Source organism: Burkholderia sp. YIM B11467, from assembly GCF_052952715.1.
In genome coordinates this window covers 1,526,133-1,580,319 of the sequence record NZ_JBQVSQ010000001.1, presented here as the reverse complement: position 1 = coordinate 1,580,319, position 54,187 = coordinate 1,526,133, and the positions used below count along the sequence as shown (strand labels likewise).

General features: G+C 67.2%; 53 protein-coding genes. 20 read left to right on the top strand and 33 right to left on the bottom strand.

All coding sequences use genetic code 11. From position 1 onward, the window contains the following. On the top strand, positions 1-301 hold a 301-nt coding region (locus ACTRWB_RS07220; RefSeq protein WP_446901387.1), incomplete at its 5' end, for a hypothetical protein. 50 nt (positions 302-351) lie between these two features. On the opposite strand, the gene ACTRWB_RS07215 is transcribed toward ACTRWB_RS07220, so the two are convergent. The 7 genes from ACTRWB_RS07215 to phnS are packed head-to-tail and all read right to left on the bottom strand — an operon-like array spanning position 352 to position 7,643. Then, positions 352-903 carry a phosphonate degradation HD-domain oxygenase gene (locus tag ACTRWB_RS07215; RefSeq protein WP_446901386.1) on the bottom strand — a complete coding sequence of 184 codons (552 nt, stop codon included), beginning with the start codon at positions 901-903 and terminating at the stop codon, positions 352-354. Between the two features lie 4 nt (positions 904-907). After that, positions 908-2,362, bottom strand: a complete 1,455-nt coding sequence (gene phnY, locus ACTRWB_RS07210; protein WP_193099749.1) for a phosphonoacetaldehyde dehydrogenase — start codon at positions 2,360-2,362, stop codon at positions 908-910. Continuing rightward, positions 2,359-3,669 (bottom strand): phosphonoacetate hydrolase, encoded by a 1,311-nt coding sequence (gene phnA, locus ACTRWB_RS07205; RefSeq protein ID WP_446901385.1) that lies wholly within the window; start codon positions 3,667-3,669, stop codon positions 2,359-2,361. Before phnA ends, phnY begins: the two co-directional genes overlap by 4 nt. Beyond that, on the bottom strand, positions 3,666-4,526 hold the full coding sequence (gene phnV, locus ACTRWB_RS07200) for a 2-aminoethylphosphonate ABC transport system, membrane component PhnV (RefSeq protein WP_419688498.1): 861 nt from the start codon (positions 4,524-4,526) through the stop codon (positions 3,666-3,668). Before phnV ends, phnA begins: the two co-directional genes overlap by 4 nt. Next, on the bottom strand, positions 4,516-5,436 hold the full coding sequence (gene phnU / locus ACTRWB_RS07195) for a 2-aminoethylphosphonate ABC transporter permease subunit (protein ID WP_129515816.1): 921 nt from the start codon (positions 5,434-5,436) through the stop codon (positions 4,516-4,518). Before phnU ends, phnV begins: the two co-directional genes overlap by 11 nt. Beyond that, the gene (gene phnT, locus ACTRWB_RS07190; protein ID WP_129515817.1) at positions 5,414-6,517 is read right to left on the bottom strand and encodes a 2-aminoethylphosphonate ABC transport system ATP-binding subunit PhnT; all 1,104 of its coding nucleotides are present in this window, start codon (positions 6,515-6,517) and stop codon (positions 5,414-5,416) included. Before phnT ends, phnU begins: the two co-directional genes overlap by 23 nt. Positions 6,518-6,551: 34 nt before the next feature. After that, on the bottom strand, positions 6,552-7,643 hold the full coding sequence (gene phnS / locus ACTRWB_RS07185) for a 2-aminoethylphosphonate ABC transporter substrate-binding protein (protein ID WP_446901384.1): 1,092 nt from the start codon (positions 7,641-7,643) through the stop codon (positions 6,552-6,554). 257 nt (positions 7,644-7,900) lie between these two features. Here phnS and ACTRWB_RS07180 point away from each other — a divergent pair, with 257 nt between their 5' ends. Then, positions 7,901-9,010: a 2-aminoethylphosphonate--pyruvate transaminase gene (locus ACTRWB_RS07180; protein ID WP_446901383.1), complete on the top strand. Its 1,110-nt coding sequence runs from the start codon at positions 7,901-7,903 to the stop codon at positions 9,008-9,010. A 99-nt stretch (positions 9,011-9,109) separates the two neighbouring features. On the opposite strand, the gene ACTRWB_RS07175 is transcribed toward ACTRWB_RS07180, so the two are convergent. Genes ACTRWB_RS07175 through aroQ form a run of 3 tightly spaced genes read right to left on the bottom strand, consistent with a single transcriptional unit; the run spans position 9,110 to position 11,793 of the window. Further along, positions 9,110-10,453, bottom strand: a complete 1,344-nt coding sequence (locus ACTRWB_RS07175; RefSeq protein ID WP_412023722.1) for an MFS transporter — start codon at positions 10,451-10,453, stop codon at positions 9,110-9,112. Between the two features lie 33 nt (positions 10,454-10,486). Then, positions 10,487-11,341, bottom strand: coding sequence for a shikimate dehydrogenase (locus ACTRWB_RS07170; protein ID WP_446901382.1), 855 nt, complete (start codon positions 11,339-11,341; stop codon positions 10,487-10,489). Then, positions 11,338-11,793, bottom strand: coding sequence for a type II 3-dehydroquinate dehydratase (aroQ, locus tag ACTRWB_RS07165; RefSeq protein ID WP_446901381.1), 456 nt, complete (start codon positions 11,791-11,793; stop codon positions 11,338-11,340). Before aroQ ends, ACTRWB_RS07170 begins: the two co-directional genes overlap by 4 nt. Before the next feature lie 258 nt (positions 11,794-12,051). Between aroQ and ACTRWB_RS07160 the strand changes: the two genes are divergently transcribed. Together ACTRWB_RS07160 and ACTRWB_RS07155 are read left to right on the top strand one after the other, a co-directional pair. Next, on the top strand, positions 12,052-13,944 hold the full coding sequence (locus ACTRWB_RS07160) for a bifunctional sugar phosphate isomerase/epimerase/4-hydroxyphenylpyruvate dioxygenase family protein (protein ID WP_446901380.1): 1,893 nt from the start codon (positions 12,052-12,054) through the stop codon (positions 13,942-13,944). Positions 13,945-14,246: 302 nt separating this feature from the next. After that, complete coding sequence (locus tag ACTRWB_RS07155; RefSeq protein ID WP_193099741.1) at positions 14,247-14,510, top strand: hypothetical protein; 264 nt, start codon at positions 14,247-14,249, stop codon at positions 14,508-14,510. 90 nt (positions 14,511-14,600) lie between these two features. On the opposite strand, the gene ACTRWB_RS07150 is transcribed toward ACTRWB_RS07155, so the two are convergent. Then, entirely contained in the window at positions 14,601-15,395 is a 795-nt protein-coding gene (locus ACTRWB_RS07150) for an AraC family transcriptional regulator (RefSeq protein WP_129515824.1), read from the bottom strand. 624 nt (positions 15,396-16,019) lie between these two features. Here ACTRWB_RS07150 and ACTRWB_RS07145 point away from each other — a divergent pair. Both ACTRWB_RS07145 and ACTRWB_RS07140 read left to right on the top strand, forming a co-directional pair. Further along, positions 16,020-17,156 (top strand): branched-chain amino acid ABC transporter substrate-binding protein, encoded by a 1,137-nt coding sequence (locus ACTRWB_RS07145; RefSeq protein ID WP_129515826.1) that lies wholly within the window; start codon positions 16,020-16,022, stop codon positions 17,154-17,156. A 325-nt stretch (positions 17,157-17,481) separates the two neighbouring features. Then, positions 17,482-18,792, top strand: coding sequence for an MFS transporter (locus tag ACTRWB_RS07140; RefSeq protein ID WP_129515827.1), 1,311 nt, complete (start codon positions 17,482-17,484; stop codon positions 18,790-18,792). Positions 18,793-18,888: 96 nt separating this feature from the next. On the opposite strand, the gene ACTRWB_RS07135 is transcribed toward ACTRWB_RS07140, so the two are convergent. The 3 genes from ACTRWB_RS07135 to ACTRWB_RS07125 form a co-directional block, all read right to left on the bottom strand. Beyond that, on the bottom strand, positions 18,889-19,326 hold the full coding sequence (locus ACTRWB_RS07135) for a DoxX family protein (protein WP_048245828.1): 438 nt from the start codon (positions 19,324-19,326) through the stop codon (positions 18,889-18,891). Between the two features lie 194 nt (positions 19,327-19,520). Then, positions 19,521-19,976, bottom strand: coding sequence for an RbsD/FucU family protein (locus ACTRWB_RS07130; RefSeq protein WP_193099739.1), 456 nt, complete (start codon positions 19,974-19,976; stop codon positions 19,521-19,523). A gap of 172 nt (positions 19,977-20,148) precedes the next feature. Next, positions 20,149-20,400 (bottom strand): hypothetical protein, encoded by a 252-nt coding sequence (locus ACTRWB_RS07125; protein WP_446901379.1) that lies wholly within the window; start codon positions 20,398-20,400, stop codon positions 20,149-20,151. Between the two features lie 34 nt (positions 20,401-20,434). On the opposite strand from ACTRWB_RS07125, the gene ACTRWB_RS07120 reads away from it, so the two are divergent. Further along, on the top strand, positions 20,435-21,583 hold the full coding sequence (locus tag ACTRWB_RS07120) for a hypothetical protein (protein WP_446901378.1): 1,149 nt from the start codon (positions 20,435-20,437) through the stop codon (positions 21,581-21,583). Between the two features lie 207 nt (positions 21,584-21,790). On the opposite strand, the gene ACTRWB_RS07115 is transcribed toward ACTRWB_RS07120, so the two are convergent. Continuing rightward, a complete protein-coding gene (locus ACTRWB_RS07115) occupies positions 21,791-22,183 on the bottom strand; it encodes a nuclear transport factor 2 family protein (protein WP_446901377.1) in 393 nt (130 codons plus the stop codon). Positions 22,184-22,434: 251 nt separating this feature from the next. After that, a complete protein-coding gene (gene garD, locus ACTRWB_RS07110) occupies positions 22,435-23,988 on the bottom strand; it encodes a galactarate dehydratase (protein ID WP_446901376.1) in 1,554 nt (517 codons plus the stop codon). A gap of 230 nt (positions 23,989-24,218) precedes the next feature. Here garD and kdgD point away from each other — a divergent pair, with 230 nt between their 5' ends. Next, on the top strand, positions 24,219-25,133 hold the full coding sequence (gene kdgD, locus ACTRWB_RS07105) for a 5-dehydro-4-deoxyglucarate dehydratase (RefSeq protein WP_048245832.1): 915 nt from the start codon (positions 24,219-24,221) through the stop codon (positions 25,131-25,133). Positions 25,134-25,274: 141 nt separating this feature from the next. Here the strand turns inward: kdgD and ACTRWB_RS07100 are convergent, their stop codons facing one another. Then, positions 25,275-25,826 carry a hypothetical protein gene (locus tag ACTRWB_RS07100; protein ID WP_048245834.1) on the bottom strand — a complete coding sequence of 184 codons (552 nt, stop codon included), beginning with the start codon at positions 25,824-25,826 and terminating at the stop codon, positions 25,275-25,277. A gap of 268 nt (positions 25,827-26,094) precedes the next feature. On the opposite strand from ACTRWB_RS07100, the gene ACTRWB_RS07095 reads away from it, so the two are divergent. Both ACTRWB_RS07095 and ACTRWB_RS07090 read left to right on the top strand, forming a co-directional pair. Next, positions 26,095-26,292, top strand: a complete 198-nt coding sequence (locus ACTRWB_RS07095; RefSeq protein WP_419688480.1) for a type II toxin-antitoxin system VapB family antitoxin — start codon at positions 26,095-26,097, stop codon at positions 26,290-26,292. After that, positions 26,289-26,660, top strand: coding sequence for a type II toxin-antitoxin system VapC family toxin (locus tag ACTRWB_RS07090; RefSeq protein WP_446901375.1), 372 nt, complete (start codon positions 26,289-26,291; stop codon positions 26,658-26,660). The genes ACTRWB_RS07095 and ACTRWB_RS07090 overlap by 4 nt, the downstream gene beginning before the upstream one ends. A 147-nt stretch (positions 26,661-26,807) precedes the next feature. Here ACTRWB_RS07090 and ACTRWB_RS07085 read toward each other — a convergent pair whose 3' ends face one another. Continuing rightward, complete coding sequence (locus tag ACTRWB_RS07085; protein WP_446901374.1) at positions 26,808-28,385, bottom strand: aldehyde dehydrogenase (NADP(+)); 1,578 nt, start codon at positions 28,383-28,385, stop codon at positions 26,808-26,810. A 248-nt stretch (positions 28,386-28,633) separates the two neighbouring features. Here ACTRWB_RS07085 and ACTRWB_RS07080 point away from each other — a divergent pair, with 248 nt between their 5' ends. Beyond that, entirely contained in the window at positions 28,634-30,025 is a 1,392-nt protein-coding gene (locus tag ACTRWB_RS07080) for an MFS transporter (protein WP_419688476.1), read from the top strand. 61 nt (positions 30,026-30,086) lie between these two features. Here ACTRWB_RS07080 and ACTRWB_RS07075 read toward each other — a convergent pair whose 3' ends face one another. After that, positions 30,087-30,812, bottom strand: a complete 726-nt coding sequence (locus ACTRWB_RS07075) for a site-2 protease family protein (RefSeq protein ID WP_446901373.1) — start codon at positions 30,810-30,812, stop codon at positions 30,087-30,089. Next, a complete protein-coding gene (locus tag ACTRWB_RS07070) occupies positions 30,809-31,762 on the bottom strand; it encodes a DUF2167 domain-containing protein (protein WP_446901372.1) in 954 nt (317 codons plus the stop codon). The genes ACTRWB_RS07075 and ACTRWB_RS07070 overlap by 4 nt, the downstream gene beginning before the upstream one ends. Positions 31,763-31,958: 196 nt before the next feature. On the opposite strand from ACTRWB_RS07070, the gene ACTRWB_RS07065 reads away from it, so the two are divergent. Continuing rightward, a complete protein-coding gene (locus tag ACTRWB_RS07065) occupies positions 31,959-32,804 on the top strand; it encodes a helix-turn-helix domain-containing protein (protein ID WP_412023710.1) in 846 nt (281 codons plus the stop codon). Positions 32,805-32,813: 9 nt separating this feature from the next. On the opposite strand, the gene ACTRWB_RS07060 is transcribed toward ACTRWB_RS07065, so the two are convergent. Continuing rightward, a complete protein-coding gene (locus ACTRWB_RS07060; protein WP_048245840.1) occupies positions 32,814-33,440 on the bottom strand; it encodes a LysE family translocator in 627 nt (208 codons plus the stop codon). Positions 33,441-33,607: 167 nt separating this feature from the next. On the opposite strand from ACTRWB_RS07060, the gene ACTRWB_RS07055 reads away from it, so the two are divergent. Next, positions 33,608-34,072: an Lrp/AsnC family transcriptional regulator gene (locus ACTRWB_RS07055; RefSeq protein WP_129515837.1), complete on the top strand. Its 465-nt coding sequence runs from the start codon at positions 33,608-33,610 to the stop codon at positions 34,070-34,072. Here ACTRWB_RS07055 and ACTRWB_RS07050 read toward each other — a convergent pair. From ACTRWB_RS07050 to zigA, 5 genes are read right to left on the bottom strand one after another with little or no spacing between them, the layout of a single operon-like run. Next, positions 34,069-35,439, bottom strand: coding sequence for a dihydroorotase (locus tag ACTRWB_RS07050; RefSeq protein ID WP_446901371.1), 1,371 nt, complete (start codon positions 35,437-35,439; stop codon positions 34,069-34,071). The two genes, ACTRWB_RS07055 and ACTRWB_RS07050, sit on opposite strands and share 4 nt — an antisense overlap. A gap of 3 nt (positions 35,440-35,442) precedes the next feature. Beyond that, entirely contained in the window at positions 35,443-36,003 is a 561-nt protein-coding gene (locus tag ACTRWB_RS07045) for a gamma carbonic anhydrase family protein (protein ID WP_129515839.1), read from the bottom strand. Then, entirely contained in the window at positions 36,000-36,581 is a 582-nt protein-coding gene (locus ACTRWB_RS07040) for a 6-pyruvoyl trahydropterin synthase family protein (protein ID WP_446901370.1), read from the bottom strand. Before ACTRWB_RS07040 ends, ACTRWB_RS07045 begins: the two co-directional genes overlap by 4 nt. Then, complete coding sequence (folE2, locus tag ACTRWB_RS07035) at positions 36,575-37,495, bottom strand: GTP cyclohydrolase FolE2 (protein WP_419688461.1); 921 nt, start codon at positions 37,493-37,495, stop codon at positions 36,575-36,577. Before folE2 ends, ACTRWB_RS07040 begins: the two co-directional genes overlap by 7 nt. A gap of 58 nt (positions 37,496-37,553) precedes the next feature. Beyond that, the gene (gene zigA, locus ACTRWB_RS07030) at positions 37,554-38,762 is read right to left on the bottom strand and encodes a zinc metallochaperone GTPase ZigA (protein WP_193099728.1); all 1,209 of its coding nucleotides are present in this window, start codon (positions 38,760-38,762) and stop codon (positions 37,554-37,556) included. Between the two features lie 180 nt (positions 38,763-38,942). On the opposite strand from zigA, the gene ACTRWB_RS07025 reads away from it, so the two are divergent. Beyond that, on the top strand, positions 38,943-39,752 hold the full coding sequence (locus tag ACTRWB_RS07025) for a hypothetical protein (protein ID WP_446901369.1): 810 nt from the start codon (positions 38,943-38,945) through the stop codon (positions 39,750-39,752). A gap of 16 nt (positions 39,753-39,768) precedes the next feature. Here the strand turns inward: ACTRWB_RS07025 and ACTRWB_RS07020 are convergent, their stop codons facing one another. The 6 genes from ACTRWB_RS07020 to ACTRWB_RS06995 are packed head-to-tail and all read right to left on the bottom strand — an operon-like array spanning position 39,769 to position 46,019. Continuing rightward, the gene (locus ACTRWB_RS07020; RefSeq protein WP_446901368.1) at positions 39,769-40,980 is read right to left on the bottom strand and encodes an acyl-CoA dehydrogenase family protein; all 1,212 of its coding nucleotides are present in this window, start codon (positions 40,978-40,980) and stop codon (positions 39,769-39,771) included. Then, positions 40,977-41,834: a hypothetical protein gene (locus ACTRWB_RS07015; protein ID WP_446901367.1), complete on the bottom strand. Its 858-nt coding sequence runs from the start codon at positions 41,832-41,834 to the stop codon at positions 40,977-40,979. Before ACTRWB_RS07015 ends, ACTRWB_RS07020 begins: the two co-directional genes overlap by 4 nt. Positions 41,835-41,888: 54 nt before the next feature. Further along, positions 41,889-42,545 (bottom strand): methionine ABC transporter permease, encoded by a 657-nt coding sequence (locus ACTRWB_RS07010; RefSeq protein ID WP_048023409.1) that lies wholly within the window; start codon positions 42,543-42,545, stop codon positions 41,889-41,891. Further along, entirely contained in the window at positions 42,538-43,719 is a 1,182-nt protein-coding gene (locus ACTRWB_RS07005) for a methionine ABC transporter ATP-binding protein (RefSeq protein WP_446901366.1), read from the bottom strand. The genes ACTRWB_RS07010 and ACTRWB_RS07005 overlap by 8 nt, the downstream gene beginning before the upstream one ends. 18 nt (positions 43,720-43,737) lie before the next feature. Continuing rightward, on the bottom strand, positions 43,738-45,147 hold the full coding sequence (locus tag ACTRWB_RS07000; RefSeq protein WP_446901365.1) for an LLM class flavin-dependent oxidoreductase: 1,410 nt from the start codon (positions 45,145-45,147) through the stop codon (positions 43,738-43,740). Between the two features lie 11 nt (positions 45,148-45,158). After that, positions 45,159-46,019 (bottom strand): MetQ/NlpA family ABC transporter substrate-binding protein, encoded by an 861-nt coding sequence (locus ACTRWB_RS06995; RefSeq protein WP_412023701.1) that lies wholly within the window; start codon positions 46,017-46,019, stop codon positions 45,159-45,161. Between the two features lie 421 nt (positions 46,020-46,440). Between ACTRWB_RS06995 and ACTRWB_RS06990 the strand changes: the two genes are divergently transcribed. From ACTRWB_RS06990 to ACTRWB_RS06970, 5 genes are all read left to right on the top strand, one after another. Continuing rightward, a complete protein-coding gene (locus ACTRWB_RS06990) occupies positions 46,441-47,805 on the top strand; it encodes a 2-hydroxycarboxylate transporter family protein (protein WP_446901364.1) in 1,365 nt (454 codons plus the stop codon). A 145-nt stretch (positions 47,806-47,950) separates the two neighbouring features. Further along, complete coding sequence (locus tag ACTRWB_RS06985) at positions 47,951-49,834, top strand: sensor histidine kinase (RefSeq protein ID WP_446901363.1); 1,884 nt, start codon at positions 47,951-47,953, stop codon at positions 49,832-49,834. Then, the gene (locus ACTRWB_RS06980) at positions 49,824-51,185 is read left to right on the top strand and encodes a sigma-54-dependent transcriptional regulator (RefSeq protein WP_446901362.1); all 1,362 of its coding nucleotides are present in this window, start codon (positions 49,824-49,826) and stop codon (positions 51,183-51,185) included. Before ACTRWB_RS06985 ends, ACTRWB_RS06980 begins: the two co-directional genes overlap by 11 nt. 25 nt (positions 51,186-51,210) lie before the next feature. Further along, on the top strand, positions 51,211-51,540 hold the full coding sequence (locus tag ACTRWB_RS06975; protein WP_446901361.1) for a DUF3579 domain-containing protein: 330 nt from the start codon (positions 51,211-51,213) through the stop codon (positions 51,538-51,540). 262 nt (positions 51,541-51,802) lie between these two features. Then, positions 51,803-52,654, top strand: coding sequence for an alpha/beta fold hydrolase (locus ACTRWB_RS06970; RefSeq protein WP_129515851.1), 852 nt, complete (start codon positions 51,803-51,805; stop codon positions 52,652-52,654). A gap of 86 nt (positions 52,655-52,740) precedes the next feature. Here ACTRWB_RS06970 and ACTRWB_RS06965 read toward each other — a convergent pair whose 3' ends face one another. After that, a complete protein-coding gene (locus ACTRWB_RS06965) occupies positions 52,741-53,181 on the bottom strand; it encodes a PACE efflux transporter (RefSeq protein ID WP_343494739.1) in 441 nt (146 codons plus the stop codon). Between the two features lie 101 nt (positions 53,182-53,282). Here ACTRWB_RS06965 and ACTRWB_RS06960 point away from each other — a divergent pair, with 101 nt between their 5' ends. Then, complete coding sequence (locus tag ACTRWB_RS06960) at positions 53,283-54,173, top strand: LysR family transcriptional regulator (protein WP_446901360.1); 891 nt, start codon at positions 53,283-53,285, stop codon at positions 54,171-54,173. Positions 54,174-54,187: the final 14 nt, after the last annotated feature.

Sequence of the window (54,187 nt, the reverse complement as noted above, 5' to 3'; positions counted from 1 at the left end):
CCACACTTATCGGCTGTTAATTTTTAAAGAGCAATCTGCGAGGAACTTGGTGTTTCTCAGCAGCGCTGCGTTTTCAGCAGCAGAGAAGCGAGATTATGAACCGTGTTTCGCAGCTCGTCAACAACTTTTTAACTGCTTCGTTGCGACTGCGGGGTTCATCTTCGAGTGCTGCCAGGGTTCGTTACCACCACACCCCAACCGCACCGCTTCCCTCGTCCGCGCTGCGTTTCCGTTAGCGCGAAAGAGGCGTGATTCTATGCACCCCACGCCGTTCGCGCAAGGGGTTTCGCAAAAAATATAAGGCCCCGCACGCTGCCGCGTGCGGGGCCTTGTATAGAAGCGGCCGAACCGTCAGGCCGCGCGCACCTGGCGCGCGACGATCTCCATATAGTGATCGAGATCCGGCGTCGCCTTGCCTTCTTCCTTCGCCGTATCGTCCCAGCGGCGCAGACGCAGCGCGTCCTCCGCAAACGGGCGCTGCAGGAACGCCACCGTTTCCTCTTCACTGAAGATGCCGCCCTGCAGCGCGAGGCTGCGCACCGAGTCCGGCGACAGGCTCTCGAAGTAGCCGGCGTCGGTGCGGCACAGGCAGCGCTTCGCGTCGACGTGCAGCCGGATCGGTTCCAGCACCGCGTCGGAAAACAGCGGCCGCAGGAACGGCAGCACGTAATACTGATGCAGGTCGTCGATCCCGCGCGCGCTCGGCGTCTCGCCCTGGCGATTCAGCAGATGCCCGAGGTCGTGCAGGAACGCCGCCGCGACCAGCGCTTCGCCGGCTCCCGCCTCTTCCGCCAGCAACCCGCTCTGCAGCGCATGCTCGAGCTGGGTCACCGGCTCCCCGCTGTAGGCCACATGACCATGCTCGCGATACAGCCCGTGGATCTCTTCCACCGTCAATGCCATCCGTTTACTCCCAAGGCAGCGAAAACGTCTTCAGGTTCGTGAAGCTCTTCATCGCCTCCTGAACGCCTTCCTTGTAACCGAGGCCCGAATCCTTGATCCCGCCGAACGGCGACAGTTCGATCCGGTATCCGGGCACCTCCCACACATTCACGGTGCCGACGTTCAGCTCGTTCACGAACCGCACGACCGCGGCCGTGCTATCGGTACAGACACCCGACGACAGCCCGAACGCCGTCCCGTTGCTGATCCGGATCGCGTCGTCGATCGTATCGAACGTCATCACAGGTGACACGGGGCCGAAGGTCTCCTCGCGCACGATCGTCATCGACGGATCGACGTTGTCGAGCACGGTCGGCGCATACAGCGCACCGCGCCGCACATTGCCGGTCAGCAGGCGCGCGCCCTGCGCGACCGCTTCTCCGACCCGCGCCTCGAACAGCCGCGCCGCCGCCTCGTCGATCACGGTGCCCATTTCGTTCGCGGGATCGAACGGATCGCCGTACTTCCACGCGCGGGTCTTCTCGACGAGCAACTCGGTGAATGCGGGCGCGATCGAGCGCTGCACCAGCATCCGCTTGACGGCCGTGCAGCGCTGGCCCGAATTCCGGTACGAGCCCAGCACCGCCAGTGACGTCGCGCGGTCGAGATCGGCGTCTTCGAGGACGATCAGCGGATCGTTGCCGCCCAGCTCCAGCACGATGCGCCGGTAGCCGGCCCGCGCGGCAATCGCCTTGCCGATCGCCACGCCACCGGTAAATGTAATCAGCGACGCATGCGGATGCGTGACGAGTTCGTCCGCGATCTCGCCCGGATCGCCGGTCAGCACCTGCAGCATCGGCTCCGGCAGCCCGGCCTCGTAAAGCAGGTCGGCCAGATAGAACGCCGACAGCGGCACCTTCTCCGACGGCTTCACGATCACGCGGTTGTTGGTCGCGATCGCCGGCGCGATCTTGTGCGCCACCTGGTTCATCGGATGATTGAACGGCGTGATCGCAACGATCACGCCGTCGAGCGGCTGCCGCTGCGAAAACACGCGCCGCGCCTTGCCGTGGGGCGTCAGGTCGCACGAGAAACTCTGCGCATCGTCGCGCAACGCCTCGATCGCCGCGAACTTCAGCACGTCGGCGACCCGGCCGATCTCGTAGCGGGAATCCTGCTTCGACAGCCCCGATTCGAGCGTGATCAGGTCGGACGCTTCCTCGGTGCGCTCGCGCAGCAGCGCGGCCGCGCGCTCGAGGATCTGCGAACGCTCGTAGCGCGTGAGCGTCGGCCGGTAGGCCATCGCGTAATCGAACGCGGCGCGCACGTCGTCGACGCTGGCGAGCGGCGCGGTGCCGACCCGCGTGCCCGTATAAGGATCGTCGATGTCGAAGGTGCGCTCGCGCGTCGCGCGCGTGCCGCACCAGCGCAACGCCTCGGCGCGAAACTCGGGGTGGTCTTGCCGGGGATGAGCCATCATGTCGCGATCCGGTTCAGCACGAAATCGAACACGTCGAAGTTGCGCGGGCGACGCGCAGGATCGTCCCGCTCGATACGGCGATTGAACAGCAGCGGTACTTCCTGCTCCGACACGCCGCCGTGCGAACGCAGCGGCACCGTGAGGCCCGACAGATCGTGTTCCCGCTCGCGCGTGCCGAGCGTCATGTCGCGACGGCCGATCACGACGAGATCGCCGATCCGGTCGGCCGGCAATTCGAAGCGGGCAGCGGCTTCCGCGTTGTCGAGCACGAGCTCGACGCCGTCGAGGCCGTCGACGCGCCACATCGCTTCGGCCCGGTCGACACCCGGCGCCAGGTAGAGGGTCGCAAACGAGCCGAGCGCGCCGTGGTGCACGACGTACGGATCGGTGATCGGCAGGATCACGCGCGCAGACTGTGCGCCGTACCACCCGTCGAACGCATCCTGCAGATAGATCACGTTCGGCCGGCCCGTCGCGGGGTCGTGCTTCGCGTTCATCCCGTGATCGGCCGTGAGCCCGATCGCCCAGCCGAGCGCGTCGAGCTGCGCGAGGTAACCGTCCATCATCGCGTAGAACGCGTTCGCGCCGGCACTGCCGGGCTCGCACTTGTGCTGCACGTAGTCGGTGGTCGACAGGTACATCAGGTCGACCTGACGTGTCTGCGCGAGCCGCACGCCGGCCGCGAACACGAATTCGGACAACGCCGCGCTATAGACGTCCGGCGACGGCAGGCCGACCCAGTCGAGCACGTCGACGATGCCGTTTTCCGCGAGATTCGCCTGCGCAGCCTTCTCGGCGGAAAAGCAGACGCCGTTCAGTTGCCAGCCGAGCAGCCGGCGCAGCTTGTCCTTCGCCGTCACGACGGCCACCTTCGCGCCGGCATCGGACGCCGCCGCGAGCAGCGTGCCGGCCCGCAGATAGGCCGGGTCGTTCATCATGACTTCGGCGCCGCGCCCGCCGTCAGCGGCCGCGTCCCAGAAGTAGTTGCCGCAGATCCCGTGGACCGACGGCGGCACGCCGCAGACGATCGACAGGTTGTTCGGGTTGGTGAAGGTCGGCACGACGCAATCGGCGCGCCACGCCGTGCCTTCCGCGATCATCCGGCCGATGAACGGCGCGACGCCCGCTTCCACCGCACGTTCGAGATACGCGTACTCGCAGCCGTCGACGCAGACGACGACCGTCGGCTCGACCGGCAGCCGGTAGCGCCGGCCGTTGACGTCGACCGACCGCCCCGCGAAATCCGTCGAGACCTTGCCCGGTGCGGGTTGCTCGCCGGGCAGCCGCATGGCGAACGCGGCGTTCATGATGCCACCCGCTTGCCGCGCGGCACACGCGCGGCGATCAGCAGCAGCGCCGCGAGCGACGCGCCGAGCATCAGCAGCGACAGCGCCGACGCCGGCAGGTAATAACCGCGCTCCACCTGGCCGATCACGACGATCGGCACGGTCGCGAAGCCGGGTGGATAAACCGTCAGCGTCGCACCGAGCTCGCCGAGCGACAGCGCGAAACCGAGCGCGAGGCTCGCGCGCAGCGCCGGCACGAGCTGCGGCAGCAGCACGCGGCGCAGCACCATCGCGGGCGGCGCACCGAGGCTGGCCGCGGCTTCGCGCAGCACGGTCAGTTCCGGACGCAGCGCGGCGGCCGCGCAGCGATAGCAGAACGGCAGAATCAGCGCGAGCTGCACGAACACGACGATCGCCGCCGAACTCGACAGGTCGACCGGCTTCTGGTGATACGCGATCAACACCGCGAGCCCGAGCACGACGCTCGGCACGCCGTTCGGCACCATCACGAGCGCATCGACGACCGCGCCGAGGCCGCGCCGGTCGCGCCCTTCGAGTGCGAGCGCGAGCCACAGCCCGAGGATCGTGCCGACCGCCGACACGCCGAAGCCGATTTCGAGGCTCGTCAGCAGCGCGTCGTATTCCGGCGACCCGAGTCGCTCGAACCAGCGCAGGCTGTAGCCGGCCGGCAAGATCGTGCCCGACCATTGCGTCGACACGCTCGACAGCGCGACGACGACGACGGGCAGCACGAACAGCCAGAAACACGCGAACGCGGCCAGCGCGAGCGCGATGCGCGACGCATGCTTGAGCAGCGTGTCGCTCCAGCCGATCTGGTGGCGCGGCACGGCCGGCCCGATACGGAATTCAGCGGACATCGTTCCCTCCCGTCGCACGCCGGTTCACCCGGCGATAAACCGTATAGAGCGCCAGCGACAGTGCCAGCATCACGACCGCGCCGGCCGATGCGGTCGGCAGATCGAGGTCGACGGTCGCGCTGCTGTAGATCGCGACCGGCAGCGTCACGAGCCGCGCGCTGCCGAGCACGAGCAGAATCCCGAACTCGTTCAGCGTCAGCAGGAAACACAGCACGGTGCCGGCAGCGATGCCCGGCCATGCGATCGGCAGCACGACGCGGCGCGCGAGCATCCAGCCGGGCGCGCCGAGGCTGCGAGCGGCTTCGATCAGGCGCAGGTCGAGCGTGGCGAACGACGCGAGCGTCGGCCGCACGACGAACGGCGTATAGAACACCGTCTGCGCGAGAATCACGCCGCCGATGCCGAACAGGAAATCGAGCGGCGGATTCTCGAGATGGAACAGGTGCTGCAGCGCGATGCTGATCGACCCTTGCGAGCCGTACAGGAAGATCAGCGTGAACGCGACGAGGAACGACGGAAACGCGACGTACAGTTCCAGGAAGCGCGTGACGAGCGACGCGCCCGGAAACGGCCTGAAGAACAGCAGCGCGGCCAGCAGCACGCCCAGCACCGATGCAGTGCCGGCGCTCGCGAACAGCACGCCGAGCGTCGTCAGCAGCACGTTGCGCGTGTCGGGGTTGCCGAAGAAGGTCCGGTACGCGTCAAAACTCAGCCCGTGATCGCCCGACACGCTCAGCAGCACGAGCCGCACCAGCGGATAGACGACGAGCGGGCCCAGCACGACGATCGCGAGCGCGACCAGGTGCAGGTCGCCCATGCGCTTGCGGCGCCGCGCGACGGCCGCGTGCGCGGCGGCCGACGCGAGCACGTGCGGCGGCAGGCCGGCTTCAGGGCTCGATAAGGACGACATCGTCTGCCTCGTAATGCAGGGAAACGCGCGCACCGCGCTCGGGGGCCGCGCCGCGGCCGCGTTGCATCGTGACGCGCACGGGTTCGTCGGGCGCCGCGTCGATCACGACCGCGATCGACAGGTCCGCGCCCTGCCATTCGACGGACGACACCGTGCCGTGCAGGCCGCCCGCCGCGGGCGGCATCACGGTCAGGCGCTCGGGGCGCACGCATGCGACCTTGCCGCGCACTTCGTGACGCGGATCGCCGAGCGGGAAGATCACATGCGGCGGCAGCAGGTTCGCCGGGCCGAGATAGCGTGCGACGTAGCCGTCCTGCGGCGCGTCGTACAACTGCTGCGGCGTGCCGAGCTGCGCGATGTGGCCGTCGCGCATCAGCAGCGCACGGTCGGACAGCACGAGCGCGTCGTCGCGGTCGTGCGTCACGCAGACGACGGTCAGGTTCGGCAGGCGCTCGTGCAGCGCCTTCAGTTCGCTGCGCACCGACGCGCGCAGGTTGGCGTCGAGCGCCGACAGCGGCTCGTCGAGCAGCAGCACGTCCGGCTCGATCACGAGTGCGCGCGCCAGCGCGACGCGCTGCTGCATCCCGCCCGACAGTTGCGCGGGCAGGTGATGGCCCGCATCGCCGAGCTGCACGAGCTTCAGCGCGTCGGCGACGCGTCGCGTCACTTCCGACGACGCCATGCCGCGCGCGCGCAGCCCGAATGCGACGTTCTCGAACACCGACAGGTGCGGGAACAGCGCGTAGTTCTGGAACAGCAGACCGAGATTGCGCTTGTGCGGCGGCGCATAGGTCAGGTCACGTCCGGCAACGGTCAGCGTGCCGGTCAGGCCGTCGGCCTTCACGAACCCGGCGATGAAGCGCAGCAGCGTGGTCTTGCCGCAGCCGCTCTTGCCGAGCACGGTCAGAAATTCGCCGGCGCCGATCGACAGCGACAGATCTTCCAGCACCGTGCGTGCGCCGTAGCGCACGCTCAGGTGTTCGATCTGCACGCCGCCCGGCGCGCCGGACCGCAGCGTCGCGTGCGGTTCGGCGGCGCCGAATGCGCCGGGATGGGTCAGGGTGGTTTCCACCGGGTTCATCCTCTTGCTCACTAATACAGGCGGCGTGCGCCGATCACTTCGGCTTGACGACGTCGAGCTGCTTGCCCGAGCTGCCGATCACGTCCTTCTTCCAGCGCTCGATCCACACCGGCTTCTTCGCCATCACCTGGGTCCAGTCGACCGGGATCAGCTTCACGCCCGCGATCGCCTTCTTGACCGCCTCGCCGTTCTTGCCCGTCAGCGGCACGTCGGTGCGGCCCGGGATGCCGAACATGTCCGGCACCTTCGACTGCACGTCCGTCGACATCAGGTAGTCGATCAGCTTCTTGCCGACGTCCTGGTTCGGGCCGCTCTTGATCAGGCCGATGCCGTACGGGAGCTGGAACGTGGTCGGCTGGTCGCCGTCCTTCGCGGACAGGAAGATCGGCTTGACGGACAGCGCGCCGTGTTCGGCGTCGTCGAGGTCCATCTGCAGGTCGCCGTTCGCGACGCTGATCTCGTTACGCGACAGCAGCACGTTCAGGTAGCCCGTGCCCTTCGTGTGGAACTTCACGCTCTGCGACAGCTTCGCGAGGTAGTCGAACGCCTTGTCCTCGCCCATCAGCGACGTCGTCAGGATCAGCACGGCCATCCCGTCGCCGGCGGTCGCCGGGTTCGAGTACGCGACCTTGCCGGCGTAGGCCGGCGACAGCAGGTCGCCGAACGTCTTCGGTTGGCTCTTCACGACGTCCGGGTTGATCGCGAACGAGAAGTAGTTGTTCACGAACGTCGCCCACGTGCCGTCCTCGGCCTTCGCGATCGCCGGCACGTTCTTGTAGTTCACGCTCTGGTACGGCTGCAGCAGACCCATCTGGCCGGCTTGCTGAATGAACGGCGGCAGCGTGACGATCACGTCGGCCTTCGGGGAATTCTTCTCGATGTTCGCGCGGTTGACGACCTCGCCGCTACCTGCCGTCACGATGTTGACCTTGACGCCTTCTTTCTTCTCGAAGGCCGGCAGCACATCGCGGTACAGGTTCTCGAGACCGTCCGCCGTATACAGCACGACCGCGTTTGCCGCATGCGCCGGCATCGCGGCACCTTGCAGCAGACCGGCAGCGCAGGCGGCCAGCGCGAGCTTGCGGAACGCGCCGGCAGCGGCGCGCGAGGAATTCTGCAGTGTCATCTCACTTCTCCGTAGGCGGAACACCAAATGGCCGGGGGCACGATCCCGGTCCTTTTATCTCCGGGCAGGCCGATCAACGGCCCGCCTCGCTGCCGCGCTGAGCGTGGTTTCGCGCGGCAACCGAAGGATCACAGCGTTCGATGACAAAGCCGTGACGAATGCCACAATTTCCAAAAAATGACACATTTTGCCACTATCATGCAAGTCATTCAGAAATGCCGCCCGGCGTTTCGTTCGACTTTCGCTGGAGAAAAATGATGTCCGACCCGATCCTGCTTACGCCCGGCCCGCTCACCACGTCCGCCACAACCCGCCTCGCAATGCAACATGACTGGGGGTCGTGGGACGCCGCTTTCAACCACTTGACGGCCAGCGTCTGCGCGGACCTCGTCGCCATCGCGCACGGCGGCGACGAGTACGTGTGCGTACCGATGCAGGGCAGCGGCACGTTCTCGGTCGAGGCCGCGCTTGGCACGCTGGTGCCGCGCGACGGCGTCGTGCTCGTGCCCGACAACGGCGCGTATTGCGCGCGCATCCTGAAGATCCTCGGCCGGCTCGGCATCGACGCGATCGCGTTGCCGTTCGGCGAGGACACGGCCGTCGACGCGGCAGCGGTCGAGGCCGCGTTCGCGCGCGAGCCGCGCATCACGCACGTCGCGCTCGTGCACCTGGAGACGAGCGCCGGGATCCTGAACCCGCTGGATGCGATCGCGGCCGCGTGCCGGCGCCACGGCAAGCGGCTGATCGTCGACGCGATGAGTTCGTTCGGCGCGCTGCCGATCGCGCTGGCGGGCACCGGCATCGATGCGCTGATCTCGGCGAGCGGCAAATGCCTCGAAGGTGTGCCGGGGATGGGTTTCGCGATCGTGCGGCGCGACGCGCTCGACGCATGCGAAGGCAACTCGCCGTCGCTCGCGCTCGATCTCCACGATCAGTACGCGTACCTGCGCAAGACGGGCCAATGGCGCTTCACACCGCCGACGCACGTGATCGCCGCGCTGCGCGCCGCGCTCGACCAGTACCTCGCCGAAGGCGGCCAGCCCGCGCGGGGCGCGCGCTATCTGGACAACTGCCGGACGCTGATCGAATCGATGCGCGAGCTCGGCTTCGCGCCGTTCCTCGACGCGAGCGTGCAGGCGCCGGTGATCGTCACGTTCCACGCGCCCGACCATCCGGCCTACGATTTCCGCCGCTTCTACGACGCGGTGCGCGACGCGGGTTTCATCCTGTATCCCGGCAAGCTCACGCAGCTCGAGACGTTCCGCGTCGGCTGCATCGGCGCGATCGATGCCGACGATATCCGGCGCGCGGTGGCGGCGATCGCGCAGGCGGTCGAATCGCTCGGCATCGCCGTGCAGCGCGCGTAACGCGCACCCAAACCGGCACTCCGGCCGGCGCACAAACAAAAAAGCCCGGCGGCCAACCGGCCGCCGGGCGAACGCACGAAATGTGCGTGGAGTCGGTGCTTACAGTTCGATCCGCTTGATGTCGCCGACGACGAAGATGTACGACAGCGCACCGACCAGCGCGATCACGCCGATGAACACGAGCGCGCCGACGAACGACCCGGTCGACGCGACGATGAAACCGACGACGAGCGGCGTGACGATCCCCGCGAGGTTCGCCGCGAAGTTGAAGATGCCGCCCGTCACGCCGAGCAGGCCGTCCGGCGCGATGTCCGACACGAGCGTCCAGCCGAGCGCGGCCATCCCCTGCGCGAAGAATGCGACCGACATGATCGCGATCACGGCCTCGTTGCTCTTCACGTAGTTCGCGAGAATGATCGTCGATGCGAGCAGCAGGCCCGCGATGATCGGCAGCTTGCGCGCGAGGTTCGCGGACTTGCCGCGGCGCAGCAGCCAGTCGGAGAAGATCCCGCCGAACATCACGCCGACCGACGCGGCGATGAACGGCATCACCGCGAAGAAGCCGATCTTCAGCCAGCCCATGTGGCGCTCGGTCGCGAGGTAGGTCGGGAACCAGGTCAGGAAGAACACGAGCGTCGAGTTGCCGGCGAACTGGCCGAGGCAGATGCCCGCGAGCTGGCGCTTCTTCAGCAACTGGCCGGCCATCGCCCAGCTGAATTTCTTCTGCTCGCCCTTGCCGCCTTTGTCGCCGTCCTTGCGCGCACCGTGCACGAGACCACCGCCCGCCTCGATATACGCCAGCTCTTCCGAGTTGGCGCCCGGATGGTTGCGCGGCTCGTGATAGAACTTCCACCAGACCAGGCCGAACGCGATGCCGATCGCGCCGACGACCCAGAACAGCGAGCGCCAGCCGAACGCGCCCATCAGCGCGAACAGCACGGGGCTGAAGAACGCGAGGCCGATGTACTCGCCGACGGTATAGGTGCCGGTCGCCATCGCGCGCTCGTTCTGCGGGAACCAGGTCGCGACGACGCGGCTGTTGGTCGGGAAGCACGGCGCTTCCGTCACGCCGAGGCCGAGCCGGCATGCGAACAGCGTCGCGATGCCCGGCACGAAGCCCTGCAGGAACGTGCAGAGCGACCACAGCGTCATCGACCAGTAATAGGTGACCTTGCTGCCGAAGCGGTCGAGGAACAGGCCGCCGGGCACCTGCATCGCGACGTACGTCCACGAGAACGCGGAGAACATGATGCCCATCACGGCCGCGTTGATGCCGAGTTCCTTGGTGAGCTGCGGCGCAGCCACCCCCAGCACGGTGCGGTCGAGATAGTTGATCATCGTGCCGATCGCGAGCAGCGCGAGAATCTTGTAGCGCGCCGAAGTGCGCCGGACCGTGCCGGCGGCGGGCGCCGACGCGGCGCTCGTGTGGGTGGTGTGCTGCATGGTCGTCTCCTGGTCTCTCTTTATGGAATGGGATCAGCGCGCGACGAGCGACTGAAAGTGATCGAACATCCGCTCGGCGTCGGGCGTGCGTCCGGTGAAGATCTCGAACGCGTCGACGGCCTGGTACACCGCCATCCCGCCGCCCGGCAACGTGGCGCAGCCGGCCGCGCGCGCGGCGTGGATCAGTTCGGTTTCGAGCGGGAAATACACGATGTCGGCCACCCACATGCCCGCGTGGAGCAGTTCGGCCGGCAGCGGCAGGCCCGGGTGCTTGACCATGCCGGTCGGCGTCGCGTGGATCAGGCCCGTCGCGGCCTGCATCGCGGCCGCGAGATCGTCGCCCTGCACGACCCGTGCCGCGGGGAAACGCTGCTGGAGTTCGGCCGCGAGCGCGGTGGCACGCGTGCCGTCGACATCGAAAATCGTCAGTTCGGCCGCGCCCATCTGCAGCGCCGCATGGGCCACGGCGGCGCCCGCGCCACCCGCGCCAAGCTGGACGACACGCTCGAGCGACGCGCCGGGCAGGCCGCGGCGGAACGATTTCGCGAAACCCGACCAGTCGGTGTTGTGGCCGATCCGCTTGCCGTCCTTGAACAGCACGGTGTTCACCGCACCGAGCGCGCGCGCATCGTCCGACAGTTCGTCGAGGTGTTCGATCACGCGCTGCTTGCACGGGTGCGTGATGTTGAGCCCGGAGTAGCCCATCCGCTGCGCGGCATCGAGCAACTGCGGCAGCGCGTCGACGGTCACGCCGAGCGCGTCGAGATCGAGGCGCCGGTAGACATAACCGAACCCCTGGCGGAATCCTTCCTCCTCGTGCATCGCGGGCGACAGCGAACCGCCGATGCCCTGGCCGATCAGGCCGATCAGAAACGACGGGCGGCTCATCGCGCGGCTCCCTGCGCAAACAGGGTCGACAGACGCTGCAGCGCGAACACGTAGCCTTCGGTGCCGCAGCCGCAGATCACGGCTTCGGCGACCGCCGACACATAGGAATGGTGGCGAAACGCCTCGCGGCGATGCACGTTCGAGATATGCACTTCGATCACCGGCTTCGCGATCGCGGACAGCGCATCGGCCAGCGCCACCGACGTATGCGTATAGGCGGCCGGGTTGATCACGATGCCGTGCGTGTCGTGACGCGCGGCATGCAGCCAGTCGATCAGCTGGTGCTCGGCGTTCGACTGGCGGAAATCGATCTCCAGCCCGAGCCCTTCGGCGGCCGTGCGGCAGCGCTGCTCGACGTCGGCGAGCGTTTCCGCGCCGTAGATATGCGGCTCGCGCGTGCCCAGCAGATTCAGGTTCGGGCCGTTCAGCACCAGCACCTTGTGCTTGTTCATGGTGTTTCTGCTCCTAAAACGGGGGCGAATCGCTAGTCGACTTCGCCCCCTGACGTCAAGATTTGGCGCTAGTGTGCGCTTGCGCAAGCGCAATGTCTTTTCGGGTTTTCGCTAATTTGTACCACCTAGTTAGTTTGTATAATCCGCCTCACTTACCTAGTAAATTCGGGATATGGCGCGCGCCCGGAACTCAACGACTGGTTCATTCAGGGCCGGTTCGACCGACGCCATGCCCCGCTCATCCGCAGGATTCGCCCCATGAAGCGCTCGATCGCCACCGTGTCACTGTCCGGCACGCTCGCCGAGAAACTCACCGCCATCCAGGCCGCGGGTTTCGACGGCGTCGAAATCTTCGAAAACGACCTCGTCTACTTCGACGGATCGCCGGCCGACGTCCGGCGCATGGCCGCCGATCTCGGTCTCGACATCGTGCTGTTCCAGCCGTTTCGCGACTTCGAGGGCGTGAGCGCGGCCCAGCTCGCACGCAACCTCGATCGCATCAAGCGCAAGTTCGACGTGATGCACGCGCTCGGCACCGACCGCATCCTCGTCTGCAGCAACGTGTCGGCCGACACGATCGCGGACGACGGGCTGCTGGTCGACCAGCTCGGCGCGCTCGCGGAAGCCGCCCGGCAGGCCGGCGTGGTCGCCGCGTACGAAGCGCTCGCGTGGGGCCGCGTCGTGAACCGGTACGGCCATGCATGGAAGCTCGTGAATGCCGTGAACAGCCCGCATCTCGGCCTTGCGCTCGACAGCTTCCACACGCTGTCGCTCGACGATTCGCCGGACGCGATCGCCGACATTCCCGGCGACCGGATCGCGTTCGTGCAGATCGCCGACGCGCCGAAGCTCGCGATGGACGTGCTGGAATGGAGCCGCCACTACCGCTCGTTCCCGGGCCAGGGCGACTTCGACCTCGCGCGCTTCACCGCGCGCGTGATCGAGTCGGGCTACACGGGGCCGCTGTCGCTCGAGATCTTCAACGACGGCTTCCGCGCGGCGCCGACCGCGATCACCGCCGCCGACGGTCATCGCTCGCTGCTCTACCTGGAAGACCTGACGCGCGAGCGGCTCGCGCAGGACGGCCGTGCGCCGGCCGCCGGCCAGCCGCTCTTCGCGCCGCCGGCGCCGCCCGCGCACGTCGGGTTCCAGTTCATCGAATTCGCGGTCGACGCCCACGCGGCGGCGACCGTCGGCGAATGGCTCGGCAGGATGCGCTTCCGGCTCGCCGGCCGGCATCGCTCGAAAGACGTGACGCTGTTCCAGCACGGCGCGGCGTCGATCGTGCTGAACGCGGAGCGCGACTCGTTCGCCGATGCGTTCTTCCAGCAGCACGGGCTGTCGCTGTGCGCGTCGGCGTTCCGCGTCGACGACGCGAAAGTGGCGTTCGAACGCGCGGCCGGCTTCGGCTACGTGCCGTTCTCCGGGCGCGTCGGGCCGAACGAGCGCGTGTTGCCCGGCGTGCAGGCGCCGGACGGCAGCCTCGAGTATTTCGTCGACGAAACGCCGAACGCGCCGACGCTGTATGAATCGGACTTCGTGCTGACCGACATCGACGGTCCGAGCGAAGTCGGCCCGCTGACGGGCATCGACCATGTGTGCCTCGCGCTGCCGGCCGACGCGCTCGACACGTGGATCCTGTTCTTCAAGACGGCATTCGGCTTCGAGGCCGAGCGCAGCTGGCTCGTACCCGACCCGTACGGGCTGATGCGCAGCCGCGCGGTGCGCAGCGCCGACGGTTCGGTGCGGATCGCGCTGAACGCGTCGGTCGACCGTCACACGGCCGTCGCCGAATCGCTCGACCGCTACCACGGCACGGGGTTGAACCACGTCGCGTTCCGCACCGACGACATCGTGAAGACGATCGCCGCGTTCGCGGCCGACGGCGTGCCGTTCCTGCGCATTCCGGCCAACTACTACGACGATCTCGCCGCGCGCTACGCGCTGCCGGACGAACTGATCGACACGCTGAGCGCGCATCACCTGCTCTATGACCGCGACGAGCACGGCGGCGAATTCCTGCACGCGTATACGGAACTGGTCGACAACCGCTTCTCGCTCGAGATCGTCGAGCGGCGCGGTGGATACGACGGCTACGGCGCGACGAACGCGGCCGTGCGGCTCGCCGCGCAGGCGCAGCGCAGGAAATAAGGGAAGGATGCGAAGCGGGAGGTTTGGGGCTGGATCACATGGCGGCCCGAAGTTCGAGGCTCGCGGCCGGCTCAAAGGGCCGCATCCGGCGCGCACCATCGTGGTGAATCGAGCGACTGCGAACCAGCCCACGCGGCTGCCCGCGACCGGGCCGGAAGCCGCGCTCCGTATGACGTTACATACGGTAACCCGTACCGCAGCGCAGCATCCCGTCGCCGGCCACGGTTTTAAGAATCGCTTAAGTCTTCGTGGGCACCATCCGCAACCAGTACCCGATGGTTATCTCGAAAAGGAGGAAAGCGATGAGCGCCGTAGAAGCACCCGCGGGCCGCCAGGCCGCGCCCCCTGTAAAGAAGACAATGCTGCGCCGCCTGCTCAGTCATCATGAAATCGCGACGCTGCTGGTCCTGCTGCACGCACCGATCGGCGCGAACGCCAAACCCGAACTGCCGGCGCTGCAGGAAGCCGGCCTCATCGAGATGGTCAAGCTCGACCCCGATACGGCACCGAGCTTCCGCTTGACCGAAAACGGCACGGCCGTCCTGAAAGGGCTCGGCTACCGCTGAGCCGCCGCTGTTCCAAGCTGTTCCACCACTTTCCCGCCGTTTTACGCCCCACCCCGTTCATGCGCCGCGTCGGCTTCGCCGGCCGGCATCTCACCCCGCCCGCTCCTGCAGCATCAACCGGTATTCCGTCGGCGTCACGCCGACCGTCGCCTTGAACTGGCGCGTGAACGCGCTGTGATCCGTATAACCGCATAGCGCCGCGACGTCGGTCACCTTGTCGTGCGTGATCAGCAACGCGGTGGCCGCATCGAGCCGCGTCTTCAGCAGCACCTGGCGCGGCGTCAGGTGAAACACCTTGTGGAAGTAGCGTTCGAGCTGCGCGACCGACATCCCGGCCATCTGCGCGAGCTGCTTCAGGTTCAGCGGCTGCACGTAGTGATCCTGGATGTGCTGGACCACGTCGGCGAGCCGGCTGTACGCCGGGTGCGATCCCTCGTGCGCCTTCAGGTCGCGCGAGATGCCCGCGAGGCCGACCACCTTGCCCGCGGCGTCGCGCAGCGGCTCCTTGCAGGTCAGGCACCAGCCCGGCAGGCGCCCCGGATACAGGTGCAGCTCGAGCTGGTCCATCAGTTGCTGGCCCGCGTTGATCGTCGCCATGTCCTGCTCGAAATAGCTGCGGCCGAAACGGCGCGGAAACACTTCGTCGGTCGTCTTGCCGAGCAGGTCGCGCTTGTCCTTGTAGCCGCAGCGCATCGCCAGCGTGCGATTGACGAGCGCGTAGCGGCCGTTCGCATCCTTCACGAAGAACGCGACGTCGGGCAGCGCATCGAACACCGGTTCGAGCAGGCGGAAGTGCGCGAGCATCGCGCCGAGATCGGCGTTGTCGGGCTGGTAGCGCAACGTGTCGGACAGGCTCATGGGCGGTACGGCAAGCAAGGTCGTCATCCCGGCAACCGCGTAGCGAGTGGCAGATGGCGTCGATTATAGGAGCGCCCCGTCAATCGCGTCGCGCCGATCGCGGGGCAGGCAAGCGTGCGGCGGCCGGCCGCATCGCGTTTGCCGATCGGCCGGCATCGGCCAGTGAAATACGTTGTGTGCGCAACCACTTCGATGCGCGTGCGCGGCCGGCAGTGATTCCGTTTCCGCCGCTGCCGGCGTACCGCGCCGACGCGACTGCAACGCGCACCCGAATCCGTCATCCTAAAAATGCCGACGTACTGCGTCTTGGCGCGTTTGCGCATTCGGCGTGACGATTTCGGCATATATCAGGGTTATCGACGATATGCCGATATCGTCGCCGGCTGCGCACCGAACGCGCAAGACGCGCGTATTTTCGCTATCTAGACTTCGCTTCACGGTGACGAGACGACATCACGCCGCTGCCGCAATCGGCGCGCACGGCCGGCCGCACCAGCCAGCGCGCACGCCGATTCCGGCACAGCCCAGGCTGCACGCGGCGAGCACGCACGGCCTTTGCATCGGCCTGCCGACCGAACCGTCTCGCCCGGTTTACCGGCGCCGGCCCGCAAGCCGGCGGCGGCCCAACCACGCCATCAAGGGGAAGTGAAAGTGAAGCTGAAGGTATCGCACGTCGCGCTGGCCGCTGCCTGCGCACTGTCGGGCGCGCACGCCATCGCCGCCGACGTCGTCAAGATCGGTTTCGCCGCACCGCTGACCGGCCCGCAATCGAACTACGGCACGGACATGCAGAAGGGCGTGCAACTCGCGATCGCCGACTTCAACGCGACGCGTCCGACGATCGGCGGCAAGCCCGTCACGTTCCAGCTCGACTCGCAGGACGACCAGGCCGACCCGCGCACGGGCACGACCGTCGCGCAGCGACTGATCGACGACAACGTCCGCGGGGTCATCGGCCACTTCAACTCGGGCACCAGCATTCCGGCGTCCGACCTGTACGATCGCGCGGGGCTGCCGCAGATCTCGATGGCGACGTCGCCGCAATACACGGCGCGCGGCTACAAGACGACCTACCGGCTGCTGACGAGCGACGCGCAAGCGGGCCGCATCGTCGGCACGTACGCGGTGAAGACGCTGCGCTTCAAGCGCATCGCGATCATCGACGACCGCACGGCCTACGGCCAGGGCATCGCCGACGAATTCGCGAAGGCTGTCGAGGCAGCGGGCGGCACGATCGTCAAGCGCGACTTCACGAACGACAAGGCGCTCGACTTCTCCGCGATCCTGACCAACCTGAAGGGCGTCAATCCGGACGCGATCTTCTACGGCGGCGGCGACGCGCAATCGTCGCCGATGATCCGCAAGATGCGCCAGCTCGGGATGAAGTCGGCATTCGTGACGGGCGAGATGTCGCGCTCGCCGACGTTCCTGAAGGTCGGCGGCGAAGCGGCCGAAGGCGCGATCGTCTACATGGGCGGGCTGCCGAAGGAAAAGATGCCGGGCTTCGCCGGCTACGCGGCACGCTACAAGGCGCGCTTCAACGAAGACGTGATCACGTACTCGCCGTACTCGTATGACGGCACGATCGCGCTGCTCACCGCGATGAAGGACGCGAACTCGACCGACCCGAAGGTCTATACGCCGTATCTCGGCAAGGTGTCGATCAAGGGCGTGTCGGCCCCCAGCATCGCGTACGACACGAAGGGCGACCTGAAGGATGCGCCGGTGACGATCTACAAGGTCGAGCACGGCGCGTTCAAGCCGGTCGATACGATCGCCGGCAACTGATCCGACTCGTACACGAGACCCTGCCCCGCGCGGCGCGCAAGCGGCTCACCGGCCGCCCGCGCCGCGCGTGCGTCAGCTTCACGGTCCGAAGCGTTCCTCGGCGCGCCCCCGCGCTCGCGCATTTCGCGCTCCTGTAGAATCCTCCCACCCGCTTTGACGCTTCGTCTCCGCCGCGCCCCATCCCGGTGCGGCGGTGCGTGTTTCGTGCTCCATCCGGCACCCGGCACGCCTCGACGATGCAAGCCGCGCCTTGTCAGTCCATGCCGATAGCGGGCCCTGGAGACGCAGCACCGACAACAACATTCGAAAACCGATCGTCCTGACCATGCAAGCTTCCGAATTGAGCGGCGTGCCTCGCGCCGCCGAACGCGCGCTCACGCGCGGCGACTATAAAACCCTTGGCCTTGCCGCACTCGGCGGTGCCCTCGAGTTCTACGACTTCATCATCTTCGTGTTCTTCGCGCCGGCGATAGGACAGCTGTTCTTCCCGCACGACATTCCCGACTGGCTGCGCCAGTTGCAGACGTTCGGCATCTTCGCGGCCGGCTATCTCGCGCGCCCGCTCGGCGGCGTGATCATGGCGCACTTCGGCGACCTGTTCGGCCGCAAGCGGATGTTCACGCTGAGCGTGCTGATGATGTCCGTGCCGACGCTGCTGATGGGCCTGCTGCCGACCTACGACTCGATCGGCATCCTCGCGCCGGTGTTGCTGCTGCTGTTCCGCGTGCTGCAGGGCGCGGCGGTCGGCGGCGAAGTGCCGGGCGCGTGGGTGTTCGTGTCCGAGCATGTGCCGTCGCGCCACATCGGCTATGCGTGCGGCACGCTGACCGCGGGCCTCACGGCCGGCATCCTGCTCGGCTCGCTCGTCGCAGCGGGCATCAACAGCCGCTACTCGGCCGCCGAAGTCGGTGCGTTCGCATGGCGCATCCCGTTCCTGCTCGGCGGCCTGTTCGGGCTGTTTTCGGTGTATCTGCGCCGCTGGCTGCATGAGACGCCGGTGTTCGCCGAGATGAAGGCGAAGAAGGCGCTCGCGGCCGAGATTCCGCTGAAGGCCGTGCTGCGCGACCACGGCCGCGCGGTGATCGTGTCGATGCTGCTCACGTGGATGCTGTCGGCCGCGATCGTCGTCGTGATCCTGATGACGCCCGCGCTGCTGCAGAAGCAATTCCACCTGACGCCCGCGACCACGCTGTTCGCGAACAGCGTCGCGACGCTGTGCCTGACGGCCGGCTGCATCACCGCCGGTTCGCTCGCAGGCTGGATCGGCGCGAAGCGCGTGCTCGGCATCGGCGGCATCGGGCTGGCCGCGTGCTACTACCTGCTGTTCGTGCAGGTCGCGGCCGACGCGTCGACGCTGCCGCTCTACTACGGGATCGCAGGCTTCATGGTCGGCACGATCGGCGCGGTGCCGTTCGTGATGGTCAAGAGCTTCCCGGCCGTCGTGCGCTTCTCGGGCATCTCGTTCTCGTACAACGTCGCGTATGCGATCTTCGGCGGCCTCACGCCGGTGATCGTGTCGCTGATGATGAAATCGAATCCGCTCGCACCGGTCGTGTACGTCGCGGCAATCTGCGTGCTCGGCGCGATCGCCGTGCAGTTCGCGAAGGATGCGAAGGACGTGAAGGGCACGCACTGAACGCCGGCGCGCACCGCGCCCGTTCCATGAACAAAGGGCCGAATCCCGCGGGATTCGGCCCTTTCTTTTTGCTTCAGCGCAACGGCGTGCGTGTGATCAGCGCAGGCCGCCGTACGACGAACTCGGCCGGCGCAGGCCGTCGATGCTCGCGCCGCCGGCGCCGGTGACGAACAGCAGCAGGAAACCGCCGGCGATCGCGATGTTTTTCCAGAAGTGGATCACCATGTCGTGCTGGACCGCGGCGTCGGTCGCGTCCCAGAAATTGTGCCCGACCATCGCGGTCGCGACCGTATAGAACGCCATCAGCAGCGCGAGCGGCTTCACCTTGTAGCCGACGATCAGCAGCAGGCCGCCGAGCCCTTCGATCGCGACGACGATCGGCCCGATGACCTGCGGATACGGCACGTTCAGCCCGTGCAGGTAACCGACGAAATCACTGTAGCCGAGCAGCTTCATTACGCCGCCCCACAAGAACAACGCCGCCAGCGCCAGGCGTGCGAAAAAAATGACGCCGGAATCGACGGAACGCGTCATGCCTCTCTCCTCGTATGCAATTCAGCCGGCCGCACGGGGCGCGCCCGGGCGGCTCGGGGCCGCGCGGCTCTGCGGGGCCCGCGGCAAATCGGTCAGCATAGAGGGTCTTTCGGCCGTGCCCAAGAAAAAGGTTGTAGCAAATCTTTACACGGCGGCGGCCGCGCAGCCCGCAGGCGGCGGCACGGAAAATACGCTTAGCCCGCGTCGCTCAACAGCACGCCCTTCTTGAAGATGAAACAGCCGTAGCCGCGCAGCTCGCCGGTGACGATCACCGCGTACGCCTGCTGCGCGCGCTCATAGAACGCGAAACGCTCGATGCCGGTGAGCGGCACCGCACGCCCTTCCGCGCGGTCGATCTCGGCCTGCACCTCGCGCTGCACGGGCGGCACCGCGGCTGCGTCGCCGACGACTTCCATCCGCCAGGCAGGCGTGTCGACGAACGTATCGAGCGGCAGCACCGACAGCACCGCACGCGCGACGCGCGCCGAATCGGCGCCGTCGATCCGCAGCGCGCGGCCGACCACCGTGTGCTCCGCGACGGATTCCGCCGGGAAATTCGCGTCGCAGATCGCGATTTCGTCACCGTGGCCCATCGCGCGCAGCGTGTGCAGGATGTCGGCGTGCAGCAGCGGGTCGAGATTTTTCAGCATGTCGAGTGGTCTCCGGGATCAGGAACAAACCGCGTAACGTTACCTGATCCCGGTGGCCGTTGTGCATCCTTCGCTCGGGTCACGACGCCGCGGCCGGCATCTCGTCGATGAAACCCGTGACCGACGCGTCAATTCCATTTACTTCATGTGATCTGACGGGTTACGTACAAGCTCATCGTGTGCTTGCGGTGAATGTATTATTAAGGCTCGCGTCCATACCAATAAAAACAAAATCAGCAACTATCGCAGCAAATAGATCGAAAAGCTGAATATTTTCCAAACCAATCTCGACAATTCCACTCACCCTATCCACCAGCATCCGAACAAAACCGAATAGGTACCCAATGAATAATGTCGAAAAAATCCGGCGAGCCCTAACTGCGATCGCGACTGCAAACCAGGGAGCATCATTCAAAAGCATCATTGAATCAGATCGAGAATGCTTCCGAGGCTTGTACGTGACGTATGCCACTCAGACCACAACACTCGACATCCAAGATATACAGCTCGATAAAATCGAAAATGAGTGCCCGTTACTGAAGAGCTTCTTCGATGGAACCGGGCTTTTGTTCTATACCGATGACATTTATCAGCAATCGTTGAACGGCAAGGCATCGATAAAAATCGATTTCTCCATCAGCCTTGACAAAAATGTAACCGATGCGATTCGCTTGTTTGCCGAAGGCAAGCAGCCATCACAACCTCAAAACCTGTACAAGCTGCTGCACCTAGCCTGCGGGCGCGGAGAAAGAAGTTTCAATTTCGATTACCTTGCCTATCTCTCAGAAGAATTCGAGCATTTTTCAGTGAAAGGGAACAATCGTCCCATTCAGACCTTGAAGGCGCTCAAGAAACTCGATCACTTTGCTCCCGGTGCGTTGGACGAACCACCGGGCAAGCCGATATTCACTGTATCTGACGACGACATCGACACGATCGTCCAAGACACGCTCAATGCCACCGTGTTTGCCCAGCCCATGCGCTTTCTGCAGACACGTCGCCTGGCAACCTACGTTGTGCTTTTGAAGGCCGCATTGCTGAATTGGCGCGGACAGCATAGCGAGCCTGCCCAGGCACTGGAAGAACTGGTGAGTTTCAGCCTCGAGACTCTGGGTAAATTTCCCAAGGCGGAAATCTACTTTGCGTGGAAATTGCTAGGCGGCGCCGGTGAAGTCCCTCAATTCTTCACTCCAGTAACTCAGCCGACTTTGAAATCGCTCGAACGCTTGCGCAGCATGTCATGGGACTTGACGTTGTTCAGAATGGCTGAACTCTTGTCAGCGACACCACGGTCAATGGGAACTAACAATACCGACTTCTTTGTCCCCTTCGTGGCCTCCTACGACAGCAAGTTTCGAGAAATGGTCGACGCCTGCCCATTGCGAGCAATCGTAATCGACTACGCATTCAAGGTCGTCAATCTCGTCTTTCGCGATGAGTTGCAGTTTCAGCTCGACCTGTCAAATGCGTCCGAGCGAGTCATGCGAAAGCTCAACGACCAGCATGCGTCCGCACATCGACTACATCGCGACCTTGACCACGAACAGCTGGAACGCGCGATGCGCACGCTCGAACAGGATGCTCTGGCGCACCTCGCCACTTGCTAACGCCATCCGACCTCATCCCGCATCGTTGCGTGTCAGCGATTCAGCACGGCGCTAGCAGTTGGGAAAGCGCGCACGTACGGCCTTGATTCAGTCCGCTGTCGTGCGCGCATCGCCAGCGTTTTGTCGCTAGCTTGATTGCACCGAATCGACGCCTTGGGCGCACTCTCGGGCTTCCAATAGCAACTCCTGATTACGTGTGCTCGCTGCTCACACCACGGCGGCCGGCATCTCGTCGATGAAACCCGTGACCGACTTCAAGCGGCCCGACGCGTCGACGGTGCCGAAGTCCGAGCCCTTCACGATCGCCGCGCCGTCGGGCGACACGAGTGCCCACGAGAACCGCAGGTGCTGGCCGAACGCGTCGACGTCGGTCGTGCGGCGGAAGCGGAATGCCGGGAATCGCTCCTGCACGGCCGCGATCATCGTGTCGATGCCCGCGTGGCCGTCGCCGGCCATCAGCGGATCGCGATAGGCCGCGTCGCTCGCGTAGGTCGCGTCGATCAGCGCGCGGCGGCGGCCGACGTCGGATTCGTTCCATGCGTCGAAGTAGCGGTCGATCAGGTCGGTGTGAACGGACGGGACGGATTGGGTGGCGTTCATGCGAGGCTCCTTGTATCGATGAGGGGACGATGTCGCGGATGTTTCGGGTCCGCGTGCCGCTATCGTCGCCGGCCTCGGGTGGGCGGTCGATTACGTGCGAGGTAAGGAAATCGCGCCGGCCGCGTCGAGTACGCACGCCAGCCGTTCGATCTGCCGGACGACGCGCAACTGCGCCGATGCCACCTTTCGCGGCCGCAAAAAAAACGGGCGCCCTCGGGCGCCCGCATCGCATGCCGTCGCGACCGTGCGCGTCAGGTCACCGGTGCCGGATTGAACAGCGTCAGCGCATTCGCGAGCTTCCATTGCTCGGCCCACGTGCGGCGCTTGCCGCTCGCGACGTCGAGCATCAGCCGGAACAGTTCCCAGCCCGTGTCCTCGATCGTGGCCGCGCCGGTCGCGATCTGCCCGGCGTCGAGATCCATCAGGTCGTGCCAGCGGCGCGCGAGATCGCTGCGCGTCGCGACCTTGATCACCGGCACCTGCGCGAGACCGTACGGCGTGCCGCGGCCGGTCGTGAACACGTGCAGGTTCATCCCCGCCGCGAGCTGCAGCGTGCCGCAGATGAAGTCGCTCGCGGGCGTCGCCGCGTACAGCAGCCCCTTTTGCCGCGCGCGATCGCCGGGACGCACGACGCCGGCGATCGGCGCGCTGCCCGACTTCACGATCGAACCCATCGCCTTCTCGACGATGTTCGACAGGCCGCCCTTCTTGTTGCCGGGCGTCGTGTTCGCGCTGCGGTCGACGCGGCCGCGCTGCAGGTAACGGTCGTACCAGTCCATCTCGCGGATGATCTCGCGTGCGACCTCCTCGTTCGCCGCGCGCGACGTGAGCTGCGCAACGCCGTCGCGCACTTCGGTCACCTCGGAAAACATGATCGTCGCGCCCGCACGCACGAGCAGGTCGGCCGCGAAGCCGACGGCCGGGTTCGCGGTGAGCCCCGAGAACGCGTCGCTGCCGCCGCATTGCACGCCGACGACGAGATCCGACGCGGGGCACGTTTCGCGGCGGCGGCGGTTCAGCCGCTCGAGATGCGTTTCGGCCATCGTCATGATCGAGTCGATCATCGAGTTGAAGCCGACGTGCGCGGCATCCTGCAGGCATACGACGCCGCCGTTGTCGGCCGCGCCGTCGGCGGCGACCGGAATCGAGCCGGGCGGCAGCAGGCGCTCGGGCTGCAACTTCTCGCAGCCGAGACTCACGGTCATCACCTCGCCGCCGAAGTTCGGATTCAGGCTGATGTTGCGCAGCGTGCGGATCGGGATGTCGGCGTCGGGCGCATCGATCGCGACGCCGCAGCCGTACGTGTGCTCGAGCCCGACCACGTCATCGACGTTCGGGTAGCGCGGCAGCAGCTCGGCCTTGATCCGCTTCACCGCATGCTCGACGACGCCCGACACGCACTGCACGGTCGTCGTGATCGCGAGGATGTTGCGCGTGCCGACCGAGCCGTCCGCATTGCGGAAGCCCTCGAACGTATAACCTTCGAGCGGCGGCAGCGGTGGCGCGGCACGCGTCGCGAGCGGCAGATCGTCGAGCCCCGGCGGTTCGGGCATGCGCATCGTGCGTTCGTTGACCCAGCTGCCGCGCCGCAAGTCGGTCAGCGCATAGCCGATCACCACGTTGTAGCGGACGATCGGGTCGCCGGCCGCGAGGTCGGCAAGCGCGACCTTGTGCCCTTGCGGCACGCCTTCGCACAGCGTCAGCCCGTCGGCGAACGTCGCGCCCTCGGGCAAGCCGCCATCGTTGACGACGATCGCGACGTTGTCGTCCGGGTGCACGCGGATGTAGAGAGGGGAAGCAGTCATCGGAATTCCTGGAAGCTATCGTCCATATCGTTAGTCATCATACGACATTCAACGTTAGCCGGCGATGCTGCGTAAACCCTTATCCGGAAAGACCCTACTATCGAACGGCCAGCAAACCGCTTGCGTCACCCTTCCCCTCGTTGTACGATGACATACAACGACATCGCCAATGTGGCACGTATGCCGTTCCCGACGAACCCAGCACTCGCGCTAGACGGACGACCCCAACCATGACTTCACCGCAAGAACTCAAACAGATCATCTCCCACGGCCTGCTGTCGTTTCCGCTGACGGATTTCGACGCCGACGGCAGCTTCCGCCCGACCACCTATGCCGAGCGCCTGGAATGGCTGGCGCCGTATGGCGCGAGCGCGCTGTTCGCGGCCGGCGGCACCGGTGAATTCTTCTCGCTCACGCAGCGCGAGTATTCGGACGTGATCCGCGTCGCGACGGAAACCTGCAAGGGCAAGGTGCCGATCCTGGCCGGCGCCGGCGGTGCGACCCGCGTCGCGATCGAATATGCGCAGGAAGCCGAGCGCCTCGGCGCGAGCGGCGTGCTGCTGATGCCGCACTACCTGACCGAAGCGAGCCAGGAAGGGATCGCCGACCACGTCGAGCAGGTGTGCCGCGCGCTGAAGATCGGCGTCGTGGTGTACAACCGCGCGAATTCGAAGCTGAACGCCGACATGCTCGAGCGCCTCGCCGACCGCTGCCCGAACCTGATCGGCTTCAAGGACGGCGTCGGCGAAATCGAGAGCATGGTCACGATCCGCCGCCGCCTCGGCGACCGGTTCGCGTACCTCGGCGGCCTGCCGACGGCTGAAGTCTACGCCGCCGCGTACAAGGCGCTCGGCGTGCCGGTGTACTCGTCGGCCGTGTTCAACTTCATCCCGAAGACGGCGATGGATTTCTACGAAGCGATCGCGAAGGACGACCACGCGACGGTCGGCCGCCTGATCGACGATTTCTTCCTGCCGTACCTGAAGATCCGCAATCGCCGCGCGGGTTACGCGGTCAGCATCGTGAAGGCCGGCGCGAAGCTCGTCGGCCACGACGCGGGCCCGGTGCGCGCACCGCTCGTCGACCTCACCGAAGCCGAAGCGGCCGAGCTCGACGTGCTGATCAAGAAGATGGGCCCGCAGTAAGCAGGCGCGGCCGGCGCGGCGCCTTCATCGGCGCCGTGGCCCGCGGTGTTGCGTCGCGGCCGGCTCCCGCCTGCCGCGACCGTATGTTTCCTTTCCTTTCCGCCCCGACGCACGCATCCGCCGCGATGCATACCGTCGCCGTCACATCTGCGCGATGATCCCGACGATCCGGTAGCGCACGTTCCCCAGCTTGACCCGCGTCGCCTCGATCTGGCCCTGCGCACCCGTACGGACACGCGTATTCGATTCGCCGTCGAGGATCTGCCCGAGCACGTCGCGGTCGACGACCGCATCAAAGAACCGGCCGACCGTGATCGTCGCCGACTGCTTCGCGGTCGCGAGCTGGCTGTTCGCCTGCATCAGCGCTTCGGTGCGCAGGCTCGGGTCGCGTTCGTCGATGCTGCGCCGGTACTGGAGCGCGAACACCAGCGCCTCCATGTCCTGCCGGAAGCGTCGGACGGCCTGCCCGAACATGAGCGAATGCGCATCGGCGCCCGTGACGAGCCGCCCCTGGTTGATCGTCACGTCGAATTCGCTGCCGCCCAGGTCGTGCTGAAACTCCAGCAATGCATTCGCGAGCACGCGCCCTTCGCTGTATTCGCCGATCTGGGTGCGGACGGATTTCGCGACGTCGCCGATCGCTTTCCACAATCCGGCCGCGAACAGGTGATCGCCACGCTTGTTGATGTTCATTGGAGGGTTCCCTCGTTGTCTTTTGTCGGTCTCTCAGGTTCGCCCGCGGACCGCACGGTCCGGGGCTTCGCTACTGTAGGAGAAATTCGGGGGACGTGGAAGGCGGCAAGATCGGCGGCTGCCTTGCGTTTCCAGTGCCGCCACGCCGACCGCCTGACTCATCAGGTTGCCCCGACACGATGCCGGGCCATCTCCCGATCAGCGCAAGGCATCACCATCGACATCAATTGGTGACATAGTTGATGCACTCATCATTCGAAAGCCGATCATGCGCACCACCTTGTCCCTGGACGACGCCCTGCTCGCCAGAGCGCAGCAGTTGACTGGCATCACCGAAAAGTCGGCGGTGGTCAGAGAAGCACTGCGCGCGCTGATTGCCCGAGAAAGCGCACGACGGCTGGCTCGTCTCGGCGGCACCGAACCCGACCTCGAATCCGTCCCGCGCCGCCCATCTGAGCCAGCGTGATTCTTGTCGACCCCTCCGTCTGGATCGATCACCTGCGAGCCGGTGATGCAACGCTCACCTCGCTGCTGGAAGCCGAGCGGGTATTGATCCATCCGTTCGTCGTCGGCGAGCTTTCGCTCGGCAGCCTGCGCGATCGCCAGACCGTGCTGGACGCGCTGCGCGACCTTCCCGCTTCCACCTCGGCAACCGACGACGAGGTTCAACGCATGATCGAGATCGCGCCACTCCACGGGCTCGGCATCGGTTACGTCGACGCCCACTTGCTCGCGTCGGTCCGACTGACCAGCGGCAGCAAGCTGTGGACACGCGACCGTCGCCTTCTCGCCGCAGCCGAACGCCTGCAAATCGCCGCCCACCCCGCCCACTGACGCGGCGAGACCGGCGGCACGAAAGGCCGTGCCATGCAAAAAGGCGGAAGGGGCTCGCGAGCCCCTTCCGCCTTTTCGTTTCCCGGTGCCGGCATGATCCCCGGCGCACTAGCCGCCGGGGATCGCGCCTTCAGTCGATCCGGCCCGTTACTCGCCCTTCCCGTCGCGCAAACGCGGAATCGCGAGCGGATTGCTTTCCTGCAGCCCCTCAGGCAACAGGTCGTCCGGGAAGTCCTGATAGCACACGGGCCGCAGGAAACGGTCGATCGCCGTCGCGCCGACCGACGTGACGGCCGGGTTCGACGTCGCCGGGAACGGGCCGCCGTGCACCATCGCGTCGCAGACCTCGACGCCGGTCGGGTAACCGTTGACGAGCAGGCGCCCGGCCTTGCGTTCGAGGATCGGCAGCAGCCGGCGCGCGAGCGGCTTGTCGTCGGCATCCATCTGCAGCGTGGCCGTCAGCTGACCTTCGAGCGCGTCGAGCACGCGCGCGACTTCGTCGAGATCGCGGCAGCGCACGATCAGCGACGCCGGCCCGAACACCTCGTGGCTGAACGCCGGCTCGGCCAGGAACGCCTGCGCGCCGACTTCGTACAGCGCGCCGCCCGCCTGGCATTCGGTTTGCGCGGCCTCGCCCGCGCCGATTTCGCGCACGCCCGGCAGTTCGGCCAGCTTGCCGCGGCCGTTGCGGTACGCATCAGCGATACCGCGCGTGAGCATCACGCCAGCCGGCTTCTTCGCGAGCGCCTGTGCGGCGACGGTTTCGAAGCGGTCCAGATCGGGGCCGTCGATCGCGAGCACGAGGCCGGGGTTCGTACAGAACTGGCCGACGCCGAGCGTCAGTGAATCGACGAAGCCCGTCGCGATCGCGTCGCCGCGCGCGGCGAGTGCGGCCGGGAACAGCACGACCGGGTTGATGCTGCTCATTTCCGCGTAGACGGGAATCGGCTGCGGGCGCGCGTTCGCGAGCTGCACGAGCGCCATGCCACCCTGCCGCGAACCCGTGAAGCCGACGGCCTGGACCGCCGGATGGCTGACCAGCGCCGCGCCGATCACGCGGCCGGGGCCGACCAGCAGCGAGAACACGCCGGCCGGCATCCCGCATTTCGCCGCGGCGGCGCGGATCGCGCGGCCGACCAGCTCGGACGTGCCGAGGTGCGCCTCGTGCGCCTTCACGATCACCGGGCAGCCGGCCGCGAGTGCCGACGCGGTATCGCCGCCGGCCACCGAGAACGCGAGCGGGAAATTGCTCGCGCCGAATACGACGACGGGCCCGAGCCCGACCTTCTGCAGCCGCAGGTCCGCGCGCGGCAGCGGCGTGCGCGCAGGCTGCGCGGGATCGATCGACGCGGCGAGGAAACGCCCGTCGCGCACGACACGTGCGAACAGCCGGAGTTGGCCGACGGTACGGCCACGCTCGCCCTGCAGCCGCGCGACGGGCAAGCCAGTTTCGGCGTGCGCACGCTCGATCAGCGCGTCGCCGAGCGCGACGATCTCGTCCGCGATCGTGTCGAGAAACGCCGCGCGAGCCGCGAGCGGCTGCGCGCGGTACGCATCGAACGCGTCGCGCGCGAGTTCGCACGCGCGTTCGACGTCGGCCTGCGTCGCGACGCCGAATGCCGGCGCATCGATCGGCGCGCCCTTCGTCGGGTCGAACGCGCGCAAGGATCCGGCCGAGCCGGCCACCGCGTCGGCGCCGATCAGCATCTCTCCTGTCAGTTGCATGGGGTGTGCTCCGTGATTCGGGAATGGGTTGTTCATTGTAGCCCAACAGATACGATGTCTGCCGACATCATTTCACTAATCGTACTACCTGCCGGACCTCCGGCCACGTGCCGGACATCCTTGTTTACCGGACCTTATCACGGAATTGAGACCGCTTCCTGTCACCATCCAAAGGGAAAACCCGAGGTTTCTGCATCCGGGCATTGCCCATAAACTTCGGCTCATGTCATACGACGACGTACATTAAAGTGCCTAATCAGACCACCCCTCGCGATCTTCCGATCGATCTCGCGCGCACCGCGCGCCGGACCGCCGTGCGCTACTGGATCCTGGCGATGCTGTTCGTCGTCACGACGCTGAACTATGCGGATCGCGCGACGCTGTCGATCACCGGCACGCCGATCCGCAAGGCGTTCGGCATCGATCCGGTGACGATGGGCTACATCTTCTCGGCGTTCAGCTGGGCGTATGTGCTCGCGCAACTGCCGAGCGGCTGGCTGCTCGACCGCTTCGGCGCGCGGCGCGTGTATGCGGCGAGCATCTTCCTGTGGTCGGCGTTCACGCTGCTGCAGAGCACGATCGGCCTCGGCGGCAGCGCCGCGTTCGCGGTCGCCGCGCTGTTCGCGATGCGCTTCGCGGTCGGCATCGCCGAGGCGCCCGCGTTCCCGGCCAATGCGAAAGTCGTCGCGAGCTGGTTCCCGACCGCCGAGCGCGGCACGGCGTCGGCGATCTTCAACGCCGCGCAATATTTCGCGGCCGTGGTGTTCTCGCCGCTGATGGCGTGGCTCACGCATGCGTACGGCTGGCACCAGGTGTATCTGTGGCTCGGCCTCGCGGGCATCGCGCTCGCGTTCCTGTGGCTGCGCGTGATGAAGGATCCGGCCGACCATCCGGCCGTGAACCGTGCGGAACTCGACCATATCGAGCAAGGCGGCGGCCTCGTGCGTTCGACGGCCAGGCCGGCCGGTGCACGCGGTGCGGGCGCAGCGTCCGAAAGCAGCCGGGTCGCCGGCTGGTACTACGTGCGCCAGCTGCTGTCGAACCGAATGCTGATCGGCGTGTACCTCGGCCAGTACTGCGTGAACGTGCTTACGTACTTCTTCCTCACGTGGTTCCCGATCTACCTCGTGCAGGCGCGCGGGATGTCGCTGCTGAAGGCCGGCTTCATGACGTCGCTGCCCGCGATCTGCGGGTTCCTCGGCGGCGTGCTGGGCGGGATGCTGTCGGACGGGTTGATCCGCCGCGGCGTGTCGCTGACGCTCGCGCGCAAGATTCCGATCGTCGGCGGGATGGCGCTGTCGATGGTCATCATCGGCTGCAATTACGTCGACAGCGAAGCGCTCGTGATCGTGCTGATGGCCGTGTCGTTCTTCGGCAAGGGCATCGGGTCGCTCGGCTGGGCCGTGGTCGCGGACACCGCACCGAAGGAAGCGATCGGCCTGTCGGGCAGCCTGTTCAACATGTTCGGCAACACGGCCGGCATCGTCGCGCCGATCGCGATCGGCTACCTCGTCGGCGCGAGCGGCTCGTTCAACGGCGCGCTGGTGTTCGTCGGGCTGAACGCGCTCGTCACCGTGTTCAGCTATCTCGTGATCGTGAAGGACATCAAGCGCGTCGAGCTGCGACATCGCGACGCCTGAGCGTCGGCAAAACAGGCAGGAATACGACGGCGGCCGCGTAACAGCGGCCGCCGTTCTTGCATCAGAGCGAGGAATGCGCGACGCGCAGCATGTCGTGCACGCCGGACGTCATCAGCGCGAGGAACGCGAGCAGGCCGACATAGCAGAGCGCATAGGTCGTCTTCGTTTCGATCGACGTCGCGTAGTACACGCGGTTCTCCGGCGCGTCGGGATCGTAGCGCCACGCGCGCTTCAACTGCGGCAGCGCGAGGATCGCCATCACGATCAGCAGCGGGCTCGGGCGATACACGAACAGCGCGATCAGCACGGGCACGCCCGCGAACCAGATGCGCGGCGACAGCACCGCGGTGATCCGCCCGCCGTCGAACGGCGACAGCGGAATCATGTTGAACAAATTCAGGAAGAAGCCCGTGTACGAGAGCGCAAGCAGCAGGTTGCTGTCGTAGTGGCGCGCGGCCGCGTAGCAGGCCAGCGCGCCGAGCGTGCCGACGAACGGCCCGGCGAGCCCGACATACGCCTCGGTTTCCGCGTCGTGCGGCATCTCCTTCAGCTGGATCCACGCGCCGACGAACGGGATGAACGTCGGCAGCCCGACGTCGAGCCCGCGCCGCTGCGCGGCGAGGTAGTGGCCGCCTTCGTGCACCAGCAGCAGCGCGACGAAACCGGCCGCGAACCGCCAGCCGTAGAACAGCGCGTAGACCGCGATCGACGCCAGCATGGTGCCCGCCGACACGAGCACCTTGCCGAGCTTGAGGCCGCCGAAGATCAGCAGCAACAGCTTCGTCATTCCTTGCGCTCCGTGCCCGTGATGTCGGACGCGTCGGCGACGACCGGCACCGCGGCCGCCTTCGGCTTGCGCCCGAAGAAGCGCTTCAGCGCCGCGCCACCGGCCAGCAGCGCCACCGCGCCGATCTTGAAGAACTTCACCGCGAACGCGCCGATCAGCGCGAGCAGGCCGAGCTTCTTCGCGCCGACGCCGACGATCAGCGCCGCGAGGCCGTACTCGGCGACGTGGTCGGTCGACTTGTTGAAATCGGCGTAGCGCTTGCCGTCGTTGAAGCTGATGTTCGACAGCAGGTCGTCGGCCGACGCCTTGTACTTCGGCAGGTCGGCCAGCGTCGACGCCATCGTCAGCGACAGGTAACCGTCGCGGCCGAGCACGAGCGTCCGGTAGTTCACGCCGTCGTTCTCGGCGTTCGCGGGCGCGCCCTTGTCGCGGATGATCGCTGACCACACGAGCCGGTGCGTGGCCGCGTCGTACGCGGGCGCCTTCGCCCAGCCGACCACCTCGGTCTCGGGCAGGCCGCGCTCCTTGCGCCCCGGGTTGTCTTCCTCGGTGCCGGCCTGCAGGTTCTTCAGCAACTCGTCGGGCTTCCAGTCCTTCGCGTCGTCGTCGCGGATATAGCCGCTCGGCTCGAACGACACGACCGAGATCCAGTCGGCGTCGGGATCGTCGGGCAGCACGAGGCCGACCAGCTTCGATTCGTCGACCGAGTTGCCCATCGAACGCAGGTAGCGGCCGGCTTCGGCAGCCGGCACGAACGACTCGCCGGCCTTCAGCTTCAGCACGGCTTCGTGTTTCACGTCGATGTCGGTCGGGCCGTTCACGACGGCCCCGTTGGCGGCCGCGGCGGCGGCCCTCATTTCCACCTGCGCAGCTTCGGTCTGCGCGTGGCCGGTGGTCGCGGCGAGTGCGAGCATCGCCACGCAGGCGAGCCGGACGGCATGTTTTTTCATTGTTGGATTCCCCTGAAATGCCTTGTCGTCAATATGCACGGCACCGGCCCATGCGTTTTCAATCGCGGGTCCGGCGTCGTCTCTCAGTTGGCACGGAGGCTATGGTAACGCAGCGCCGGGACGCGCCCGGGGAACGGCGCGATGCTTACCTCGCTGGTAATGCCCAACGCGCGCGGGATTGCCTATCATCTGGGTCATGAACCCGACCGCCGCCCTCCATTCGCCCTCCCCGTCCGCCAGCCGCGCATCCGGCATCGGCCCGCTGCTGCGCACGTGGCGGCAACGCCGGCGCCTGAGCCAGATGGCGCTCGCGCTCGACGCGGAAGTGTCCGCGCGCCACCTGAGCTTCGTCGAATCGGGTCGTGCGCAGCCGAGCCGCGACATGGTGCTGCATCTCGCGGAGCGTCTCGACGTGCCGCTGCGCGAACGCAATGCGCTGCTCGTCGCGGCCGGCTTCGCGCCGCTGTTTCGCGAGCGGCCGTTCTCGGATCCGCAACTGGATGCCGCGCGCCATGCGGTCGAAGCCGTGCTGCGCGGCCACGAGCCCTACCCGGCGCTCGCCGTGGACCGCCACTGGACACTGCTCGCCGCGAACCGGATGCTCGGCGCGCTGGTCGCGCAGGCCGATCCGTCGCTGCTGCAGCCGCCCGTCAACGTGCTGCGCCTGAGCCTGCACCCGGACGGCCTCGCGTCGCAAATCGTCAACTGGCATGAATGGCGCGCGCACATCCTGCATCGGCTGCAGCGGCAGATCGATGCGAGCGGCGACCGCACGCTGCACGCGCTGCGCGACGAGCTTGCCGCGTATCCGGCGCCGGCCGGCCAGCCCGACGACACGCAGGCGCGCGCCGACTTCGCGGATATCGCGGTGCCGCTGCGGCTGCGCACCGCAGCCGGCGAGCTGACGTTCTTCAGTACGACGACGGTGTTCGGCACACCGGTCGACGTGACGCTGTCGGAACTCGCGATCGAGGCGTTCTTTCCGGCGAATCCGGAGACGGTGGACGCAATGCGCGCGCTGGCGGACGCGCTGCCGGCTTAACGGCCGCCATCAGCGGCGCTCGAACGCCAGCTTGACGCCCAGCGCCAGCAGGACCACGCCGCTGACGCGATGCATGCGCGTCAGGATGCGCGGGTTGCGGCGGATCGACGCCGACAGCAGGCCGGCAAACAGCGCGACCGGCCCCTTGACGAGAAACGTCAGGCCGGCGAACGTCGCGCCCAGCACGAACAGCGACAGCATCGGATGCGCGGCGCCCGCGGGGACGAACTGCGGCAGGAACGCCAGATAGAAGAGCGCGACCTTCGGGTTCGACATGTTGGACAGCGCGCCTTGCGCGAACGTGCGCAGCCGCGATGCCGGCGCGCCGCGGCTGCTTGCGAGCGTCAGCTCGCCCGACGAACGCAGCAGCGTGATGCCGAGATACAGCAGGTACAGCGCGCCGACCACCTTCAGCGCGGTGAACAACCATTCGGATGCCTGAAGAAGCGCACCCAGCCCGAGCGTTGCGAGCATCGTGTGCACGAGCAGCCCGACGCTGACGCCCGCCGCGGTCACGAGGCCCGCGCGCGTGCCGCCGGACAGCGTGCGCGACATCACGAGCACCATGTCCTGGCCCGGCGTGACGATGATCAAAAGGGACGTGGCGATGAACGGCAGCCAGGATACGTGCAGCATCGGAGATCTCCTGAAGGGGATGGCCGGCACGGGCATCGCGCGCGTCGCACAGGCCGGCCGGTCGTCCGATTATCGGCGCGTTGCGGTGGAGATTGGATGCGTATTTGGCTATTTGAAATGCCGGATTTGGCGCTATTCTCTAGCATCCGCATCGATGGTAGTGAAAAATGCCAACCAAACTGGACGCGATCGACCGACGCATTCTGCGTGCGTTGCAACAGAACTCGAACCAGACGAACGCCGAACTCGCGCAACAGGCCGGACTCTCGGCCACGCCCTGCCTGCGCCGCGTGCACCTGCTCGAAGAGCAGGGCGTGATCGACGCGTATGTCGCGCTGCTGAACCCCGCCGCCGTCGACCTGAGGTTCACGGCGTTCGTGCGCGTCACGCTGGAGCGCCAGGACAAGAAGACGGTCGAGCGCTTCGCGCGCGAAATCGAGCAGGCGCCCGAAGTCCTCGAATGCCACCTGATGGCCGGCAGCTACGATTACCTGCTGCGCGTCATCGCGCGCGATCTCGACGACTATCAGCGCTTCCAGATGGAAACGCTCACGCAGATCGAAGGCGTACGCAACGTCGAAACCGAGATTCCGCTGAAGCGCATCAAGCAGACGGTGCGCCTGCCGATCTAGGCATCGAGAAACGTGACAGGCTGCCCTGCGGGCTGTCCGCTCAACGCGCCGTCGCGCACGGCGACCTGCCCACGCACGACCGTGTGCACGGGCCAGCCGGTGACCGCGCAGCCGTCGTAAGGTGTCCAGCCGCTCACGCTGGCGATCCATTCGTCGCGGATGATCCGGCGCGCGTGCAGGTCAACGATGCTGAAGTCGGCGTCGTAGCCGATCGCGACGCGCCCTTTCCCTTCGATGCCGAAGATGCGCGCCGGCCCGGCGCTGGTCAGGTCGACCAGCCGTTCGAGGCTCAGGCGGCCCGCATGCACGTGATCGAGCATCAGCGGCAGCAGCGTCTGCACGCCGGTCATGCCGCTCGGCGACTGCGGATAGGGCCGGCGCTTTTCGTCGCGCGTATGCGGCGCGTGATCGCTGCCGATCACGTCGACCACGCCGTCTCGGACGGCCTGCCACAATGCATCCCGATGCTGCCGCTCGCGCACCGGCGGGTTCATCTGCGCGAACGTGCCGAGCCGCTCGTAGCAGTCGGGCGCGTGCAGGCTCAGGTGATGCGGCGTGACCTCGACCGTCACGCGTCGCCGGTGCCGCGCGAGCCATGCCATTTCGTCCGCGGTGGACACATGCAGCACATGCAGCCGGCGACCCGTCTCGGCGGCCAGCCCGACGATGCGCCGCGTCGCGGCCAGCGCACTTTGCACGTCGCGCCAGTGCGGATGGTCGCGCACGTCGCCGCTCGCGTCCACGAGCGCCCTGCGTTCGCGCAGCCGCGCCTCGTCCTCCGCATGCACGGCCATGCGCCGCCGCCCGTTGCGCAGGATCCGGCGCAACACGGCTTCGTCGTCGGCCAGCAGATCGCCGAACGAACTGCCCATGAAGACCTTCACGCCCGCGCAGCCCGGCAGCCGTTCAAGCACCGGCAACCGCTCGGCGTTCGCGGCCGAGCCGCCGATGTAGAACGCGTAATCGCACCATGCACGGCCGCGCGCGAGATCCAGCTTCGCCTGCAGATCCTGCTCGCCCAGCGTCAGCGGATGCGTATTGGGCATCTCGAAGATCGTCGTGACGCCACCGAGCACCGCGCCGCGCGTACCGGCCTCGATGGTTTCCTTGTGCGTCAGGCCCGGTTCGCGGAAATGCACCTGACTGTCGACGACGCCCGGTAGCACATGCAGCCCGCCGGCATCGAGCAGCACGTCGGCGCTCCAGGTGCCGTGCAACGCGCCCAGCGCGACGACACGGCCATCCGCGCACGCGACGTCGATCCGCTCGGCGCCGTTGGGCGTCATCACCGTGCCGCCGTGCACGAGCAGGTCGACGTGGCGGCGCTTCGGCCCGTCGCTCCGTTCAGGTCGAATGTGTTCGCCCATGACTCAGAACTCGTTCTGGATGTGCTTGTAGCCCAGCACCAGCGCGTTGTTCGTGCGCGCGACGTCCTCGGAGAAGTCGCTCGCGTCGGCCGTCACCTGCGGCAACGCGGCAAGATCGGTTTCCGGCCCGATGCGTTCGGTCGAGCGCACGTAGAAACCCGGCGGCAGGTGACAGCCGTCGACAACCGCGTTGTAGCGCACCACGCAGCCGTCGTCGATGGTGCAGTTGAACAGCACGCTGTTGAACCCGACGAACACGCCGTCGCCGACCTGGCACGGCCCGTGGACGATCGCGCGATGCGCGATCGACGTATGCCGGCCGATGGTGACGCTCGCGCCCGACTTCGAATGAATCACCACGCCGTCCTGGATGTTCGAATGCGCGCCGATCACGATGGGCGCGATCCGGCCGTCCGGGTCCGTTTCGTCGGCGCGGATCACCGCGTACGGGCCGATGAACACGTTCTCCTCGACGATCACGAGCCCGCACAGGATGGCGGTCGGATCGACGAACGCGCTCGGGTGAATCTGCGGCAGGTCGCCGCGCGGGTTCTTTCTGATCATGAGGATTCCTGCTGAGAAAGGAGAGGGTCGCGCTTGAGCCGTTCGAACAGGCCCGGATCGCGCCACTGCGCGGCGACGGCCGGCGCGAACACGATGTCATCCAGGTCGATGCGGCCCATGCGCGGATTGAACGCATCGTCGCGAAAACACTGCGCGTAGCCGGTCTCGGTCTCGTGCACGATGACCGAATGCAGCCGCACGTCGGCCTCGCCGTTCGACATGTTCGTGCGGGACAGCACCGCATCGACGAGACGAAACAACACGCGCGAGAACTGCTCGGCGCTCGGCGAAACGGGCAGCAGCACCCAGCGCTCCGAGTGGCAGCGCATGCTGTCGAGATACCCCGGATCGTCGCCGGACCAGAGCGTCACCGCATGGTCGAACGCGTCGATCAGGTCGCGCACGTCGCCCTTGAGCAGCCCGAAGTCGTAGATCATCTGCCCGTGGTCCAGCGCATGCGCTTCGAGCACCAGCTCGACGCGGTACGAATGGCCGTGGATCGAATGCGAGCAGCGCCGCGTGCTGCAGCCGCGCACGACGTGCGCATTCTCGAAACGGAACAGCTTGCGGATCAGCATGCGTCGACGCCTTCGCGAACCGGCGCGGCCCACGCCACCGCATCGTGCGGATGCAGGCTTTCCAGATGACGCACGCGAACGCGCGGGTTCGCATGGCGGCCGTCCAGCGCGGCCTGGACACGGCGCGCGGCATCCTCGACGAACATCAGGTTCCCGCCGTTCAGCACCGCGAACGCCTGTTCGTCCGCACGCTTGACGGCCGTCTGCACCGGCGTGCCGAGCGCGTGCTCGATACGATCGATCAGGTCGATCAGCCCGAGTGTCGCGGCGTCGACGGGCAACGCCACGCTCACGACGGCTTCGCTGCGCTGGCTGTGCGGCGTGGCCGCCGTCGCATGCCGCTGCAACCACGCGGCGACCGCGGCCGGCGCCACGCGATCCTCGCGGCCGAACGCCGCCAGAAACGCCTGCTCGACCCAGTGCCGCGACAGCGCGGCCGAACACGGGCACGTCGACGAATAGGCGACCGTCACCTGCGCGCGCAGTTCGAACGCGTCGCCGGTCAGCACCGCGTCGACCCGAACCGGATAGGACTTCCACCCGGCCAGCCCGTCGGTGACGAGCGCCGCGCGGCGCGCCAGCAGGTCGAAACGCAGCCGCACCCGTGCGCTGCGCGACGCGCAGTCGCGATGGCTGTCGACCATCGCGCGCAGCATGCGCCGCAAACCGGCCGGCGACAGCGCCGCGCCGTCGCCGAGCGCGTCGAGCAGCCCGTACAGCCGCGACATGTGGATGCCCTTCACATGCGGCGCGGGCAAATCGACCTGCACGTCGGCGCGCGCATGCACGTCGCGCCGGCAGCCGGGCTCGGCGACGGCAACGGGCAGGTCGATGCCCTGCATGCCGACCCACTCGAGCGGGCGGCGGCCCGGTGCGGCATCGGTCAGGGAAATATCGGGAAGGGCTGCATTCATGCTCGAGATCCGGTGGAGCGCCTTCTCCATCCGGATCGATGCAGGAAGCGCGTTCAGGTCAGGGCCAGTCGTGAAACGGGTTGTCCCACGTGGTCCAGTGTTCGGGGCCGGTGGCCATTTCGGTATCGGTCAGCAGACACGCGTCGAAGCGCGCGCGCAGCGCGGCCTCGTCCATGTCCATGCCGATCAGCACGAGTTCCTGGCGCGCGTCGCCGACGTGCTCGTCCCAGCGCGCGCGGATCTGCGCGACGGCTTCCGGATCCTGCGGCCAGCGCTCGGGCGGCACGGCCGCCCACCAGTGGCCGGCCGGCCCGTGCCGCGCGACCGCGCCGGCCTGCGACCACGAACCGGCGACGGTCGGATGGGTGGCCAGCCAGAAGAACCCCTTCGAGCGGACGACGCCCGGCCATTCGCTTTCGACGAGATCGAAGAAGCGCCGCGGATGAAAGGGCCGCCGCGCGCGGTAGACGAAGCTGCGGATTCCGTATTCGTCGGTCTCCGGCGTGTGCGTGCCGCGCATCTCCTGCAGCCAGCCCGGCGCACGCGAGGCCGCATCGAAGTCGAACAAGCCCGTGTCGAGCACGCGTTCGAGCGGCACCTTGCCGAATTCGGCGATCTCGATCCGCGCACGCGGGTTCAGCCCGCGCAGCAGCGCGACCAGCCGCTCGCGCGCGCCGCCGTCGATCAGGTCGATCTTGTTGATCACGATCACGTCGCAGAACTCGATCTGGTCGATCAGCAGATCGACGACCGTGCGCGCATCCTCGTCGCCCATCGATTCGCCGCGCGACTGCAGGCTGTCGCGCGACGCGTAGTCGCGCAGGAAGTTGAACGCGTCGACCACCGTCACCATCGTGTCGAGCCGCGCGACTTCGCCGAGACTGCGGCCGTCCTCGCCTTCGAACGTGAACGTCTCGGCCACCGGCAGCGGCTCGGAGATGCCGGTCGATTCGATCACGAGCTGGTCGAAGCGCCCTTCGCGCGCGAGCCGGTCGACCTCGATCAGCAGATCCTCGCGCAGCGTGCAGCAGATGCAGCCGTTGCTCATCTCGACCAGCTTCTCGTCGGTGCGCGACAACCCCGCGCCGCCGTCGCGGACGAGCGCGGCATCGATGTTGACCTCGGACATGTCGTTGACGATGACCGCGACGCGCCGGCCCTCGCGATTGTTGAGGATGTGGTTGAGCAGCGTCGTCTTGCCGGCGCCGAGGAAGCCGGACAGGACGGTTACGGGGAGCCGCGTGGACGGATGGAGTGCAGTGCTCATCGGGCGATTCCGGTAGAGGACGTTGAGGATCGGATGATATATTGTATCGAAACGATATAACATATCATTTTCGGCGTCCAGCATGCGTGGTCGTGCGGCAGCGGTACCGCACATGTCATGCCAGTTGAAAGGTGCGCTTGATAAGCTCGCCGGCGAGACCGTTGGCCACCCACAACCACCATGAAAAAGAAAACTCTTGCCGCGTTGTCACTCTGTGTCGCGCTGCCCGGCGTCGCGCTCGCCCAATCGATCGCGGCCCCGGCGCTGAAGCCCGGCGATACCTGGACCTACATCAACACCGTCGAAATCGGCCCGAACGGCTGGCGCCAGACGCGCGACGAGATTTCCGTGCAGCGCACGACACCCGGACACATCTACATCGAAACCCGGCAAAGCGGCGCGACGCAGGCGCCCCGTGAATTGATCGTCGATGCGGACTGGAGCCGTGCGCGCAGCGTCAACGGCACGGAAACCGTGGTGAACCGCCCGTTCGCGTTTCCGCTGACGGTCGGCAAGACCTGGGCGCTCGCTTACACCGAGTCGCACCCGAATCCGCAGCATGCGTCGGAAGCGTACGACACGCACTACAAGGTCGTCGGCTCCGACACGATCACGGTGCAGGGCGGCAAGTTCGATGCGATCAAGATCGAGGCCGAAGGCACGTGGAAGGCACAGGGCGCGCCGGGGCAGTCGATCACGTCCGGCGTGTCCCGCACCTTGAACGGTTCGACGATCCTGATGCAAAGCCACAACAACGGCACCACGGAACAGACCGGCAAGACCTACAAGGCGTTCTGGTACGTGCCGGCGGTCGGACGCTGGGTGAAGTCGGTCGAGGAGTACTACGACACGAACGGCGTGCGGACCGCGCGCTATACGAACGAACTGGTGTCGTACCGGCGCGCGGGAACGGAAGGCAGTTCGTCGCTGGCCGGCCAGCCCGCGCCCGCGGCGGTGCCGCCGGAAGGCCAGCCTCCCGGCGATCAGTGACGCAGCGCGCACTCACTTACGTATAGAGCGACGCCTGCGGCAATTCCCCCGTCAGCGCGAACCGGCCCACGTCGCGCAGCCGGTAGTCGAGCGGATCGTGCAGCGTATGCGTGCGCGCGTTCCGCCAGAAGCGGTCGAGGCCAAGCGACGCGGCTGTCGCACGCGCACCGCATGCGTCGAACAGCGCCTCGCCGTTGTCGAGCGCCGCGCGCTGCGCGACGATCTTCGCGTCCGATACCGCCAGCGCCGCCTCGGCGCGCTCGTCCGTCGTCAACGCATCCCGCCGCACCCACGCGTGCTGCAACGCGTCGGCCGCGCGATCGGCCAGCGCCGCCGCGGCGACGGCCCGCACGCGCATGTCGCCGAAGCGCTGCAGCGTGTACGGATCATCGGCCGCCTGCACGGCGTCCGAGTGAATCCACGGCCGGCCATGCTTGAGCACGTAGTCGCGCGCGTCGGCCAGCGCGCCTTCCGCGAGCCCGACGAACAGGTTCGTCAGCACGAGCTGCGACACGAGCGTGCGCAGCGTCGCGCGCGGCGTCGGCGGCGACTCGGAACGGTGCAGCACCTCGTCCGGCGCGAGCGTCACGCCGTCGAAGCGCACGCTGCCGCTGTCGGTCTGGCGCTGGCCGATCGGATCCCAGTCGTCGTTGACCGTGATCCCCTGGCGATCGGTCGGCACCACGCCGAACACGGTGCGCCCCGTTTCCGGATCGTGCGCGGACACCGTCATCCGCTGCGAGCCGCGCGTGCCCGAACAGAAGCCCTTCACGCCGTCGAGCCGGTAGCCGCCATCGGGCGTCGCGGCGGCCACGAGCCGCGTGTCGAGCGGATTGACCGCATTGCCCCACCACCAGCGCTGCTCGACCGTGCCGTGCAGATAGCGCTCGCGCTGCGTGGCGCTGCCCCACACGTCGATGCTGACCACCTGCAGGCACTGGAACCCGACGAGATGCGCGAGCGCGCTGTCGACGCGCGCGATCTGCCGGATCGCGTCGTAGATCGCGGGCCACGCGGCTTCCTGCCCGCCGAACGCACGCGGCACCGCGAGCGTCAGCAGGCCCGCATCGGCCAGCCACTGCTTTTCCTGCGCCGCGTGACCGCCCGCACGGTCGCGTGCGGCGGCGGTCGCCCGCAGCGCGTCGATCGCGCGCGCCAGCGCGTCACGGTCGAAGGCAGGCACATCGGTATCCGGCGCGAGGGTCGCCGGGCCGCGTGGATCGTTCATGCGACGGCTTCCTGCAGTGCGGCTTCCCGCGCAACCGCTTCGCCCGACAGCGGCACCAGCGCGCCGAGCTTGCGGCCGGTCAGCCGCGACAGGATCTCGCGCCGCCAGTCGTCATAGATCGCGCGATATTCGGCGATGTCCGCGCCGAACACATGCGCGGTGTGCGCGTACTCGTCGTGCAGGTAACCGTCGAGCCGCGCCTGCGTTTCCTCGTCAGCCGCGATCACGCGATCGATCAGCGCATCGCGCTCCGCGGCCGGCAGCGTCGCGAGCCGCTCGAACCACCACTGGACGATCTGCACGCGATGCCACTCCTCGTCCGGCCGGATCCGGTTCTCGCCGTGTTCGCGCATCGCGCCGTCACCGATGCGGCCGGTCTTGCGCTGGATCCACAGCTTCGCGAGGATGTGCAGCTCGTAATGCCATTCGAACGCGAGAAAACCCGCGACGTCGCGCACCGCGATGTCGCCGATGCGCGCCCAGTGCGCGGCGACGAGCCGGTCGACTTCCGGCAGCGGATCGCGCCCGGTCAGTTCGGTCACGCGCTCTCGTCCGATCACCGCGTGCGCACCGTCGTCGCCGAGCTGGCGCGACAGGATCAGCTGGAAATGCGGATCATCGCGGAACAGCGTGTCGATCGCCTTCGCGACGACCTGCACGATGAACAGGTCGTGCGACGCCATCTTCGTGTAGTAGTCGGCGACGGCGGCCCGTTCGTCCGCATTGAGCGGCTCGCGCGGCGGCGTGGTCAGTTTGTCGGGAAAGCCGGGACGATGGCGTCGCGCCACGTCGAGAAACAGCGCTTCCTCGAATTGTCCGTTCCATTCGCGCGGCGCGCCGAGGGGCAAGGTCATGGGTAGGGTTCTCTCAGGTTCATGAATGAAACGAGCGCGTGCTTGTGGCACGGCTCAGGTGCGCCGGGTCACGTGTCGGACCAGGCGGTCGCCCGTGATTTGCACGGCCGAGACGAGCGCGATCAGGATCACGATCACGGTCGCCATGACGGTCGTGTCGAAACGCTGGTAGCCGTAGCGGATCGCGAGATCGCCGAGCCCGCCCGCGCCGACGGCGCCCGCCATCGCGGTCGAGCCGATCAGCGCGACGACGGTGATCGTGAAGCCGCCGAGCATGCCGGGCAGCGCCTCCGGCAGCAGCACGTGCCACACGATGTGGCGGCGCTTCGCACCCATCGCGAGCGCGGCCTCGATCAGCCCGCGATCGACTTCGCGCAGGCTCACTTCGGCGATCCGCGCGAAGAACGGGATCGCGGCGATCGACAGCGGCACGACGGCCGCCCATACGCCGATCGTCGTGCCGATCAGCACGCGCGTAAACGGCAGCAGCGCGACGAGCAGGATGATGAACGGCGTCGAGCGGAACACGTTGACGAGCGCGCCGAGCACGGCGTTCACGCCGCGCCGCGCGTAGATGCCGCCGGGCGCGGTCGTCACGAGGATCACCGCGAGCGGGATGCCGATCAGCGCCGCGATGACGGCCGACGCGGCGACCATCGACAGCGTGTCGCGGATCGCGTCGAGCAGTTCGGGCCACCAGAGCTCAAACATAACCGAGCACCTCCGCGTGATTCGCGTGGCGGCGCGCACGTTCGAGCAGCGCGGCGACCGCGCCGCCGCGTGTCGACGACTGGCCGGCTTCATCGGCGCGCGGCGACGCCGCGATCACGAGCCGCCCTTGTGCATGCCCCTGGATGCGCTCGATCCCGCCGTGCAGGAACCGCACGGAGCCGCCGAGCGCCGCCGCGAGCGCGCCGACGTCCGGCTCGCCGCCGCTCTCGCCCGTATAACGAACGTCGAGCACGACCTGCGCGCCGTCGGGCAACGCGGCCTGCTCGGACAGCGGCTGCACGCGCGCGGCCAGTTCGGCCGGCAGGTCGTGCACGAGCGTGCTGAGCAGCGCGCGCGTCGCGCCGTGGCGCGGATCGCCGAACACGCGCCACACGGGGCCCGTTTCGACGACTTCGCCCTGTTCGATCACCGCGACCGTGTCGCACACCGCGCGGATCACCTCCATCTCATGCGTGATCAGCACGATCGTCAGCCCGAGGCGGCGGTTGATGTCGGCGAGCAGCGCGAGAATCGACTGCGTCGTCTCGGGATCGAGCGCCGACGTCGCCTCGTCGCACAGCAGCACCTCGGGATCGTGCACGAGCGCGCGGGCAATGCCGACGCGCTGCTTCTGGCCGCCCGACAGGCTCGCCGGATACGCGTCGCGCTTCGCGGCGAGCCCGACGAGGTCGAGCAGCGCCTCGACCTTGCGCACGCGCTCGGCTTTCGGCACGCCGGCGATCTTCAGCGGCAGTGCGACGTTCTCGAACACCGTCTTCGCCGACAGCAGGTTGAAATGCTGGAACACCATGCCGGTGCGCCGCCGCAGCGCAACGAGCCCGTCCTCGTCGAGCGCGCCGACGTCGACGCCCTGCACGCGCACGCGGCCCGAGCTCGGCCGTTCGAGCCCGTTCACGAGCCGCAGCAGCGTCGACTTCCCGGCCCCGCTGCGGCCGATGATCCCGAATACCTCGCCGCGCCGCACGTCGAGCGTCACGTCGCGCAGCGCGGCGGCGTGGCCGCGCGGCGTCGCGAACACCTTGCCGACCTGCTCCAGCGACACGGCCACGCCGCCGGACGGCACGGTCGCCGCCGCTTCATGCGCCGTTGCAGTGGCGCCGGCCCGCGCGGCCGATGCGTCGATGAAACCCAGCGTATCGAACAATTGCGTCATCGCTTCGCTCCGTCACGTTCAGGCATGCGCGGGATGCGCGGATTCGGATACGGCGGCCGGCCGGTGCCGCGCGCCCGTGTGCCACGCGGGCAGGCGCGCGCCCGCGCCGAACAGCTTCTCGCGCAGCGTCGGCGCGGGATCGTAGTCTTCCTTGTAGACGCCGCGGTTCTGCAACTCGGGCACGACCCAGTCGACGAAATCCTCGAACGACTCGGGCATCACGGTGCGCGTCAGGTTGAAGCCGTCGATGCCGGTCTCGTCGATCCACGACTGCAGTTCGTCCGCGACCTGCGACGGCGAGCCGACGATCGGCGCATAACGACCGCCGAGCGACATCTGTTCGAGCATCCGGCGCACGGTCCACGTGCCGGTCGTGCTCTTGCGCGAGATCGCGTCGACGGCCGACTGGATCGAATCGGTCTTCACATACGAGATCGGCTCGTCGAGGCCGTACTTCGCGAAGTCGATGCCGGTCGAGCTCGCGAAATGCGCGAGGCCGGCTTCCGGGCTCGCATAACGCCGGTATTCGTCGAATTTCTCGCGCGCGAGCCGCTCGGTCTCGGCCGTCACGACGCTCACGCCGGCGAAGATCCGGATCGATGCCGGATCGCGGCCCTGCCGCGCGGCGGCCGCGCGGATGTCGAGCGCCGCCGCGCGCGCGGCGGCCTTGCTCTGCCCGTTCACGAACACGCATTCCGCGTGACGACCCGCGAACTCGACGCCGCGCGCGGACGAACCGGCCTGGTACAGCACCGGCGTGCGCTGCAGCGACGGCTCGCTCAGGTGGATCGCATCGATGGAATAGAACGGCCCGTCGTGCTTCACGCGCCGCACCTTGCCCGGCTGCGCGAACACGCGTGCTTGCGCGTCGCGGATCACCGCATCGTCGTCCCAGCTCTGTTCCCACAGCTTGTAGACGACGTCCATGTAGTCGTCCGCGCGCTCGTAGCGGTCGTCGTGGCCGATCTGTTGCGCGAGGCCCATCCCGCGCGCGGCGCTGTCGAGATAACCGGTGACGATGTTCCAGCCCACGCGCCCCTTCGTCAGGTGATCGAGCGTCGACATGCGGCGTGCGAACAGGTAAGGCGGCTCGTAGGTCAGGTTCGCGGTCACGCCGAAGCCGAGGTGCTTCGTGACCTGCGCCATCGCGGGCACGAGCAGCAGCGGATCGTTGACGGGCACCTGCACCGATTCGCGCAGCGCCGCATCGGGGCCGCCGCCGAACACGTCGTACACGCCGACGATGTCCGCGAGAAAGATCCCGTCGAACTTGCCGCGTTCGAGCGTCTTCGCGAGATCGGCCCAGTAGTCGAGATCGGTGTAATGCGCGGAGCGGTCGCGCGGATGCGTCCACAGTCCGTGATTGATGTGCCCGACACAGTTCATGTTGAACGCGTTGAGCAGGATCTTCTTGTTGTCGTTCGCCATGTTCGCCTCCGTCACCACGCGATCGCGTACAGCGAGCCGAACGCGTTGTCGAGCGCCTTGCGCACGGCCGGCGAGTGCTGGTAGATCGCGATGAACTTGCGGATGCGCGGATCGTTCACGCTGTCCGGCCGCACGACCCACTGGATCGCGAAATTCTTGTTCTCGGTGCCGTCGAACAGCAGCGCGCTGTTCGGGTCGGTCGTGCCGGCAAGCTTGATGAAGCTCGGGTAGCCCTGCGCGAGATCGACGTCGTCGAGCGAACGTGCGAGCTGCGACGCTTCGAGCGGGATGATCTTCAGGTGCTTCGGGTTGGCCACGATATCGTGGGTCGTCGCCCGGTAGTCGGCGCCCGGCTTCAGCGTGATCAGGCCCGCGCGCTGCAGCAGCAACAGCCCGCGCCCGCCGTTCACCGGATCGTTCGCGATCGCGACGCGTGCGCCGTCCTTCAGCTCGGCAAAGCTCTTCACCTTCTTCGAATAGAGGCCGATCTTCATGATCGTGCCGGGCGCGATCGACACGAAGTTGTAGCCGCCCTGCTTGTTCGCGTTCTCGAGAAACGGGATGTGCTGGAAGTAGTTGACGTCGATGTCCTTGTTCGCGAGCGCCGCGTTCGGCGTATTCCAGTCGGTGAACTCGATGATCCGCACGTCGAGCCCCTGCGCCTTCGCTTCCTTCGCGGCGATCTTCAGCGCGTCGATCTGCGGGCTGGTCGAGATGCCGACCTTCAGCGGCGCGGGTTCGGCGCGCGCGCCGTTCGGCAGCACGAGGCCAAGCAACGCCGCCAGCAGCGCGGCTGCCAGCAGGCGGGCCGGCCGGGCAAACCGCGCCAGTCGGCCGGAGGAAAAGCGGGCGGAAAAAACGGCATGCAGCATGGAAACCACTCTCCTGTCCAAAGACGGTATCGACGGATGAGCGACGCCGCGGCGAACGCGCGGGCGTTCTCCGGACAGTCGTCGTCGCATCGGAAAAGGATCAGTCGATGATAGAGAGCGGCGGGAGGACGGTCTACGAAGCGATTGTGCGAAGAAAATCGCGCGCGGCGATATGGCGCGCGATTGCGCTTGGCCGGGCGCCCGGCCGGCCCTCAGGCTGAAATCTCGGCCTGGCCACCGAGCGAATTCCGAAATCTCGGAACGCCGTTCGTGTGACTCTTTCCGCAGACGAAACAAACCCCTTGCGAATCAACGATCTGCAAGCTTCAAGGCAAACCGGACAGCTGGCACGGAGGTTGCGTAATAGACGGCACACAATGCCGCGAAGCAATGCAGGCATTCCAACATCAGGAGACACGTCTTGCAGACCTCTATCCATACCCCGCCCCATCCGGAGCCGATTGTCGAAGCCGGTCCCGCCAAGCGCGAACGCTTCTGGCCGGACGGCTGGTGGAAGCTGATGGAAATCCGCATCGGCATCATCCCGCTGCCCGTCTACTTCATCCTGCTCGCGCTGATCGTCGGTTTCGCGGTGACGGGCAAGGTGCCCGGCGAGATCTCGATGGCGATCGCCGTGCTCGCGTTCTTCGGCTTCACGTGCGCGGAACTCGGCAAGCGTCTGCCGCTGCTGCGCAACATCGGCGCGGCCGCGATCTTCGCGACCTTCGTGCCGTCGGCGCTCACGTACTACCACCTGCTGCCGAAGCCGGTGCTGAACCTGACGGTCGAATTCACGAAGTCGACCAACTTCCTGTACCTGTTCATCGCGTCGATCATCGTCGGCAGCATCCTGAGCATGGACCGCCGCGTGCTGATCCAGGGCTTCCTGAAGATCTTCATCCCGCTGGCCGTCGGTTCGGTCGCGGCCGCGATCGTCGGCACGGCGGTGGGCACCGCGCTCGGCCTCGGCGCACGCCACACGCTGCTGTACATCGTCGTGCCGATCATGGCCGGCGGCGTCGGCGAAGGCGCGATTCCGCTGTCGATCGGCTATTCGGAACTCATGCACCTGCCGCAGGGCGAGATGTTCGCGATGGTGCTGCCGCCGGTGATGCTCGGCAGCCTGACCGCGATCATCCTGTCGGGCGCGCTCGACATGCTCGGCAAGCGCCTGCCGCACCTGACCGGCAACGGCCGCCTGCAGGTCGGCGAAACGGGCGACATGACGCCGGAAAGCGAAGAGATCCGCGGCCACGTCGACGTCACGCACATCGCGGGCGCCGGCATCACCGCGATCACGCTGTACCTCGTCGGCCTGATGGCGTTCAAGCTGTTCGGCCTGCCCGCGCCGGTCGCGATGCTGTTCCTCGCGGTGCTCGTGAAGCTGGCGCGCGCGGTGTCGCCGCCGCTGCAGGAAGGCGCGTTCGTCGTCTACAAGTTCTTCTCGACCGCCGTCACGTATCCGCTGCTGTTCGCGATCGGCGTCGCGATGACGCCGTGGGACAAGCTGACCGCCGCCTTCACGATCGTCAACGTCGTGACGATCGTGTCGACCGTCGCGACGCTGATGGGCACCGGTTTCGTGGTCGGCCGCCTGATGAAGATGTACCCTATCGACACCGCAATCGTGAACGCCTGCCACAGCGGGCAAGGCGGCACCGGCGACGTCGCGATCCTGACCGCCGCGAACCGGATGCAACTGATGCCGTTCGCGCAGATCGCGACGCGCATCGGCGGCGCGATCGTCGTCACGGTGACGCTGATCCTGGTCGCGCACTTCGGATGATGCGCCGCCGCGCGCACCGTCGCGCCGGCTGCTTCGCACGCGCCGCCGCCGGCCTAGCCGACGCGCGGCGCGCGTCGTTCCGGACGGCCGGGTCCGGACGACCGGTTGGGCGGCCAGGGCCTGTTCACGCCGATAACGGGCTTCGATGAGGGCGAACGTGCAGAAGAGCTTCAAGGGTATCCCGTGGTGGGGCTGGGCGTCGGCCGCCGCGCTGTATGTCGGCGTGGCGGGCGCGGCCGTCGATTTCGCGTGGGAGCGCGCGATCGACGCGCTCGAGGAAACCGGCGCGCACCGGCTCGACCTGTATGCGTCGAGCCTGAAGAGCGAGCTCGGCCGCTTCGAGATCCTGCCCGGCCTGGTCGCGCGGCAGGACGGCGTGCGCGCGATGCTGAAGGCCGCGCCGCACGACACGCCCGCGCTCGTGCACACCGTGAACACCTACCTCGAAGCCGTGAACCGCGACGCGGGCAGCGGCGCCGTCGACGTGATCGACCTGCAGGGCGAAGTGATCGCCGCCAGCAACTGGAACGAGACGCTCAGCTTCGTCGGCACCAACGTGTCGTACCGGCCGTACTTCAAGGATGCACTCGCGCGCGGCAGCGGCCGCTTCTTCGGCATCGGCACCAACACGGGCGTGCCGGGCGTCTACTTCGCCAGCGCGGTGCGCGACGACGGCGTGCCGATCGGCGTGGCCGCCGTCAAGATCAGCGTCGATTCGCTCGAATCGGCATGGCGCGCGCCGGGCGTCGCCGCGATGGTCGTCGACAGCAACGGCGTGGTCGTGATCTCGACCGAACCCGCATGGAAATTCACCGCGCTGCGCCCGATCACCGCGCAGCAACAGCGCGACATCCAGGCGTCGCGGCAATACGCGGGCCGCACCGTCGACGCGCTGCCGTACCGCCGCATCGGCGATCGCAGCGCGGCCGCCTGGTTCGGCACGTTCCCCGACCTGCGGCACCCCGACCGCACCACCCGCTATCTCGTGATGTCGCGCCCCGCGCCGCAGGCCGGCGATTCGCTGATGGTGCTGCTCGACATCGCGGGCGCGCGGCGCCAGCAGCAGACGGCGTTCGTGTTCGTCACCGGCGCGTTCCTGATTGCCGCGCTGCTGGCCGGCTACGCGATCCAGCGGCGCCGGGCGATCGCGGCACGGCTGCGCGCGCAGGACGCGCTGCGCCGCGCGAACGACCGGCTCGAACTGACCGTCGCGCAGCGCACGGCCGCGCTGACCGCCGCGAACGAACAGATGCAGCGCGAGATCGTCGAGCGCGAGCGCACCGAGCAGCGGCTGCGCGATTCGCAGCAGGAAGTCGTGCACGCGGGCAAGCTCGCGGTGCTCGGGCAGATGGCCGCCGGCCTCACGCACGAGCTGAACCAGCCGCTCGTCGCGATCCGCACGCTGTGCGACAACGCACGCACGTTCTTCGAGCGCGGCCAGCCGGCGCCGGCGTATGCCAATCTCGAACGGATCGGCAAGCTGGTCGACAGCATGGCCGTGCTCACCGGCGAGCTGAAGACCTTCGCGCGCAAGCCCGACGTCGAGCGCGTCGCGGTGTCGCTGAACGAGGCCGTCGCGCATGCGCGGCTCATCTACGACGCGCGGATCCGCGACGAAGGCGTGCAGCTCGACGTGAACATCGCGCCCGGCACGGCGGTATCGGCCGAATCGAGCCAGTTGCAGCAGGTGATCGTGAACCTGCTCGGCAACGCGCTCGACGCGGTGCATGACGCGCCGGTGCGCCGCATCGTCATCGATGCCGCCGGGCCGGACGAGGCCGGCCGCGTGCGCTTCACGGTCGCCGACAGCGGCGCCGGCATCGCGCCCGAGGTGCTGCCGCACCTGTTCGAGCCGTTCGTCACGACCAAGCCGCGCGGCCAGGGCCTCGGGCTCGGCCTCGCGATCACGTCGCGCATCGTCGAGGCGTTCGGCGCGAAGATCGCCGCGACGAACCGCGACGAAGGCGGCGCGCAGTTCAGTATCGAATTCGCGGCGGCGACGCTGCAAAGGACAGAGCATGGAAGATGAGATTCGGGTGCTGGTCGTCGAGGACGATGAAAACGTCCGGATCGGCGTCGAGCAGGCCGTCGCGCTTGCCGGATTCCCGGTCGATGCGTTCGCGGCGGCCGCCGACGCACTTGCGCACGTCGCGCCCGGCGCGCCGGTCGTGATCGTGTCGGACGTGCGGATGCCGGGCATCGACGGGCTGCAGCTGCTCGATCGCGTGATGGCCGTCGATGCGCAGATCCCGGTCGTGCTGATCAGCGGCCACGCGGATATCTCGACGGCCGTCGGCGCGATGCAGGTCGGCGCGTACGACTTCATCGAGAAGCCGTTCTCGTCGGACGTGATCGCCGGCCGCGTCGCACGCGCGGTCGAGAAGCGCCGCCTGACGCTCGAGGTGCAGGGGCTGCGCGCGGCGCTCAACAACTGGCAGGGCATCGAGGCATTCGTGCTCGGCAAGTCGCCCGCGATGGCCGACGTGCGCAAGAAGATCCTGCGCCTCGCCGATACGTCGGTGTCCGTTCTGATCACCGGCGAGACGGGCACCGGCAAGGAACTGATCGCGCGCAGCCTGCACGACTTCGGCGGCCGGCGCGACGCGCATTTCGTCGCGCTGAACTGCGGCGGCCTGCCCGAGCAGATCTTCGAGAGCGAACTGTTCGGCCACGAGGCCGGCGCGTTCACCGGCGCGATCAAGAAGCGCATCGGCAAGATCGAATGGGCGCAGGGCGGCACGCTGTTCCTCGACGAGATCGAGACGATGCCGATTCAGCTGCAGATCAAGATGCTGCGCGTGCTGCAGGAGCGCGTGGTCGAACGGCTCGGCGCGAACGAATTGATTCCGGTCGACTGCCGCGTGGTCGCCGCATCGAAGGCCGACCTCGCGGAACTCGCGGCCGACGGGCGCTTTCGCGCGGACTTGCTGTATCGCCTCAACGTCGCGCAGATCGAGCTGCCGCCGCTGCGCGAGCGACGCGAGGACGTGCCGCTGCTGTTCGAGCATTTCGTGCTTGCGGCCGCGCGACGCTTCGGGCAGCCGGCGCCGGTCGTCACGGCTGCGCAGGTGTCCGAACTGATGACGCATGCATGGCCCGGCAACGTGCGCGAGCTGCAGAACGTGGCCGACCGCTTCGTGCTCGGGCTGACCGGCGACAGCCTGCTGTCGTCCGGCGGCACGCCGACCGCGGGCGGCACGCTCACGGAGCAGCTCGCGTATTTCGAACGGATGCTGATCGAGGACATGCTGCGACGTCACAACGGCAACGTCGCGGAGGCGAGCGTCGCGCTCGGCATGCCGAAGAAAACGCTTTATCACAAGCTGCGCAACCTGCGGATTCCCGCGCACGGCGACGCGGCAGCCGACGGCGGCGAATGACGCGAACGAGGACACGCACAACAGCATGGATCGCATCGAAGTCACCGAACACGGCCGCGTCGACGGCCACCTGATCCGCGGCGTCACACGCGCGCAGAAAACCTTCCGCCCCAGCGACTGGCCCGAGCGCCTCGCGGGCGTCATCACGCTGTTCGTCGGCGAACTGCGGCCCGGCTATCCGTGCGCGCTGTCGCGGCTCGCGATGCCCGTCGTCGACGGCGGCGTCAAATGCCTGATCGTGTCGGACGAACTGCGCAGCGTGTGCGCCGACGCGTTCGACTTCGCGATGCGGTTCGCCGCCGACAACGACCTCCCCGTCGAGCTTCAGACCGCGCCTGCATTGACGGTGCGCTGACGCGCGCGCCGCATCCGCGGCGTGCGCACTTCCCCGCTTTTTTCGATGCGATCGCGCACGCGCGCAGGCCTTCGCACGCCCCTTCGGCCCGCTCAGACCGTCAGACGATTGAAAGAATCTCAACACACGACCACGGCCCGACAAGGCTTTGCGGCCGAGCCATCAATAAAATTGATCGTCACGATGAAAATTATGCGTTTTCCTTGCAGGTCGCCGTGATGCATAGTTGCGTCGAGTTGACGCACCTTTGAGTCTTTCAGTCATGAACATGCGAATCGAGCCGTCCGTGCTCGCGAACCCCGACCTGCAATTTGCGACGCTTTCGTCAGGCATCAGCCTGCCGTATGTCGAGCGGGGCAGCGGCGCGCCGATGGTGTTCGTGCACGGTTCGCTGTGCGACTACCGCTACTGGGATCCGCAGCTTGCATCGCTGTCGGCCCACTACCGCTGCATCGCGCCGAGCCTCAGCCACTACTGGCCGGCCGTCGAAGCGGGCATCCAGGACGAGTTCAGTTGGCAGAACCACGTCGACGAGCTCGCCGAATTCATCGACGCGCTCGATCTCGGCCCCGTGCATCTGGTCGGCCATTCGCGCGGCGGCAGCGTGGCATTCAACGTCGCACGCCAGCATCCGCATCTCGTCGACACGCTGACGCTCGCCGATCCGGGCGGCCCGCTGCAACAGCAGGGCGTGCGCGAAGCCGCGCTGCCGGCCGCCGCGCTCGCGCTGCGCACGAAGGCCGTGAACCTGATCGGTCAAGGCGACGTCGAATCCGGTCTCGAGATGTTCGTCGATTCCGTGAGCCTGCCCGGCGCATGGAAGAAGAGCACGTCGCGCTTTCGCACGATGGCGATCGACAACGCGAGCACGCTGCCGAAGCAACTGCGCGATCCGCTGCCCGCGTATTCGCAGCACACGGCCGGCGATATCGCGTGCCGCACGCTGCTGATCGACGGCCAGCGCAGCCCGAAGATGTTCCGCAACAACGTCGACACGCTGTCGCAGTGGATCGGCGATGCGCAACGGCAGACCGTCGCCGGCGCGTCGCACGGGATGAATGCGGCAAGCCCCGCCGTGTTCAACCGCTTCGTGCACGAGTTCATCGCCGCGTAATTTCCCGGGCGGCGTTCGTTCCGCCCGATATTCCCCGTTTCATTCCCCGCACGATGCGGGCGCCCGTCCGCATCGAGGGCGCCCGGTTACGCCGCCGCCTCCGACTTGCGCGTCACCGCATCCGGCAACCCGAACACGCTGTCGAACGCCCAGTTGTACGCGAACGTGAAGATCGGGAAGAACACGATCAGCACTGCGTCGTACAGGAACGCCTGCAGCAGCGACACGTCGAGCCACCACGCGATCAGCGGAATCAGGAACGTCACGAGCGCGACCTGAAAACCGATCGCATGCAGCACACGACGCCCGACGGTGCGCGTCGTCGCCGCGCTCCGCCGCTCCCATGCTTCGAACGCGAGGTTGTACAGAAAATTGACGGTGACGCCCGTCGTCGAAATCATCACGCCGAGCAGGCCGCTCGTCGCCGCGCTCGCGCCGCTCAGCATGCCGAGCACCGACGACGCGACGAGGATGCCGAGCACCTCGAACATCACGACGTAGACTATGCGTCTCTTCCACCCTTGCATGACCATCCACCTTCCTCTCGAACAAGGTGGCGAGACTATCAGCGGGTCCGTCGTCCGCAAAAGTCAGGTCCTTTCAATTTTTCTGACAGGAGAGGCCGCACATGCTGACCAGCGACCACATCGACATGCTGCTCACCGTCATCGACAAAGGCTCGTTTTCGGCGGCCGCGCGCGCGCTCGGCCGCACGCCGTCGGCAATCAGCATGGCGATCGCGAATCTCGAGGCCGAACTCGATCTCGTGTTGTTCGACCGCGGCACACGGGAACCGACGCCGACTGCCGCGATGGCCGCGCTGTTGCCCGATGCGCGCTCGATCGCCGAGCAGTTGCAGGTGCTGCGCGCACACGCGCAGCACTTGTCGGAAGGCGTCGAGGACACGCTGCGGCTCGGCGTCGCGGCCGAGATCGACAGCGCGCCCGTCGCCCGCGCGCTGACGGCGGTCGCCGCGAAATATCCGGCGCTCGCGATCAGTGTCGTCACGGCACCGCAGGACGCGATCGTCGACGCGCTGCATCGCGCCGCCATCGATCTCTGTGTGGCGTACTGCGGGCTCGACCTGCATCCGCAGGAGCAGATCCACGCGCTGTGGACCGAGACGCTCATTGCCGTCGCTGCGCCGGCGCATCCGCTGATCGCCGAAGGCGCACATCCGGAAGCGATCGAACGGCTGTCGGGCTTCCGGCAGATCGTGATCGCCGATCCGGAGCGGCCGTTGACCGACGTTCGGCCGTTGATCGGCAACCGCACGTGGAAGGTGACCGACATGACGACCGCGATCGCGCTCGTGAAGGCCGGTCACGGTTGGGCGAACCTGCCCGCGTCGGTGATCGGCGGATACGTCGCCAACGGCGAACTCGCACCGCTCGTGTTCGAGAACATCCGCAACGGCTTACCGCTGCCCGTGTACCTGCGGCGGCCGAAGCACACGGGGCTCGGCAAGGCGGCGAGCGAACTGGTTCGCGCGCTGCGCACTGCATGCGACGGCAGGTAGCCGGTGCGGCGGCG

What these genes read in the sequence shown, in the direction of transcription:
- ACTRWB_RS07215 (WP_446901386.1), bottom strand. Translation starts at nt 903, where the DNA reads ATGGCATTGACGGTGGAAGAGATCCACGGGCTGTATCGCGAGCATGGT.
- phnY (WP_193099749.1), bottom strand. Translation starts at nt 2,362, where the DNA reads ATGATGGCTCATCCCCGGCAAGACCACCCCGAGTTTCGCGCCGAGGCG.
- phnA (WP_446901385.1), bottom strand. Translation starts at nt 3,669, where the DNA reads ATGAACGCCGCGTTCGCCATGCGGCTGCCCGGCGAGCAACCCGCACCG.
- phnV (WP_419688498.1), bottom strand. Translation starts at nt 4,526, where the DNA reads ATGTCCGCTGAATTCCGTATCGGGCCGGCCGTGCCGCGCCACCAGATC.
- phnU (WP_129515816.1), bottom strand. Translation starts at nt 5,436, where the DNA reads ATGTCGTCCTTATCGAGCCCTGAAGCCGGCCTGCCGCCGCACGTGCTC.
- phnT (WP_129515817.1), bottom strand. Translation starts at nt 6,517, where the DNA reads ATGAACCCGGTGGAAACCACCCTGACCCATCCCGGCGCATTCGGCGCC.
- phnS (WP_446901384.1), bottom strand. Translation starts at nt 7,643, where the DNA reads ATGACACTGCAGAATTCCTCGCGCGCCGCTGCCGGCGCGTTCCGCAAG.
- ACTRWB_RS07180 (WP_446901383.1), top strand. Translation starts at nt 7,901, where the DNA reads ATGTCCGACCCGATCCTGCTTACGCCCGGCCCGCTCACCACGTCCGCC.
- ACTRWB_RS07175 (WP_412023722.1), bottom strand. Translation starts at nt 10,453, where the DNA reads ATGCAGCACACCACCCACACGAGCGCCGCGTCGGCGCCCGCCGCCGGC.
- ACTRWB_RS07170 (WP_446901382.1), bottom strand. Translation starts at nt 11,341, where the DNA reads ATGAGCCGCCCGTCGTTTCTGATCGGCCTGATCGGCCAGGGCATCGGC.
- aroQ (WP_446901381.1), bottom strand. Translation starts at nt 11,793, where the DNA reads ATGAACAAGCACAAGGTGCTGGTGCTGAACGGCCCGAACCTGAATCTG.
- ACTRWB_RS07160 (WP_446901380.1), top strand. Translation starts at nt 12,052, where the DNA reads ATGAAGCGCTCGATCGCCACCGTGTCACTGTCCGGCACGCTCGCCGAG.
- ACTRWB_RS07155 (WP_193099741.1), top strand. Translation starts at nt 14,247, where the DNA reads ATGAGCGCCGTAGAAGCACCCGCGGGCCGCCAGGCCGCGCCCCCTGTA.
- ACTRWB_RS07150 (WP_129515824.1), bottom strand. Translation starts at nt 15,395, where the DNA reads ATGACGACCTTGCTTGCCGTACCGCCCATGAGCCTGTCCGACACGTTG.
- ACTRWB_RS07140 (WP_129515827.1), top strand. Translation starts at nt 17,482, where the DNA reads ATGCAAGCTTCCGAATTGAGCGGCGTGCCTCGCGCCGCCGAACGCGCG.
- ACTRWB_RS07135 (WP_048245828.1), bottom strand. Translation starts at nt 19,326, where the DNA reads ATGACGCGTTCCGTCGATTCCGGCGTCATTTTTTTCGCACGCCTGGCG.
- ACTRWB_RS07130 (WP_193099739.1), bottom strand. Translation starts at nt 19,976, where the DNA reads ATGCTGAAAAATCTCGACCCGCTGCTGCACGCCGACATCCTGCACACG.
- ACTRWB_RS07125 (WP_446901379.1), bottom strand. Translation starts at nt 20,400, where the DNA reads ATGATGCTTTTGAATGATGCTCCCTGGTTTGCAGTCGCGATCGCAGTT.
- ACTRWB_RS07115 (WP_446901377.1), bottom strand. Translation starts at nt 22,183, where the DNA reads ATGAACGCCACCCAATCCGTCCCGTCCGTTCACACCGACCTGATCGAC.
- garD (WP_446901376.1), bottom strand. Translation starts at nt 23,988, where the DNA reads ATGACTGCTTCCCCTCTCTACATCCGCGTGCACCCGGACGACAACGTC.
- kdgD (WP_048245832.1), top strand. Translation starts at nt 24,219, where the DNA reads ATGACTTCACCGCAAGAACTCAAACAGATCATCTCCCACGGCCTGCTG.
- ACTRWB_RS07100 (WP_048245834.1), bottom strand. Translation starts at nt 25,826, where the DNA reads ATGAACATCAACAAGCGTGGCGATCACCTGTTCGCGGCCGGATTGTGG.
- ACTRWB_RS07095 (WP_419688480.1), top strand. Translation starts at nt 26,095, where the DNA reads ATGCGCACCACCTTGTCCCTGGACGACGCCCTGCTCGCCAGAGCGCAG.
- ACTRWB_RS07085 (WP_446901374.1), bottom strand. Translation starts at nt 28,385, where the DNA reads ATGCAACTGACAGGAGAGATGCTGATCGGCGCCGACGCGGTGGCCGGC.
- ACTRWB_RS07075 (WP_446901373.1), bottom strand. Translation starts at nt 30,812, where the DNA reads ATGACGAAGCTGTTGCTGCTGATCTTCGGCGGCCTCAAGCTCGGCAAG.
- ACTRWB_RS07070 (WP_446901372.1), bottom strand. Translation starts at nt 31,762, where the DNA reads ATGAAAAAACATGCCGTCCGGCTCGCCTGCGTGGCGATGCTCGCACTC.
- ACTRWB_RS07065 (WP_412023710.1), top strand. Translation starts at nt 31,959, where the DNA reads ATGAACCCGACCGCCGCCCTCCATTCGCCCTCCCCGTCCGCCAGCCGC.
- ACTRWB_RS07060 (WP_048245840.1), bottom strand. Translation starts at nt 33,440, where the DNA reads ATGCTGCACGTATCCTGGCTGCCGTTCATCGCCACGTCCCTTTTGATC.
- ACTRWB_RS07055 (WP_129515837.1), top strand. Translation starts at nt 33,608, where the DNA reads ATGCCAACCAAACTGGACGCGATCGACCGACGCATTCTGCGTGCGTTG.
- ACTRWB_RS07050 (WP_446901371.1), bottom strand. Translation starts at nt 35,439, where the DNA reads ATGGGCGAACACATTCGACCTGAACGGAGCGACGGGCCGAAGCGCCGC.
- ACTRWB_RS07045 (WP_129515839.1), bottom strand. Translation starts at nt 36,003, where the DNA reads ATGATCAGAAAGAACCCGCGCGGCGACCTGCCGCAGATTCACCCGAGC.
- ACTRWB_RS07040 (WP_446901370.1), bottom strand. Translation starts at nt 36,581, where the DNA reads ATGCTGATCCGCAAGCTGTTCCGTTTCGAGAATGCGCACGTCGTGCGC.
- folE2 (WP_419688461.1), bottom strand. Translation starts at nt 37,495, where the DNA reads ATGAATGCAGCCCTTCCCGATATTTCCCTGACCGATGCCGCACCGGGC.
- zigA (WP_193099728.1), bottom strand. Translation starts at nt 38,762, where the DNA reads ATGAGCACTGCACTCCATCCGTCCACGCGGCTCCCCGTAACCGTCCTG.
- ACTRWB_RS07025 (WP_446901369.1), top strand. Translation starts at nt 38,943, where the DNA reads ATGAAAAAGAAAACTCTTGCCGCGTTGTCACTCTGTGTCGCGCTGCCC.
- ACTRWB_RS07020 (WP_446901368.1), bottom strand. Translation starts at nt 40,980, where the DNA reads ATGAACGATCCACGCGGCCCGGCGACCCTCGCGCCGGATACCGATGTG.
- ACTRWB_RS07015 (WP_446901367.1), bottom strand. Translation starts at nt 41,834, where the DNA reads ATGACCTTGCCCCTCGGCGCGCCGCGCGAATGGAACGGACAATTCGAG.
- ACTRWB_RS07010 (WP_048023409.1), bottom strand. Translation starts at nt 42,545, where the DNA reads ATGTTTGAGCTCTGGTGGCCCGAACTGCTCGACGCGATCCGCGACACG.
- ACTRWB_RS07005 (WP_446901366.1), bottom strand. Translation starts at nt 43,719, where the DNA reads ATGACGCAATTGTTCGATACGCTGGGTTTCATCGACGCATCGGCCGCG.
- ACTRWB_RS07000 (WP_446901365.1), bottom strand. Translation starts at nt 45,147, where the DNA reads ATGGCGAACGACAACAAGAAGATCCTGCTCAACGCGTTCAACATGAAC.
- ACTRWB_RS06995 (WP_412023701.1), bottom strand. Translation starts at nt 46,019, where the DNA reads ATGCTGCATGCCGTTTTTTCCGCCCGCTTTTCCTCCGGCCGACTGGCG.
- ACTRWB_RS06985 (WP_446901363.1), top strand. Translation starts at nt 47,951, where the DNA reads ATGAGGGCGAACGTGCAGAAGAGCTTCAAGGGTATCCCGTGGTGGGGC.
- ACTRWB_RS06980 (WP_446901362.1), top strand. Translation starts at nt 49,824, where the DNA reads ATGGAAGATGAGATTCGGGTGCTGGTCGTCGAGGACGATGAAAACGTC.
- ACTRWB_RS06975 (WP_446901361.1), top strand. Translation starts at nt 51,211, where the DNA reads ATGGATCGCATCGAAGTCACCGAACACGGCCGCGTCGACGGCCACCTG.
- ACTRWB_RS06970 (WP_129515851.1), top strand. Translation starts at nt 51,803, where the DNA reads ATGAACATGCGAATCGAGCCGTCCGTGCTCGCGAACCCCGACCTGCAA.
- ACTRWB_RS06965 (WP_343494739.1), bottom strand. Translation starts at nt 53,181, where the DNA reads ATGCAAGGGTGGAAGAGACGCATAGTCTACGTCGTGATGTTCGAGGTG.
- ACTRWB_RS06960 (WP_446901360.1), top strand. Translation starts at nt 53,283, where the DNA reads ATGCTGACCAGCGACCACATCGACATGCTGCTCACCGTCATCGACAAA.